This is a genomic window from Shewanella sp. S1-49-MNA-CIBAN-0167 (assembly GCF_040310145.1).
Lineage (GTDB): Bacteria > Pseudomonadota > Gammaproteobacteria > Enterobacterales > Shewanellaceae > Shewanella > Shewanella psychromarinicola.
The window spans coordinates 1-57671 of record NZ_JBEOPO010000023.1 but is presented as its reverse complement, the minus strand read 5'-3'; the positions used below and the strand labels follow the sequence as shown (position 1 = coordinate 57671).

Here is a 57671-nt window from a genome sequence, read left to right as displayed (position 1 = left end):
ACCTTCGTTGTAAGCTTTTAACATGACACGTACTGTGCCAATCAAATCAACAAGTTTGGGCGCATCGCCTAAACCTGATGCATGGGCGGATATTTCACCACCGAAGCTTTTAAAAAACTGAACAGAACGGGCACCAATTGGGCAAAACTCAAAATCTGCGCCCTGTTCCTTCCATTTTTTAACGTCTGACACAACCTGTTTAAATAAGTTGACGTTCAAACCACCACAAAGGCCACGGTCGGTCGCTACAACAATGTAACCAACCCGCTTGGCCTCTCTCACCTCTAAATAGGGGTGTTTATACTCGAGAGTACCTCGCGCTACGTGACCGATCACCTTACGCATATTTTCTGCATATGGACGGCTTGCTCTCATGCGTTCCTGCGCTTTGCGCATTTTGCTGGCAGCTACCATTTCCATAGCGGAAGTGATCTTCTGAGTATTTTTAATACTCGCGATCTTGGTTTTAATCTCTTTAGCGTTGGCCATCTCTACTCTCCAATCTGGGACCTGAGGTGCCTAATGACACCCCTTGTTCATTATTACCAGGTTTGGGTTTCAATGAACTTGTCTAAGCCTGCCTTTAACTCACCTTCGATATCAGCGTTATAATCGCCAGTAGCATTGATGGTATTAAATAGGTCAGCATGTTGACTGTTCATGTATGAAAGCAGAGCGGCCTCGAAGCGACCAATTTCATTTAAAGCAACACCTTTAAGGTAGCCTTTTTCAGCTGCGAAAATAGACACAGACTGTGCTGCAACGCTCATAGGAGCATATTGCTTTTGCTTCATTAATTCGGTTACACGCTCACCATGCTCAAGTTGAGCACGTGTTGCATCATCTAAATCAGATGCAAACTGTGAGAACGCAGCAAGCTCTCGATACTGTGCAAGAGCAGTACGAATACCACCTGACAGTTTCTTGATGATTTTAGTCTGCGCAGCACCACCAACACGAGAAACTGAAATACCTGGGTTAACAGCTGGACGTAAGCCCGAGTTAAACAAATCAGTTTCAAGGAAGATCTGACCATCTGTAATAGAAATTACGTTAGTCGGTACGAACGCTGATACATCACCAGCTTGGGTTTCAATAATAGGCAAAGCGGTTAACGAACCCGTTTGACCTGTTACTGCACCTTTAGTGAACTTTTCTACATAATTTACGTTTACGCGTGAAGCACGCTCTAGTAAACGAGAGTGTAGATAAAATACGTCACCTGGGTAGGCTTCACGTCCTGGTGGACGCTTCAATAGCAATGAAATTTGACGGTAAGCAACTGCTTGCTTAGACAAATCATCATATACGATTAAAGAATCTTCACCGCGGTCACGGAAGTATTCACCCATAGAACAACCAGAATATGGCGCTAAAAATTGCAGTGCTGCAGTTTCAGAAGCAGATGCAACAACTACGATAGTGTTAGCTAATGCGCCATGTTCTTCAAGCTTTCGCACTACGTTAGCAATGGTAGAAGCTTTCTGACCAATGGCAACATAGACACACTTAATGCCTGAATCTTTCTGGTTGATAATTGCATCGATTGCCATCGCTGTTTTACCAGTCTGACGGTCACCAATGATCAATTCACGTTGACCACGACCAATAGGGATCATGGCATCAACGGCTTTATAACCAGTTTGAATTGGTTGTGATACAGACTTACGTTCAATAACACCAGGGGCAATCACTTCAACAGGAGAGAAACCATCGTTTTCGATAGGTCCTTTACCGTCAATAGGCTCACCTAGAGTGTTAACAACGCGGCCAAGTAGACCACGACCCACTGGTACTTCAAGAATACGACCAGTGGTTCTAACTTTATCGCCTTCTGCTAAATTAGCATAAGGCCCCATCACTACGGCGCCGACAGAATCACGTTCTAAGTTCAACGCGATTGCAAAACAGCCACCAGGCAGTTCGATCATTTCACCCTGCATTACATCGGCAAGGCCGTTAATGCGAATGATGCCGTCACTTACTGCAACGATTGTACCTTCGTTGCGAGCTTCACTAACGACGTCGAACTGCTCGATCCGCTGCTTAATCAGATCGCTGATTTCAGTGGAATTCAGTTGCATGCTCAAACTCCCAATTACGACTGCAGCTTATCAGACAATCGCGATAATTTACCGCTTACCGAGCCATCAATGACTAGGTCGCCTGATTTAATAATAACACCGCCAATAAGCGATGCGTCGATGCTGCAATTCAGCTTAACTTTGCGTGCGAGACGTTTCTCTAGAGAAACACTAATTTGTTGCTGTTGCTCAGAGCTTAGCTCAGTAGCAGAAACCACATAGGCCTCAACTTCTTTTGCCCACTCATTACGGTATTCAGCAAAAAGTAGCGATACTGTTGACAGTATCCCTAAACGACCGTTTTCAGCCATTACCTTTATCAGATTTTGACCTTGCTCATTGACTTGTTCACCGCATACTTTAATAAACAGTGAAGCGAGTTCTGTACTCGCTAAAGTACCATTAAGCAGTGGCTTTATTGATTCGTTTTCACTTACCAATGAAGCGAAAGTTAACATTTCTGTCCAACTTTCTACTACTTTATGTTCAACAGCAAAATCAAAAGCTGCCTTTGCGTAAGGGCGAGCGATGGTGCTTAATTCAGCCATAACTCAACTCCCTTAATCAAATTTCAGCAACAAGTTTATTAACAATGTCACTGTGGGCTTCTGGATCAATCGCACGTTCAAGAATCTTCTCTGCACCAATGATGGCTAGAGAAGCAACTTGCTTACGCAAGTCATCTTTCAGGCGATTACGTTCGTTTTCAATTTCTGCTTGACCCTGAGCGATAATTTTCGCTCGCTCAGTTTGAGCTTCAGCTTTAGCTTCGTCAACGATTTGAGCCTTACGCTTATTAGCTTGCTCAATAATGTCGTTGGCAGTTACCTTTGCTTCTTTTAGATGCTCAGTAGCTTTAACTTGTGCTAACTCTAGATCTTTTGCTGCACGGCCGGCATCAGCCAGACCATCAGCAATTTTCTTCTGGCGTTCTTCGATGGCATTCATCAACGGCGGCCATACAAACTTCATGCAAAACCACACGAAGAGAATAAAGGCAACCGTCTGACCGAATAGGGTAGCGTTGAAATTCACAACAGCCTCCTAGTTAGATTAAAGACAGAAGCGTTAATTAAAGCATTGCACCCAATGGGTTAGTAAACAACATAAATAGCGCAATACCGACACCGATCATAGTCACCGCATCTAGTAGACCCGCTACGATGAACATTTTAACTTGTAACATAGGCGCCATTTCTGGCTGACGTGCTGCACCTTCCAAAAACTTTCCACCTAAAAGGCCGAAACCGATAGCTGTTCCTAATGCACCCATACCAATAAGTAGAGCAACAGCAATAGCCGTCATTCCTAATACAGTTTCCATATCTATCTCCAGTATTCTAAATCGTTGTTATTAATGATTTAGGTCAAAAAAATTTTCGGTTATTCTTAATGATCTTCATGAGCCATGCTTAAATAAACAATGGTCAACATCATGAAAATAAATGCTTGTAAGGTAATAATTAAAATATGGAAAATTAACCAACCTAGTTGTAAACCTACACCTAGAGCAGATAACGCCACGTTAGAACCGTACATCAATGCAATAAGAATAAAAATCAACTCACCAGCATACAAGTTACCAAATAGTCGAAGAGCCAATGAAATAGGCTTTGCAACAAGAGTAACTGTTTCTAATAAAAAGTTGACGGGTATCATTGCCCAATGGTTAAAAGGCTGAAGTGTTAATTCTTTTACAAAACCTGAAACACCTTTGACTTTAATGCTGTAATAAATAATCAGCACAAACACACCAATAGCTAAGCTGAAGGTGATGTTAACGTCGGTAGTCGGAACAACTTTTAGGTATGGCACACCCATTAAACTCGCTGCCCAAGGCAACCAATCTACAGGTATCATATCCATGAAGTTCATCATGAAAATCCACACAAAAACTGTCAAGGCTAAAGGTGCAATAACCGGATTGCGGCCGTGAAAAGTTTCTTTCACACTGCTATCAACGAACTCAACAATCATCTCGACAAAACATTGAAATTTGCCAGGAACGCCTGTTGTCGCTTTTTTGCCGGCACTGTAAAACAGCCATAAGAACAACACTCCAAGCCCAACCGAAAAGAACAACGAATCAATGTTCCAAGTCCAAAAGCCAGCCTTTTCACATGCATGGTTCATTGCTAGCCCATTATCGGTAGCACAAACTTGCAGGTTAGTAAGGTGATGTTGGATATAGCTTTGCTGTGTTAGCTCTTCACCAGTTGCAGCCATGATTCATCCCACTTAACTTTGCTTGAAATATAAAGGTGCTATCCAATGTACTACTAACGCTAACGAATAACAGGTAAAAAGTGGCATAAAACCGACTTTTAAATTGATAAACACTAACGAAAACAATGCAATGGTTAACAGCATCTTTACCGCTTCCCCCCAATAAAAGCTTTTAATCACTTTTACTGCTGAGCTTGCTCCACTATGAGAGAAAGCTAGGGTTGCGAATACAAAATTAGGAAGTACAGCAATTACACCACCTGCTAGTGCAGATAAGCCATGCAGTGCTCCCCACATAACGAAAAATAATATTGAAATAATACTCGCCACTGCCGCTTGTACCAGCACTAATTTATAGGCTGCTAACCTGCCACGACGCGCCAAAACATTACTCAACTTTATATCTCCGCATTAATACCTTTTGTGGTCCTAATGTTAAATTTAATATATTAAACTAGCCTTAAGATCCAAAAAGCCTGCAAAGTATACCTTTTCGCGCTTTGTTTGCAACGTTGATGATAGTAAAACAGCTATGTAATGCACTATTACGCACTTAATAATCAAAAACAAAAAACAGAGCTATGTCGCAAACTTACTAATGAAATTGGTTTAATCCACATTTCAACGAATTTTACTTAAAATCCCGTCTAATTCAGTAAGGTTCTGATAGTTTATAACAATTTTCCCTTTACCTTTGCTGCCATGATTAATGGCAACCTTGGCACCGAGTTTTTCAATTAACTCTTGCTCTAAGCGACTAACATCATGATCTTTAGCTGGTGTTTCGGCTTCTTTAGCAGGATTTAAGACTTTATTAACTAATCGTTCAGTTTCTCGAACAGTCATTTCTTTTGACGCGACTAATCGAGCTAAATTTGTCTGTTCATCACCCTCTACAGCCAATAATGCACGGGCATGGCCCATGTCGATGTCACCATTTTCTAACAAACGTTTAACAGGCTCGTTGAGGCTATTTAAGCGTAATAAATTAGACACGCTTGCACGAGACTTACCAACAGCATCGGCTACTTGTTGGTGGGTTAACTCAAACTCTTCAAGTAATCGTTGCAGTGCGATGGCTTCTTCCATTGCATTAAGATCTTCACGCTGAATATTCTCAATAAGGGCGATGGCGACAGCAGCATCATCTGCCACTTGCTTAACAATACAGGGGACTTTATCAAGTTTGGCTAATTGAGCGGCACGCCAGCGACGTTCACCGGCGATGATTTCATAGTGAGTTTCAGAAATTTTACGAATAACTATCGGTTGTATTACACCTTGAGCACGGATCGATTCAGCCAGCTCTTCTAACGCTTCTGATGACATATCTTTACGGGGTTGATATTTACCCGGCTGTAATAAATCAAGATCTAGGTGAATTAAATCACTTAATCTAGCTGATTGTTGCTGTTCTTCTGCTTGTTCGCTTTTAAGACTTGCGGCATTACTATGATTTAATAAGGCATCCAAGCCTTTACCTAAACCGCGTTTTTTTAAGGTCATTTTTATATCCTACGCTTGTTTGGGTTGAGTTTGCTGTTCTGCACGACGGATGATTTCACCTGCAAGGGCTAAATAGGCTTTGGCTCCAGCACTTGATTTGTCGTAATACATGGCAGGTGCACCAAAACTAGGTGCTTCAGCTAAACGAACATTTCTAGGTATGACGGTACGATACACTTTTTCACCAAAATGCTGCTTGAGTTGATCAGATACATCATTTGATAAACGATTGCGCGGATCATACATGGTGCGCAAAATACCTTCTATGCTCAACGTAGGGTTAACCATAGCACCGAGCTTAGTTATAGTATCAATTAACGCTGTTAAGCCTTCTAGGGCATAATATTCGCATTGCATTGGTACTAGAACCGAATCAGCGGCAGACATGGCGTTTACCGTTAGCATATTGAGCGATGGCGGGCAGTCTATAAAAATATAGTCATAATCATCTTTGATCGACGCTATTGCATTACGTAAACGGATCTCTCGAGCATAAAATTCCATCAATTTAATTTCTGCCGCGGTGACATCACTATTACCTGCGATCAAATCATATTTACCTACGGTATTTTTAATCACGATATCGGCAAACGGTTTTTCTTCGACTAATAATTCATAAGCGGTATTCTCGACTTCATATTTATCAACGCCACTGCCCATAGTCGCATTGCCTTGAGGATCTAAATCGATCAACAACACTTTACGCTTTGTGGCGGCAAGTGATGCGGCTAAATTAACGCAAGTTGTTGTTTTTCCAACGCCACCTTTTTGGTTGGCTACGGCAATTATTTTACCCACAATGTCATCCTGTCTTAAAATTATTGATGTCCGGTTAGCTTAATTAGCGAAAGAAATGCGTGTTATTGCTTGGCTATTTTTAATAAATGTCGCTGTTCATCTAACGTTGGAACATGCAATACAATAGTTTCTACCAACGAAAATCCTGCTGGTATCTGTTGTAATTCTTGCTGATTTAACTGGCCTTTTAACGCATAAAAAATGCCTTTTTCAGTCGGTAAATGGTGACACCAACTTAGCATATCTTGAATAGATGCAAATGCTCTGCTTAATACACCGTCAAATTTAATCTCTGGGTTATAAGCTTCAACACGACTTTCAACTGGAGTAATATTATTGATTTTTAGTTCGAACTGAACCTGTTTTTGAAAACGGAACCGTTTGCCTAAACTATCAAGCAATACAAACTGCTTATCTGGATTCATAATCGCTAATGGGATCCCAGGTAAACCAGGGCCGGTTCCTACATCGATAAAATGCTGTCCTTCAAGGTAAGGAGAAACCGTTAAGCTGTCCATAATATGGCGGATTAGCATTTGCTCAGGATCGCGAACGGAGGTGAGGTTATAAGCCTTATTCCATTTATCAAGCATTTCAACAAAACCTATTAATTGTTTTTGTTGTAATTCGGTGGCCGACATTTTAATTTCAGCTAAATAGGTTTTAAGTTGGGCAGATAACACAGAAAGCCTCGTAGGTTGCATGATAACGACGGCAGTTATTATGAAGCCGTAAAAGCACTAAGGGAAGCCTTATGGCTTCCCTTGTGTTATTGAGTTGAAAAAATTACAACATTTATGCGATTTTGCGCAATAAACCTCGTTTTTTCAAATGCACTAGCAAAATAGAGATTGCTGCAGGTGTAATTCCTGGGATCCTTGATGCTTGTCCAACGGTATCGGGTTTATGGTTATTGAGTTTTGCGATCACTTCATTTGACAGGCCTGGTACTTGTTGATAATCCAAATCAAGTGGCAATAACGAGTTTTCATGACGAATAGCTTTATCAATTTCATCTTGCTGACGCTGAATATAACCCGAGTATTTAACTTGAATTTGTACTTGCTCAGCCGCTTGCGGATCATCAAGACCAGGACCAAAACCCTCTAATGACATTAGCTTCGCATAATCCATTTCTGGACGACGTAGTAAATCTTCAAATGATGCTTCACGAGAAATAGGCGCATTTAATTCTGGATTAAGTACGCCTAATAAAGGTGAATTAGTATGAACCCATTGGCTACGTAAACGCTGAAGTTCCAATTCGATCGATTCTCTTTTTTCTATAAATAATTTCCAGCGATTGTCATCAACTAATCCAAGTTCACGGCCTTTTTCTGTTAAGCGTAAATCGGCATTGTCTTCGCGAAGCAATAAACGGTATTCCGCACGACTGGTAAACATGCGGTAGGGTTCTTTGGTTCCTAACGTTGATAAATCATCAACAAGTACGCCAAGGTAAGCTTCATCACGACGAGGACACCAAGCCGTTTTGCCTTGAACTTGCAGTGATGCATTCATCCCAGCAAGTAAACCTTGTGCTCCGGCTTCTTCGTAACCTGTAGTGCCGTTAATTTGACCGGCGAAAAAGAGTCCTTCAATGGCTTTGGTTTCTAATGAGTTTTTAAGATCTCGTGGATCAAAATAATCATATTCAATGGCATAACCTGGCCGAATAATTTCAGCGTTTTCCATGCCTTTAATCGAACGTACTAAATTTAGCTGTACATCAAATGGTAAGCTGGTTGAGATACCGTTTGGGTAGATCTCATTGGTGCTTAGCCCTTCTGGCTCAATAAATATTTGATGTGACGATTTGTCTGCAAAACGGTGGATCTTGTCTTCGATAGATGGGCAATAACGTGGCCCAACACCTTCTATCACGCCAGAATACATCGGACTTCTATCAAGTCCTCCACGAATTATCTCGTGGGTATTTTCATTGGTATGAGTAATAAAACATGAAACTTGTCTTGGATGCTGGCTGACATTACCCGTAAATGACATTACAGGTAACGGTGTATCACCTTTTTGTTCGGTCATTTGTGAAAAATCAATGGTGTTTGCATCAATGCGTGGTGGTGTACCGGTTTTCAAGCGGCCAACACGGATATTTAATTCGCGTAAGCGATTAGCCAATGCAATCGCGGGTGGATCACCGGCTCTGCCACCGCTATAATTTTGCAGTCCAATGTGAATTTTACCGCTTAAAAAAGTGCCCGTGGTTAGCACTATTGCAGGTGCTTCGAAAGCTAAGCCCATTTGAGTTACTACACCAACAACTTTATCATTTTCAACAACGAGGTCATCAACAGCCTGTTGGAAAATACGTAAATTAACTTGGTTTTGTAAAATATGTTGGATTTTTTGACGATACAGCGCTCTGTCTGCTTGGGCTCGTGTTGCACGAACTGCTGGCCCTTTGCTTGAATTTAATGTTCTAAATTGGATACCAGCAAAGTCTGTTGCCGTTGCCATTGCCCCACCCAATGCATCTATTTCTTTCACTAAATGGCCTTTACCAATGCCACCGATAGCTGGATTACAAGACATTTGGCCAAGCGTGTCGATGTTATGAGTTAACAATAATGTTTTTGAGCCCATTCTTGCCGCTGCAAGTGCTGCTTCAGTTCCGGCATGACCACCACCAACAACAATTACATCAAACCGTTCATGAAAATGCATTATCTGACCTTTGATTGCTAAGTAAGTTAAATTTGAATCTACCCTTTTTTCGATTGGATCATTTTAGCACTTGCTTGTCTGAACGTGAACGATCATTTTTCACTGATTGATCAAGATGGCGTTTGCTTAATAGATCTTAAGATCTTTATATAGATCTTTTTATTATACTTATTATTAGGATCGGACTTTTCTGTTGGTAACTTTTATTTTTCTTTATAATCATATAGTAATGCAAAACCTAACCTGTTATTTGATCGCGATCAAACTCAAGATAACATGGGGACAGATCGGGGGGTTATCCACAAGGGTGATCATTGAGCGGATCGGACCGTGAATAGTACAGAGTTATGATCGCTAAAAATAATAGCTTATCCACAAAGTTATACTAAAAAAGAGTATATTGTGGATAAGTGTAATCTAATCTGTGAATGGATCATTATTTATTCAGGATATGATCGCGTTTACTGACATTTAGATAAGATGTTGCCATTGCAATAACCACGCTAGAGCGGGTTCTTCCGGTATTGGATCTTGTTGTACATCGATTTGGATCTTATCCACAATAGCTTTAGATCCATTTTGTAAAAGCAGTTCGGTGATCATTTCAGGTCCTTGGCAGAAAGTATCGTAGCTTGAGTCCCCTATTGCACACAAAGCGAACTGGATATGGCTAAGATCGGGCATTTCGATCATTAATTGTTTATAAAAAGGAACGATATTATCAGGTAGATCGCCTGCTCCATGAGTAGAACTGACAATGATCCACAGTGAAAAATCACCTAATTCATCGATATTTGGCTCTATAAATACCTCTGTTTGGTGATTTAACTCAGCAAGTTGAGCTGCCATTTCATCGGCAACATACTCTGAACCCCCTAATGTTGTGCCTACTAATAATGCGATTTTTGCCATTTTAACTCCGAATGATTAATTATATTTGTCCATTATACGCCCATTTTTCATTACCCTGTGTGGCTAACCTCAGTCGTGTATTAGGCTGAATGTAACCATAAAACAACCGGTTTAAATGACTCTTGCTGAAGAAACACGACAGATAGCTGAGTTTGCATGGGGGTCTGAGAGGGTGATGTTATGGGTTGATGACTTATTCTGGCTTATTTACTTTCGATTTGTCCCCTTTAGCTACATAGATCACCCTATTAATGTCGTTAGAGGTCCATATCCTGATGATCGCGCCAAGCATAATATACTCATGCGTGGCGTTTTTCAGGGCCATGAGCGGTACCGTGGGAATGACCTATGTTGCAGTGGCTAATATGTTTGGGGCGGCAAAGGGCTATTTTCGGTTGGGAATTAATCATTAATATATTGATTAATAATAAAAAACGAGCTATCTAGGCTCGTTTTATTATCTGCTTATAGACTTTATAACCGTGCTAGGTGTTTTGCATGAAAACGCAGATGGTCTTCTATAAACGTTGCGATAAAATAATAGCTGTGGTCATAGCCTGGTTGCATTCTTAGCTCAAGCGGATAACCTTTGGCTTTAGCCACTTGTACTAAGGCTTGTGGTTTGAGTTGCTCGTCTAAAAAATTGTCGTTGCTGCCTTGGTCCACTAGCGCGGGGACAAAGTGTTGACTATGGTTCATTAACTCACAACTGTCATATTGAGCCCATTGCTTTTGATCATCCCCCAAATAACCGCGAAAGGCTTTGATCCCCCAAGGGCAGTCTATTGGATGACAAACAGGGCTAAACGCTGACACACTTTGGTATCGCTGTGGATTTTTTAAGGCGATGGTTAATGCACCATGACCCCCCATCGAATGGCCACTGATACTGCGCTGTGTTGTTACCGGAAAGTGGGCTTCAATCAATGCTGGCAGTTCGTTCACTACATAATCATACATTTGATAATGCTGCTTAAATGGTGGTTTTGTGGCATTAAGATAAAATCCTGCCCCTAAGCCAAAGTCATATGCGCCGTCTTTATCATCTGCGACACCTTCCCCTCGCGGGCTGGTATCGGGTGCCACAATTGCTATTCCTAGTTCGGCAGCGATGCGCTGTGCGCCCGCTTTTTGCATAAAGTTTTCATCAGTACAGGTGAGCCCTGACAACCAATATAACACCGGTACTTTTTGGCTTTCTGCTTGTGGCGGTAAGTAAATGGCAAAGCGCATAGTGCAATTAAGTGCGCTTGATTGATGACTATATTGTTTATGCCAACCACCAAATGCTTTGGTACTGCTGATACTTTCAATGGTCATTAAGTGTCCTTATTTGTCAGCAAGCAGTTAAGCAGTCTGAATGCTTAACTGCGCCTGCGATGATGAATTAAGCGTTACTTGGCAAAGTGAATTACACTGCGAATACTTTCGCCTTTGTGCATTAACTCAAACGCATGGTTAATATCTTCAAGACCCATAGTGTGGGTAATAAAGTGGTCTAGTTTGAATTCGCCCGCTAAGTATTGTTCAACAATACCGGGTAACTCGCTGCGTCCTTTTACCCCACCAAATGCACTGCCACGCCATACACGACCCGTGACCAACTGGAATGGGCGGGTTGATATTTCTTGGCCTGCGCCGGCAACTCCAATAATGACCGATTCGCCCCAACCTTTATGACAACATTCTAATGCACTGCGCATCACATTGACGTTACCGATACATTCAAACGAGAAATCCACGCCGCCATCGGTCATTTCTACAATCACTTCTTGAATCGGCTTATCAAAGTTTTTAGGGTTAATGCAATCGGTTGCCCCTAATTTTTTAGCCAATTCAAATTTAGATTCATTAAGATCTATACCAATAATACGGCTGGCACCTGCCATGGTGGCACCAATAATTGCAGATAAACCAATACCGCCTAGACCAAAAATAGCCACAGTATCGCCTTGTTGAACTTTAGCTGTCTTTAGAACAGCGCCCATTCCAGTGGTAACACCACAACCGAGAAGACACACTTCTTCAAGTGGCGCGGTTGGATTCACTTTTGCTAACGATATTTCTGGTAATACTGTGTATTCCGAGAACGTTGAGCAACCCATATAATGGAAAATAGGTTGGCCATCTTTAAAGAAACGTGTAGTGCCGTCTGGCATTAACCCTTTTCCTTGAGTAGCGCGAACCGCGCTGCAAAGATTGGTTTTACCAGAAGTACAAAACTTACAAACACCGCATTCAGCGGTATACAGCGGAATAACATGATCGCCTACTTTTACGCTAGTGACACCGTCACCGACCATATGAACAATGCCGCCGCCTTCATGACCAAGAATCGCTGGGAATACGCCTTCAGGATCATCGCCTGAAAGTGTGAATGCATCTGTGTGACAAACGCCTGATGCCACAATTCGTACCATGACTTCACCTGGTTTTGGGTACATTACATCGACTTCTTCTACCGATAGTGGCTGACCAGGTCCCCAAGCAATTGCGGCTTTTGACTTAATAAATTGTGCTGACATAAATGATTTCCTTAACATTAGCTACCATGGTCGACATGGCTGATCGTAATAACTTCAGTGTAGTGTATTTAGCCATTGTATTTGTTTATCATATAATGATAATTAGCTTGTTTTACAAATGACTTTTACGAGAATGTAATAATGATGAAGTGGGAAGGTATTTTTGAATTTGTTGCCGTGGCCGAAACCAACAGTTTTACGGCTGCAGGTAAGCGTTTGGGTATTTCTACTGCGCAAGTGAGTCGACAAATCAGCCAGTTGGAAAATCGTTTAAACACCAAATTATTTTATCGCACCACCCGTAAGGTATCACTAACTGAAGAAGGCATGGTTTATTATCAGCATTGTCGTCAAGTGTTAAACAGTCTTGATGAAGCAGAGCGAGCTATTTCAAGTTTAAAAGATAAACCGCAAGGCTTGATTAGGATTACCGCGCCAGTGACCTACGGTGAAAAATTTATTATGCCGATAGTAATTGATTTTATGCAGCAATATCCTGACATTGAAGTGGTTTGCGAATTAACAAATCAACAACTTGATTTGGTTGATGGTGGTTATGATTTAGCTATTAGGCTTGGGCGTTTACTCAATTCCAGCATGATGGCAAAACGATTAACCAATAGACGCCAGTACGTGTGCGCCGCACCGAGTTATATTGCTAAATACGGTACACCTTATGCTTTATCTGAACTGACTCAACATAACTGCTTAATTGGCAGTCAGCCTCATTGGCATTTTGTTGAAAAAGGCAAACCTAAGACGGTAAAAGTGCATGGATCTTTGGCATGTAGTAGCGGCTTGAGTTTATTGAATGCGGCAATTTTGGGTTTGGGTATAGTGCAGTTACCGGGATATTACGTCAATGATGCCATTGCTGAGGGGCGATTGGTTGTATTACTTGCACCTTTTCAACAACCAAAAGAAGGCATTTGGGCTTTGTATCCGCACAATCGTCATTTATCACCAAAGGTGAGATTGTTGGTCGATAAGTTATCGCAAGAGTTATCATTAAAGTGATTCAATCACTGATAAATTTAGCTCATAGTCCGTAAAAACCGCGCTATTTGAGCTTTAGGAAGACTGGATATTTTGTTGACCATATCAATGGTAATCGGTTGTTTTGGAAGTTGTTGCTGCAATACTTCTATTTGATGTAACCATAAATGACTTGTCATGGTGGCGTCGGCTAATGCGCGGTGAAATACGCCATCGTTAGGTAACTGATGATGATCCACTAGCGTGCCGAGCTTATGATTGGGGGCATCTTGGCTTATGCGGCGAGATAACAATAAAGAGCAGCAAAAGATCCCTGAATATTTCAGCTTGTGTTGGCTAAATTCAGCATCGAGAAACTTCTTATCAAAGCTGGCATTGTGTGCCACCAAATTAAATCCATCGATAAATTTGGCAAATTGTCCCATTACTTGCTTTGACACTGGGGCATGTTTGAGCATGTCGTTGCTGATACCTGTGTATTGTTCAATAAAGCTATTGACTCGCCGACCAGGATTAATAAGTTCCTGAAAGGTATCGACTATTTGACCATCGACCAATTTTACCGCGCCGATTTCAATGGCACGGTCACCATTATCGGGTGACAAACCTGTGGTTTCAAAATCGAGCACCACAACTTGGTTAGCGAGTGTTGTCATTAATATTGTCTACTTATTTACCGATACAAAATGAACTAAAAATCTTGCCGAGCAAATCATCTGAGGTAAATTTACCGGTGATTTCAGATAAGGCTATTTGTGTCATTCGAAGCTCTTCAGCCAGTAATTCACCGGCTAAATACACTTCAAGCTGTTCTTTACCTAGCTGTAAGTGACTTGCGGCAAGATCGAGTGCTTCTAAATGGCGACGACGGGCAATAAAGCCACCCTCTAAGTTACTTTGGTAACCCATTAATGATTTGAGATGTTGCTTTAACTCATCAACACCTAAACCTGTTTTGGCCGATATCCGATAAACGTTATTGCCCTGTTCTTCGGTTTTGTCTAAGGTTTCACCGGTTAAATCGGCTTTATTACGTACGACTGTAACCCCAAGTTTTGCCGGTAGGCGGTCGATAAAATCTGGCCAAATCTCGTGAGGGTTCACGGCATCGGTTGTGGTGCCATCGACCATAAACAATACTCTATCTGCTGCGGCTATTTCGGCCCATGCGCGTTCAATACCAATTTTTTCAACAGTGTCGAGCGTATCTCGTAATCCTGCTGTATCTATTATGTGAAGTGGCATACCGTCTAAGTGAATGTGTTCGCGTAGCACGTCGCGAGTCGTACCGGCAACTTCCGTTACAATAGCCGATTCTTTACCTGCTAACGCATTCAGTAAGCTAGATTTACCGGCATTTGGGCGACCGGCAATAACAACTTTCATGCCTTCGCGGATAATAGAACCTTGCTTGGCGCTGGCTTGTACCGTGTCTAATTTATTGATGATTTTATATAACGCGTTGGCGATTTTACCATCGGATAAAAAATCGACTTCGTCATCGGGGAAATCAATTGCGGCTTCCACATATAAACGTAGGTTGGTGACTTGGTCGACAAGCTCATAGACTTCTTTTGAGAATTCACCTTGTAGTGACAACAATGCACTTTTCGCAGCCTGTTCACTGGTGGCATCGATTAAGTCTGCAATGGCTTCTGCCTGAGTTAAATCGAGCTTATCGTTCATAAAGGCTTGTTCGCTGAATTCACCTGGTCTAGCAATGCGAATACCATCGATTTCCATGACGCGCTTGATTAGCATGTCGAGCACAATTTGACCACCATGACCTTGTAGTTCAAGTACATCTTCGCCAGTAAAGGAATTGGGTCCTTTAAAAAATAGCGCAATACCTTGGTCAATAACCTTACTGTCAGCACTGTTAAAGTCACAATATTCAGCGTAACGCGTTTTTGGCACATGGCCAATAATGGCGGTTGCAACATTAGTGGCTAAGTTACCAGAAATACGAATGATGCCTACGCCACCTCGTCCGGGGGCGGTCGCTTGTGCCACAATAGTGTCTGTTGTCACGGTAGTACCTATAAAATTGATAAAGGAAAAGGCGGCTAATCAGCCGCCTTTTTAATCAGTTATACAACATTGAGCTTAGGCTTATTTTATGCCATTTTTCTCAAGGCCGGCATAAATAATCTTCTGCTGAGTAATGGCAACTAAGTTACCTACTAACCAGTAAAGTACTAGACCTGCTGGGAACCATAAGAAGAAGACGGTAAAGATAACGGGCATCCACTGCATCATTTTTACTTGCATAGGATCCATCGTTGGCGCAACCGGTTGCATTTTCTGCATTAAAAACATCGACAAGCCCATTAATAATGGCAAGACGTAGTATGGATCTTGTACCGATAAGTCGTTAATCCATAGCATGAATGGCGCATGGCGTAATTCATAGCTTTCTAGCAGCACCCAGTAAAGCGCGATAAAGATTGGCATCTGTAACAAAATAGGTAAGCAACCTCCCATAGGGTTTACTTTCTCTTTCTTGTACAGCTCCATCATCGCTTGACCCATCTTCTGACGGTCATCGCCAAAGCGTTCTTTCATCTCAGTCATTTTTGGCTGCAGATTACGCATTTTGGCCATCGAAGTGTATTGCTTCTTGGTCAGGGGATATAAGCCACCACGTACCGTTAGGGTAATCAAAATAATTGCTACACCCCAGTTACCCACAAATGATTGATAGAACATCAATAACCAATGGATTGGAATGGCTAACCACCATAAGAAACCGTAATCAACAACCAAGTTTAAGGTTTCAGAAATAGCTGAAAGCGCTTTTTGATTTTTAGGGCCGACATAAAACTGTGAGCTAATATCTTGTGTGACGCCTGGTGCAATATCATATACCGCGCCGCGAAAACCTATATTGGCTAGACCACCAGAGACTCTTGAGAAAATGGTGTTTGAATCTATTGCTGGCGGAACCCAAGCTGACACAAAGTAATGTTGTAGCATTGCTGCCCAACCACCTAATGTGACTTTAGCAAGATTCTTATCAGCCATATCGTCAAAATTATATTTCTCATAACGAGTATCTTCAGACGAGAAAGCACCACCACGATAAGTCGGCATAATCATGCTGCTTTCTGATTCTTTAATCGTTTGCTTAATTTGACCATACATTTGCACTTGTAACGGTGCCGTTGAGGTGTTGTTGATAGTGTAATCTACGCCGACATCATACTGACCACGGGTAAACGTAAAGGTTTTTACGTAGGTGACACCGTTGTCTGCTGTAAAAGTAAATGGCACTGTTAATGTGTCTTTGTCTTCAGCTAAAAAATATGAACTGGCTTGAACATTATAAGTTGCACGACCATTAGCACTACTATCAATACCATCACGACCAATAAGGCCACTTTGAGCGATATAAGTGAAATCATTTTGCTGATCTAAAATAACGAAAGGGTCGTTACTGTCTATTTCGCGTTTATGTTCCACTAATGCGGCATAAACAATGTCACCACCAATAGGGCTTATTTTAATAACAAGCTTATCGGTTTTAACGCTAATAAGGTTTTTAGTTGCAGGTAATTCTTCTTGTACCCCAATAACATCTGCTTCTGGAACGTCATCACTGTGTTGTGGGGCGGCGTTAGTTTGGCTAACAGTTTGTGCTGCTGCCGGTTGTGGTGCTTTATCTGTTTGCCATTGTTGCCACATTAAAAAGCTGACAAACAGCAGACCGATTAGCAATATATTGCGTTGAGATTCCATAGCCTATTTATTACACCTGTCATTTTTAGGGGGGACGGGATCACTACCGCCTGCATGTAAAGGGTGACATTTTAATATGCGTTTTATTGCAAACCAACTACCTTTTAGTGTTCCATGTGTTTTTATTGCTTCTATAGCGTAATAAGAACAAGTTGGATTAAACCGACAACGCGGTCCCAATAAAGGGCTGATAATAATTTGGTAACCACGGATAACCGTAGTTGCTAGCCATTGTAACGGCGACTGAGTTTGCGCCATAGCTTTTCTACTAATTTGTGTAGTTCTGCATTTTCCATTTCCATCACGCCATTTCTGACTAATACAACGATATCTATATCTGGGATGTCGTGTTGATGTAAACGAAAACTATCTCTTATCACACGTTTGATACGATTACGTTGGTTTGCACGTTTAACAAAACGTTTTGCAACGGTTAACCCTAAACGAGGATGTTGCTCTGAATTTGGAATTGCGAGCAGAGTTATTTCAGCAGAGGATGCTTTGATTGGATTGGAGAATACAGATTTAAATTGCGCGGGAGTTAACAAACGTAACTCCCGCGAAAAGGTATAGCTAGTCACCTGGTTATCTACTTATGCAGATAAACGAGTGCGACCTTTCGCACGACGACGTGCAAGTACCTTACGGCCACCTACAGTAGCCATACGAGCGCGGAAGCCGTGAGAACGCTTGCGCTTCAGGTTGCTAGGTTGAAAAGTACGTTTACTCATTATGGCAATCCGTCTTTGTTAGTGAATTTTCCTTATCTCCAAAATTAGAGTTAAGGGTAAAAAAGAGGCAGAATTGTAATCACTTTAAGTACTGTCGTCAATAACGAAAGTACTTATATAATAAATTTATGCCAATCTTTATTTGAAGCTACTAACGATTAAGCACCATAAGATGTGGATAAGTCTGTGTACAGACACTATATCTTGTGGATCTTTCATTGTTTCAGTAGATCAAAGAATCGCTATTATAGATCAAGGTGGATCGGTTAATAAAGCTGGATTTGCTTGAAATTCACAATTAATCGATCGTTTTCGATCTTTGATGATCATCGATTTATACATAGAATGATCACGCTGGGGATAAATCTGCTTTTAAGGATAGCGATCATAGTGATCTCACTATAGAATACATCTCCTTTGTTTAAAGATATTTGGGGATAAATAAGTGGCGGTTTCACTTTGGCAACAATGTATCGGCAGACTGCAAGACGAGTTATCAGCGCAGCAGTTCAGTATGTGGATCCGTCCGTTACAGGCTGAAATGGATGGTGATACATTGGTTTTGTATGCGCCAAATCGTTTTGTGCTGGATTGGGTACGCGATAAATACATCAATATCATTAATCAATTTTTTACTGAACAAATGGGCGGTAATGCACCCAAGTTACGTTTTGATATTGGTAGCCGTCCTTCTGCACGCCAAGTTGCGCCAGCGCCTGTAGCTGCTAAGCCTGTGAATCGTCAAACGAAAGCCCAAGTGGGAACGACGTCTTTTAATACCCAGGCCGAACCGATTATCAATCCCAACCACCGCAGTAATATTAACCCAACATATCAGTTTGATAATTTTGTTGAAGGTAAATCGAACCAATTAGGTAAAGCTGCGGCATTGCAAGTATCTGAAAATCCTGGTGGTGCTTATAATCCGTTATTTTTATATGGCGGAACCGGTTTAGGTAAAACCCATTTACTGCATGCTGTGGCCAATGGCATTATTAAAAACAATCCTAATGCTAAAGTGGTATATATGCATTCTGAGCGTTTTGTACAGGACATGGTTAAGGCCTTACAAAATAACGCCATTGAAGAATTTAAACGTTATTACCGCAGCGTAGACGCGTTATTTATTGATGATATTCAATTTTTTGCCAATAAAGATCGTTCACAAGAAGAATTTTTTCATACCTTCAATGCTTTACTAGAAGGTAATCATCAAATTATTTTAACCTCTGATCGTTATCCTAAAGAGATCGACGGGGTAGAAGATCGCTTAAAATCACGTTTTGGTTGGGGGTTAACCGTAGCGATTGAACCGCCGGAGTTAGAAACCCGCGTGGCGATTTTAATGCGTAAAGCACAAGAGAATGGCATTAATTTACCCGATGAAGTGGCTTTCTTTATTGCCAAGCGTTTACGTTCAAATGTACGTGAATTAGAAGGTGCACTAAACCGTGTGATTGCTAATGCTAACTTCACTGGACGTCCTATCACCATCGACTTTGTGCGCGAAGCATTAAGAGATCTCTTGGCACTGCAAGAAAAATTAGTCACTATAGATAATATTCAGAAGACTGTTGCTGAGTACTATAAAATAAAAATGGCAGATATGCTGTCTAAACGCCGTTCTCGCAGTGTGGCAAGGCCTAGACAAGTGGCGATGGCGCTATCTAAAGAACTTACTAACCAAAGTTTACCGGAAATTGGTGATGCTTTTGGTGGTCGTGACCATACGACAGTATTGCATGCTTGTCGTAAAATCGCCCAACTGCGCGAAGAGAGTCATGACATTAAAGAAGATTATGCTAACTTGATTAGAACTTTGTCTTCTTAATTCAGGGATTGTAGACACGATGAAATTTTCAATTGATAGGGACGCCCTGTTAAAACCGTTGCAGCTAGTGTGTGGCGCGGTAGAACGCAGACACAATTTACCTATTTTAGCCAACTTATTAGTTGAAGTTAGTGAGTCCTCACTTAAGCTAACGGGCACTGATTTAGAAGTTGAGTTAGTGGGCCAAGTGGCAATTCATGGTGATATTGATATCGGTCGTACCACCGTTCCAGCCAAAAAATTGCTGGATATTGTTAAGTCATTACCAGAGCAAAGTGAATTAAAAGTCGAACAGCAAGATAATAAATGGTTATTGCGTTCCGGTCGTAGCCGTTTTTCATTGGCAACATTGCCTGCTGAAGATTACCCCAACGTTGAAGAATTCCAAGCAGATATCGAATTTAGCTTAAAGCAAGGCGTGTTGAAGTCGATTATCGATTCAACTCAGTTCTCAATGGCTAACCAAGATGTGCGTTATTACCTTAACGGTTTGTTATTTGAAACCGAAGGTAATGTTTTACGTGCTATAGCCACAGACGGACACCGTTTAGCGCTAAGTCATCGCACGTTAGATATCTCATTACCTGAAAAACAAGTGATTGTGCCTCGCAAAGGGGTGGTTGAAATGGCACGCTTGCTCGACAGTGACGATCAGGACATTACCATTGCGATTGGTGATAATGCCATTCGGGCCGTGACTACCTCCGCTGTGTTTACCAGTAAGCTCGTTGATGGTCGCTTCCCTGATTATCGTAGAGTGTTACCTAAGGGTGGCACTAAAGTGGTCATTGCCAGCCGAAATCAGCTAAAACAAGCATTAACCCGCGCCTCTATTTTGTCGAATGAAAAATTCCGTGGGGTTCGTATTCAGCTTGAACCTGGGTTATTGAAAATTACTGCTAATAACCCAGAGCAAGAAGAAGCTGAAGAAATCATTGATGTTGATTATGACTCTGATAATTTAGAAATTGGTTTTAACGTCAGCTATCTACTTGATGTGTTAAATAACTTAGCCAGCGATGAAGTGCGTATTACCTTAATTGATGGTAATTCGAGTGCTTTGATTGAGAACCACAAAGAAGAAGATTCTATGTATGTGGTGATGCCTATGCGTCTTTAACGGGTTATCGTCTGATTGTTTATTAAGGTGCTGTAAGGCACCTTCTTTGTCTATATAGGATTATTTATTCTGGTTATCACAAATAGGTCTACATGAGTTTATCGCGTCTTACCATTGGTTCATTTCGTAACATTACCTCTGCGTCATTACAGCCTTGTGATGGCTTAAATTTGATTTACGGTCAAAATGGCAGTGGCAAAACCAGTATTCTTGAAGCCATTTACTTTTTGGGTATGGGCCGCTCGTTTCGCAGCCACTTATCGCAACGGGTGATCAACCATGATGACGATAAACTGACCCTATTTGCCCAGTTAATTGACGCCGACAGAGACTATAAAATTGGTTTACGTCGCCATCGAAGTGGTGAGATTGAAGTTAAAATCAATGGCGAGAAAGTGAAGCGTTTATCAACGTTGGCCGATACTTTGCCCATTCAAGTTATTACTCCAGAAAGTTTTTCTTTATTGTTCGAGGGACCTAAAGCTCGCCGTCAATTTATCGATTGGGGGGCATTTCATTCCGACCCGTATTTTTATCAAGCTTGGGTGAATACCAGGAAGGTATTAAAGCAGCGCAATCAATTACTTAGAAATCAATCACCCTATAGCCAAATACAATTTTGGGATAAGGAGTTGGTGCGGTATGCTGAACAGGTTACCGATATACGAAATCAATATGTAGACTCGTTAAATGGGCTACTAAAGGGTATAATCGGAGTGTTTTTACCTCATATTGATATTAAGGTTTCTTTTACCCGAGGATGGGACAGTAAAACGGATTTTTCACAATTACTTGAAAACCAATACTCAAGAGATTTAGCCGCAGGTAATACGGGTAGCGGGCCCCATAAAGCAGACTTACGTTTGCGTGTGGGTACTTTACCCGCGCAGGATGCGTTGTCCCGTGGACAATTAAAATTATTAGTCTGTGCACTACGTATTGCACAGGGAAAGTTGCTCAAACAACAGCTAGATAAAAACAGTATTTATCTGGTTGACGATTTACCGTCAGAGTTGGATGCACAGCATAGGCAGCTATTGCTTCAGCAGTTAACCGAAACCGGTGCACAAATATTTGTCACCGCGATTGATCCGCTAACAATAGTCGATTCGTTATCTAGCCCTCCAAACAGGACGTTTCATGTGGAACAAGGGCTGGTAACAGTTATTGAATAACAACGAGAGATAAATATGTCAGAGAATAGTTACGATTCTTCGAGTATCAAGGTATTAAAAGGCCTTGATGCAGTCCGTAAGAGACCTGGTATGTACATTGGTGATACTGATGATGGCACAGGTCTTCATCACATGGTATTCGAAGTGGTTGATAACTCTATCGATGAAGCTTTAGCAGGCCATTGTAGCGAAATCACCATTACCATTCATTCCGATGGTTCAGTCTCAGTAAAAGACGATGGTCGTGGTATTCCTGTTTCGATACATGAGGAAGAGGGTATCTCTGCTGCTGAAGTGATTATGACCGTACTTCATGCTGGTGGTAAGTTTGATGACAACTCATACAAAGTCTCTGGTGGACTTCACGGTGTGGGTGTTTCGGTCGTTAATGCTTTATCGCGAAAGCTGCAGTTAACTATTCGTCGTGCAGGTAAAATCTATGAGCAGTTTTATACTCATGGTGTACCTGATGCGCCTATCAAAGAAATCGGCGATGCGGTGACAACCGGCACCGAACTCCGTTTTTGGCCAAGCAGTGAGACGTTTACTAATAATCTTGAATTCCATTTTGAAATTTTAGCCAAACGAGTACGTGAACTCTCATTCTTGAACTCTGGTGTGGGCATTCGTTTAGTTGACGAGCTCGAGAATAAAGATGAGTTCTTTAGATATGAAGGTGGTATTAGAGCCTTTGTTGACTACTTAAACCGTAACAAAACGCCGATTAACAAAGATGTATTCCATTTTGCACACGAACGCGAAGACGGTATTACCGTTGAAGTGGCAATGCAGTGGAACGATGGTTATCAAGAAAATATTTATTGTTTTACCAATAATATTCCTCAGCGCGATGGTGGTACTCACTTAGCCGGTTTCCGTGGAGCATTGACGCGTAACTTGAATAACTACATGGAACGTGAAGGTTATAACAAAAAAGGTAAAACCAACGCCACCGGTGATGATGCGCGCGAAGGCTTAACTGCGGTTATTTCTGTTAAAGTACCGGATCCAAAGTTTAGCTCGCAAACGAAAGATAAACTTGTTTCTAGCGAAGTGAAAAGCGCTGTTGAGCAAACGATGGGTGAGCAGTTAAACGATTACCTATTAGAAAACCCAGCAGATGCTAAATTAATTGTTGGCAAGATTGTTGACGCTTCACGGGCGCGCGAAGCGGCTCGTAAAGCGCGTGAAATGACTCGTCGTAAAGGCGCATTAGATTTAGGTGGTTTGCCTGGTAAGTTAGCTGATTGCCAAGAGAAAGACCCTGGTCTTTCTGAAATATATATAGTGGAAGGGGACTCTGCTGGCGGATCTGCCAAGCAGGGGCGTAATCGTAAAAACCAAGCTATTCTTCCACTGAAAGGTAAAATCTTAAACGTAGAAAAAGCGCGTTTTGACAAAATGTTATCGTCTCAAGAAGTGGCAACACTGATCACGGCATTAGGTTGTGGTATTGGCCGTGATGAGTATAACCCTGATAAGACCCGTTATCACAATATCATTATCATGACCGATGCTGATGTCGACGGTTCACACATCCGTACCTTGCTACTGACCTTTTTCTTCCGTCAAATGCCAGAATTGATCGAACGTGGATATATTTATATTGCTCAACCACCGCTCTTTAAAGTAAAAAAAGGTAAGCAAGAACAATATTTAAAAGACGAACCCGCGTTAACGGAATATTTAACTACTCAAGCACTTGATGGTACAAGTATTTACCCAAGCAAAGGTGCTTTTGGTATGTCTGGTGAGCCATTAGAGCGCTTGGTGGCGCAGTATCGTGAAGTTGAACGCATCATTAAGCGTCTAGAAAAACGCTTCCCGTCCAACTTACTTGACCGTATGTTGTATCACCCAGAAGTCACCGCGGATGTGTTGAATGACGAAGCGAAAATGACCACATGGTGCAATGACTTTATTGCGGCATTAGTTGAGCGTGAAAATAGTGGCATTATCTACACTGCGAATGTCATGCTTGATCCTGAACGTAAGGTTTACACTCCTAGTGTGACAATCCGTAAACACGGTATTGATTTCAGCTATCTATTTGGTCATGACTTCTTCACGTCAACGGATTACCAACGTATGGCTAAATTAGGTGCTGCGTTACACGGTATGATTGAAGAAGGCGGTTACGTACAACGTGGCGAACGTGTTAAAGACGTTGAAAGTTTCTTAGAAGCGCTAGATTGGACGATTAGTGAAGCGAAACGCGGTCTTTATATTCAACGCTATAAAGGTTTGGGTGAAATGAACCCTGAACAGTTATGGGAAACCACAATGGATCCGGAATCCCGTCGTATGTTACGTGTGACTATTGAAGATGCAGTTGCTGCAGATCAGCTCTTTACGTGTTTGATGGGCGACCAAGTTGAGCCGCGTCGTGAGTTTATTGAAACCAATGCGCTTAATGTTGCAAACTTAGACGTATAACATAAATTATGTGTGTAAATGGGTGCCTTTGGCACCCATTTTTTTACTATATTGATTGCTATTATAATCAATATAGCAATTAATCAACAGCTTATAAGGTTTGTAATCGTGGTTATTAGTTTTTTTAAAAATTTATTTAATTTTCGTGACCACAATGAACAAGTCAAATTTACTGGCATAACCACAGTAGAGAAACGTCAACAAACTAAACCGAAAGCGCCAGTCCCTGCAATTGAGATCACCGTAAATCAAGCCGCTGAATCACAGTTAGACTTGTCTAGTTTATTTTATAGTTTGTTATTTTCAAACCAACAAACGACAGTAACCGGGATCGCCAATAATTTAGAGCGTAGCGTGATGCGAAATATTGAACAGGCATTAAGCTCACCTCAATCGATTGCAGAAAACGTATTAAAGCTACCCAGTAAAATACTGGAACTCGATAAAAAACTTGCCGATGACAGTATTGAAACCCAAGCGTTAATAAAACTCATTGAGCAAGATCCATTATTGTGTGTTGAAGTCCTTAAACTTTGTAATTCATCCGCTTTCAAACGAGCGAATAGTGATGTTAGTAGTATTCAGCAAGCATTAGTTCAAGTGGGTCGACAGCAATTAAGGCAATTTATTACCGCGTGTTTAGCCCGTCAGTTGATAGATATAAAACCTATTTATTTTAGACGGTTCGGCGCTGAAATTTGGCGCCACTCTATGCAAGTGGCTTTCTTGGCCAGCGAGTTAGCCAAGCCTGATCAGCGTGACAGTGCTTTTCTTTTGGGCTTGCTCCATGATGTCGGTAAAATTGCTATTTTTAAAATGCTGGTAGATGCTTTTTATCAAGCTGAACCTGGAGATCAGCCTAACTCACAGCTATTTAAGCAGGTCATGACCACAAAGTCGTTAACCCTGAGTGCGCTTTTAGCCCGTTATTGGCAACTACCACAACACTTTGAAACGCCATTAACTCTCCTTGCCAATAGTAATATTAAGCCTACAGACGATATGGCACTGCTAGTCTGGAAAGCTAATATTATTAGTGAGTGCTCAATGCTAAAGCAAGTCGATAAATTACCTAAACCGGCATTAACGGTTTTGTTAGCTCAAGTAGAGTGTAACGAAGAAGATTTTATTGCATTACATCAAAAGCTTATGCAATTTTAAATTAACCTCAGTCCGGGAATAGGAGCAGTTTTATAACCATTTATGACCCCAAGTTTAGGCTTAATGAGTATAACGCCCATAAAAAAGCGCCTTTCGGCGCTTTGTCACTTCATTTTAGTGGCAGCTGAAGCAAACTATTGCAGTAATGAAATATCTGCAACGTGTAAGAACTGCTCACGAAGATTGGTTAATAAGGCTAAACGATTATTTTTCAATGCTTCATCATCAGCCATTACCATCACATCTTCAAAAAACAGATCGACACTTTCGCGTAAGTCAGCTAGCAAGGTTAATGCTTGTTGGTAATCGCCATTGGCAAACAAGGGGGCTAACTGCGGTTGCAGTTGTGCTAGTTTGTCGGCTAAGGCTTTTTCTGCTGTTTCGGTTAATAGTGCTTGGTTGATGGTTTCAGGCAGTTTACCTTCAACTTTAGCCAGAATATTCGATACCCGTTTATTCGCTGCTGCAAGCGCGGTAGAAGCGTCTAAACCACGGAAGTGAGAAACAGCATTAATACGGCTGTCAAAGTCTGCTGGACGAGTAGGGCGACGAGCAAGTACGGCCAAAATAACATTGACTTGAATGCCTTTATCTTGGTACCAAGCACGGAAACGTGCGAGCAGGAACTCAAGGACATCTTCGCCGCTATTGGCATTAGTCACGTTAGCTGCGTGCAATGCTTGAGCTTTAGCTATTAATTCAACTAAGTCGAGTGGCAGTTTGTTTTCAACGATAATGCGTAAAATACCAATGGCTGCACGGCGAAGGGCAAATGGGTCAGCCGCCCCTTTTGGAGCTTGGCCAATACTAAAAATACCCACTAAAGTATCGAGCTTTTCAGCTAACGCAACGGCACATGATACGCTTGCTGTTGGTACTGTATCCCCAGAAAACTTAGGTTTGTATTGCTCTTCAAGCGCCACGGCAACGGCTTCTTCTTCGCCGTCTAAACGGGCATAATGCATGCCCATAGTGCCTTGAGTGTCGGTAAACTCCATAACCATATTGGTCATAAGATCGGCTTTAGACAATAAACCGGCGCGGCTGGCATCAGCACTATTAGTGTTTACACCATTGTCGTTCATTTGCGTTGCAATGAAACCAGCTAGCGTTGAAATACGCTCAACTCGGGCCTTTAATGTGCCCAGTTGTTTTTGAAATACCACAGTTTCCAAGCTATCAATACGAGATTCAAGCTTTTGTTTCTTATCAGTATTAAAGAAAAACTCTGCATCAGCAAGACGAGGGCGCACCACTTTTTCGTTACCTGATATAATCTGTTGTGGATCTTTTGATTCGATGTTGGTAACAAAAATAAAGTTAGGCAGTAGCTTGCCTGCTTTATCAAATACGGGGAAGTATTTTTGGTCACCTTTCATGGTGTAAACCAAGGCTTCAGAAGGCACATCTAAAAACTTTTCTTCAAAACTGGCCGTCAATACAATTGGCCATTCAACTAATGAGGCCACTTCTTCTAATAAGCTGTCTTCAATATCGGCAACGCCGCCTAATTTGGCTGCAGCGGCTTCAGCATCGGCTTTAATCAGTGATTTACGCAGGTGATAATCGGCAAGGACTTTTCCTTGCTCTTTAAGCGCGGCGAGGTAGTTGTCTGCATGATCCAATTCAAAGCTCGCTTGGCCCATAAAGCGATGTCCGCGAATTACGCGGTCAGATTTAATCCCAAGTAATTCGCCAGAAACTATTTCGCTACCTAGTAACATGGTCACTGTGTGCACAGGGCGAATAAACTGCGTTTTGTTGTAACCCCAACGCATTCGTTTTGGAATAGGTAACTTGTCTAACGCTCGCTGTGCCATGTCAGTAATTAAGCTTTTTGTTTCAACGCCAACTACTTTAGCTTGATGAACTAACCATTCACCTTTATCGGTCACTAAACGTTCGGCCTGTTCAACAGTAATACCGTTACCACGCGCCCAACCTTGTGCTGCTTTAGTTGGATTACCGTCTGCATCAAATGCTGAACTGACTGCGGGTCCACGTTTTTCAATCACTTTATCGGCTTGAGCTTGTGCTAAACCAATGACATTAATCGCTAAACGTCGAGGGGCTGCGTACCAAGTTGCAGATTCAAAAGGTAAATCTGCTTTGGTTAATTCATCGGTAAAGTTTGCTAGAAATGATTCGGCTAAAGTGCGCAGTGACTTTGGCGGTAACTCTTCGGTACCAATTTCAATGAGTAAGTTTTCAAAATTCATTCGTTACCTCTACTTACACATTGGGAAGCCAAGAGCTTCACGTGCTTGATAATAAGATTCTGCAACACCTTTTGCCATCGTGCGAACGCGAAGAATATAACGCTGGCGTTCGGTAACTGATATAGCATGGCGAGCATCAAGTAAGTTGAAAGCATGTGATGCTTTCATGACTTGCTCGTAAGCAGGTAATGGTAGCGGTTTTTCGAGTGATAAAAGGTGATGGCACATTTTTTCACACTGGTCGAACAGGGTGAACATAAAGTCGACATCGGCATGTTCAAAGTTATAAGTTGATTGCTCAACTTCGTTCTGATGGAAAATATCACCATAAGTGACACGACCTAAAGGTCCGTCGGTCCAAACAAGATCGTATACACTATCAACTTCTTGAATATACATCGCTAGACGCTCAAGTCCGTAAGTGATCTCACCGGTAACGGGGCTGCATTCAATGCCGCCGACTTGCTGGAAATAAGTAAACTGAGTCACTTCCATTCCATTAAGCCAGATTTCCCAGCCCAATCCCCAAGCACCTAATGTTGGTGATTCCCAATTGTCTTCAACAAAGCGAATATCATGTATTTGGGTATCAATGCCGAGGGCTTCAAGTGAGCCAAGATAAAGTTCTTGGATGTTGTCTGGCGATGGCTTGAGGACTACTTGGAATTGATAGTAATGTTGTAGGCGATTAGGGTTTTCACCATAACGTCCATCAGTAGGACGGCGAGACGGTTGCACATATGCACTGCTCATTGGCTCTGGGCCTAATGAACGCAAGAACGTCTGCGGGTGAAAAGTACCAGCGCCAACTTCCATATCCAGAGGTTGAACAATAGCGCAACCTTGTTGCGCCCAATATTCCTGAAGGGTTAGAATAAAACCCTGAAATGTCTTTACGTCGTGTTTCGTCGTCATGTCTACTACTGTCAGGCTATTAATAGAAAATGGTTATGATTATACCTTGTCGAGCAAGGCAGATGTAGGTTATTTTTTAACGTATACATAAAAACGTTAATGGGACTCTAGTATGCAAGTTAACCGATGTGGTTGGGTAAGTGAAGATCCTTTATATCAGCAATACCACGATACGGTTTGGGGACGACCTCAATTTGATCCCAAACAGCTTTTTGCTAAGTTATGTTTAGACGGTCAGCAGGCTGGATTATCGTGGCTTACTATTTTAAAAAAGCAGCAAAACTATGAGCAATTTTTTGCCAATTTTGAGCCCAGTATTATTGCCCAATATGATCAACACAAGGTGGAAGCATTAATGCTTGAACCGGGTATTGTGCGTAATCGACTTAAAATAAACTCGATCATCAAAAATGCCAAAGCCTATATGGCTTTTGTAGAGCAGGGTAATGATTTTGCTACTTTTTTGTGGGATTTTGTCGGCGGTTCGCCTAACGTTAATCAGTTTGAATCATTGAGTCAAGTTCCAGTGCAAACTCCTGAGTCTGAAGCTATGTCTAAGGCATTAAAAAAGCTTGGCTTTAATTTTGTCGGGCCCACAATTTGCTATGCGTTTATGCAGGCGGTGGGGATGGTTAATGACCACACCACAGATTGTCATTGTTATGGGCAGTTTTAATGAGTCTTGATCGATAATAAAAAGGGCTGTTCCACGTGGAACAGCCCTTTTTTGTCTAAGTCACTTTATTGTAAGTTAACATATTAACTGGTTTAGATTTTCTCGAAGAAAAATGGTTTACGTTGGTGTTTATCACCATTTAGTTGATCCATGGTTTCTGAGTTAAACAACTTACCATTGACCATGGTATAAGTGACTTTATCAGTAGTTCTGATATCGGCTAATGGATCGCCATCAACCACTATTAAGTCTGCCAACTTACCGACTTTAATAGAACCTAGTTGATGGTCCATTCCAAAGGTAATAGCAGGATTTATGGTCGCGGTTTTTAACACCTCCATATTACTCATTCCACCTTGAGCAAACATCCACATTTCCCAGTGAGCGGCTAGACCTTCACGTTGACCGTGTGCACCAATATTGGGTTTTACGCCGAGTTCATTGAGTTCATTTGCTACACGCGCCACGTTAAAGTGGTTGTAATGTGCGTCGGGTGCTGTGGTTCTGCGCATTGAACGTGCATCTAAAATATCGTGTGGTACATACATGCTTAGCCGAGGGTGAGCCCAAACATCGGTTTTGTCATACCAGTAGTTTTCGCCGGAAATACCACCATAGGCGACAACCAGTGTCGGGGTGTAATGGACTTCCGTCTGGCTCCAAAATTGTTTGATGTCGTTATAAATCGAGGCAACGGGTAATGAGTGCTCTACCGTTGTGTGGCCATCGGCAATCATTGACAAGTTATGTTGTAATAAACTGCCGCCTTCTGGTACCACCATCATTTCAAGTTCGCGTGCCGCGGCGATAATTTGCTGGCGCTGATCGCGACGTGGTTGGTTATAGCTTTTAACACTAAAGGCACCAACTTTTTTAAGACGCTCTAAATGGAATTTAGCATCATCGAGCGAGTCAACGTGCGAGGTGTAACCGGGTAGATTTGCGCCATACAAAATGGTACCGGTTGAAAAAATTCGTGGCCCAACAATTCTGCCGGATTTTTGCTGCTCAGAAGCGGCAAATATTTCAGTGGTGTCATTTGATGGATCATGGATCGAGGTCACCCCAAGTGATAAACCTGAATACAATGCCCAGTTTTGCTGTGGAATAATTTCATCATCTGCTTGACCTCCATGAGCGTGGGCATCGAATAAGCCTGGCATAATCGTTTTGCCGCTGATGTCGATGACTTGGGCGTCTTTAGGAATAGTGGTATTAGCACCGCCGACGCTAACAATTTTATTGTCTTTAACAATGACAACACCATTGTCGATCACCTTGTCATTTTCCATGGTGATTACTTTGCCGCCAGTAAACACCACGGTTCCACGTGGAACATCAGCGTTGTCTTTAAAACCCAGAGAGGTGATTGTAGGTTCAACTTTGGTTTCAGACTTTCCATATTGAGTGTCAACTTCTGCTTGATATAAGTCTGGGCCTAAGGTCCAATAAAGTTGGTTGTTTTTTCCGTTCCAGCTAATGCTTTCACCTGCTCTGGTACTCAATTGGATGATAGGCAAATTAGTGGCTTTAGGGCCAATCGCAATGGTTTCACCGTGTTTTGCAAAAGGCGTCACATACACTCTAAAGCGTTCTGCAAACGCTAAGTGCTCACCGTTTGGAGATAGACGAAACTCAGTGGCATGCTCACTGGTGTAATGGGTCCGTTTTTCAAAACCATTCATGCCGATGGATGCGAACTCTGGTGTCTCATCTGAATCCATAAAGTAAACCCGTTCTGGGTCCGCGCCAAATTGGGGCTGATGGCCACTGGCAGTTAGTTTGGTATTCTGTTTACCCTTGATATCGACTTTATATAAACCAGGTTCTTGTGACCAAGTCCGTGGTGTTATGTCGCCACCACGCGCTTTACGGTAAACAACATAGTCGCCATTAGGTGAAAAGGTCGGTTCAACATATTTACCAGGCTCACTGGTTAGTACTTTAGCTTTGCCACCACGGGTGCTAACGACCCTAACGGTGCCTTGTAGTTGGTCTGTCCAAGTGGTAAACACAATATCTTTGCCGTCTCGAGACCATTGTGGGAACAGTTCATTTATATCTTCGTCTAAACGCGTTAGACGTGTTTTTTTACCATTATTTATATTACGGATCCAAATTTTACCTAGAGCCTCAAACACCACTTTGTTGCCGTCTGGTGACACTTGTGCCATACGTAGCATTTTTACATTAAACTCATCTTGGTCGAGATTTTGGGTAAAACGGACCGAGGGTTGAATGTCTCGTTGAGCCTTAACACTAAATGGAATGTCACAGACTTGTTTGCTGTCTACGTCGAGTTTGTTTATTTTACCTTTAGCCCAAAATACGATGTGCTTGTTGTCATTGGTCCATGACATTGTCGGGTAAACACCATGGATTGCCCAGGTTTCCTGCATATCACGATCAAGCTTGTCATAAAGCTTGGTTTCTTTACCTGAGGTTAAATCGACAGAATATAACGTCGATTGGAATCCATCGCGTTTGATGTATGCCAGTGTTTTACCATCAGGACTTGGTGTTGGACGAATTGCACCACCGGTACCTTCGATTATGACTTCTATATCACCCGTCTGAGTATCGTAACGCTTTATTTTATAAATGCCTTTAACTGAGTCTTTAGAGTAGTGAAAGGTTTTGCCTGGGGTGGCATCTTGGCTGAAGTAGATGTAACGCCCATCGGGTGAGTAAGCGGGTTCGCCTAAATCTTTTTGTTCATTTGGGCGCTCTGTAAGTTTAACGCCTTCACCCCCTGCGATGTGATACATCCATACTTCACCAGCTCCTAAGCTGCGGGTACCGGTAAAATGTTTTCTGGCCACCAGGTATTGTGAGTCTGGACTCCAGGCAGGGCTATTTAATAGACGGAACGTTTCGGTGGTAATGTGGTGGGGATTAGTGCCATCGGCATTCATAATCCAAATATTATCGCCGCCATCCTCGTCAGAGGTAAAAGCAATATATTTACCATCAGGACTATAAACGGGCTGCATTTGCCAAGCAATACCTTGTGCTAGTGGGGTTGCTTCACCACCAGCAATCGGTATTTGGTAAATGTCGCCTAATAGATCAAACACAAGGTGTTTACCGTCTGGTGACACATTGATATTCATCCAAGTACCTTCAGAAACATTAATGTCTATTTTTGTCAGAGGTGCACTTTCAGGCGCATTGACGAGCCATTTGGTTTTTTCAACTTCAGCAAAGGCTGCTGTATTTAGCCCTAACGTTAATGCCAGCGCGGTATAAAGTGGTGTTAGTTTTTGTGTAAACATAAATTATCCGTTATTTTTTTAGTTTGTTGTTGGCTTTGTTATTCTAGTTTTTTATTTTACGAATAGCGTTAAATCAGTTCATTTATTCTTAATTCTTATATTAAGTATGAGGTTGAAATGAATTTAATGGCCCCCTTTATCGCATAATTAACGCATAAGGGGTACTACAATTCTGTTTCAATTGATGATGTATATTAACAACTTAATCATGTTGACCCATCGCAAGCGAAGTTTGCAATGAGTTTTTCGGGATAACGTCAGTAATAGAAATGGGTAAATGTGCTGCAGATATTAATGTATCAAGCTTAATTTGAGATGAGTTCTATTTAATGAATGTGGCTAAATTTATTATTTACAGCTTAGCTAAGGATGATTAGATCACCAGGCTGAATTAATCCGCCATTGATGACTCTACACGTAACACCACCACGCCAATCTGGCGTTAATGCCTGTTCTAGACCTGCATGCGCGAGTTCCATTTTTTTACAGGGATCGGTTTCGCCGGTGATCTGCAATCGAAGCTCAGTTCCAATGGTGATAATTTTGCCAACATCAGCGGCGCTAAATTGGTAGCCGTTAATTAATAAATTGGCTCGACGAGTTAACCAATCTAAATCTGTTTTGACCTGTTGGCAGGCTATTTGCCATTGCGGTTTCGACAATACGGTAACTTGGCGTTTGCCTGGTCGGCCAAAAACATCATTTTCCACCCCTCGCGCTAAGGTCACATTGGCACATAAAGCGGGTTTCATTGCGCCGCGTTTTGCCGTTTTGTATGCGATAGCTTCCAAGGTGATAGTCATTATTTACAATCCTTTTTTGAGCAAGTAATGGTAAGGGGCTTTACTGATATCGAAGGCAATTAACGTGTGGTCCATAAATTCACAAAAACTGGGGATATCACGAGTCGTAGCCGGATCATCTGCAATGATGAGTAATGTTTCACCTTCGGCCATTTTTCGAACGGTTTTACGGATCATCATTACAGGTTCTGGGCAGCGAAGTCCAAGTGCATCGAGTTGGTATTGTGCTTGGGTGTAAATATCGGTCATTGAGTGTTATCTATTTTAACTAATCTAATTAGCGCTAATATTACTCTTGTGATTTATGCTTGCCAAGTTTGCTATTAATTTATGTTTTTTTAACGTTTTTTATTTTGCCTAAAACATGTTTCACGTGGAACATTAGCCAAAGTAGGAAAAGAAAAAAATAAAAAAACGAGCCAAAATAGCTCGTTTTTTATTACTGATCATTAATCAGCTTGGCATTGGTAACCTTATACGCGTTCGAATACGGTTGCGATACCTTGACCTAAACCGATACACATAGTGGCAAGACCAAGTGTTGCATCTTTTTCTTCCATTAAGTTAATCAGGGTTGTTGAAATTCGTGCGCCTGAACAACCTAGTGGGTGGCCTAATGCAATCGCGCCACCGTTAAGGTTAATCTTCTCATCGACGACATCTTGCAAGCCAAGATCTTTAACACAAGGTAAAGACTGTGCAGCAAAGGCTTCATTCAATTCGATAAGGTCTAAATCTGCAACAGACAAACCGGCACGAGTTAATGCTTTTTTGGTTGCGGGTACTGGGCCGTAACCCATAATGGCTGGATCACAACCCGCAACAGCCATAGAGCGGATACGAGCTCGAATCGTTAACCCAAGGGCACGCGCTTTTGACTCTTCCATGACCAACATAGCAGAAGCACCATCTGATAATGCTGATGATGTACCCGCTGTCACAGTACCGTTAACTGGGTCGAATGCCGGACGTAAACCCGCAAGCGACTCGAGTGTTGTTTCAGGACGGATAACTTCGTCATTCATCACTTTAATCAGTGTGCCGTTTGCGTCGTGGCCTTCAATACCCCAAATTTCTTTGGCAAAACGACCTTCAATCGTTGCTGCATGAGCACGCTGATGAGAGCGCACGGCAAACGCATCTTGTTGTTCGCGAGTAACACCATACATTTTACCCAACATTTCAGCGGTCAAGCCCATCATGCCTGATGCTTTTGCAACACGGTTTGCGAGGCCTGGATGGAAATCAACACCGTGGTTCATTGGTACATGACCCATGTGCTCAACACCACCAATAATGAAGGTGTCACCTTGGCCGGTCATAATGGCACGAGCCGCTTGGTGAAGGGCATCCATTGACGAACCACATAAACGGTTTACGGTAACGGCGCCAGCTGTTTTAGGAATACCAGCTAATAATGATGCGTTACGAGCAATGTTGAAACCTTGTTCAAGGGTTTGCTGCACACACCCCCAAATCACATCTTCAATGTCATTAGGGTCTAGTTGTGGGTTACGCACTAATAGCGCTTTCATTAGTTCTGCAGACAAGGTTTCTGCACGTACATTTCTAAATACCCCAGCCTTAGAACGGCCCATTGGGGTACGAATGCAGTCTACGATAACAGCTTGTTTCATGATTTAATTCCTTTCCCGCTAATTAGGCTTGGTAGTAACTACCGTTGTTGGCTGCAAGTGCACGCATTGCATCGGTAACTTGATACAAGCCACCCAGATGTGCGTATTTGTCTGCTAGGGCAACAAAGTTTGCTACGCCCATGGTGTCTAAGTAACGGAATACACCGCCGCGGAATGGTGGGAAACCAATACCGTAAACCAGACCCATATCGCCTTCAGCAGGTGATGCAATAATATCTTCTTCTAAACAACGGACGGTTTCGATGATCATCGGGATCATACAACGAGCGATAATATCATCAGACTCGAATGCCTTTAATTCACCAAAAGTGGCGTGCAATAATTCATAGCTTGTTGGATCAATGTCTTTCTTCGGTTTACCGCGACGGTCGACAGAATAAGCATAGAAACCTTTGGCATTTTTTTGACCTAGACGCTTGTTTTCAAACATAATATCGATAGCATCTTTGCCATTTTTACCCATGCGGTCAGGGAAGCCTTCTGCCATTACAGCTTGGGCGTGATGACCGGTATCTAAACCTACTACGTCAAGTAAGTATGCTGGGCCCATAGGCCAGCCAAACTGTTTTTCCATCACTTTATCGACAGCAGCAAAATCAGCACCTTCAGCGAGTAGACCACTAAAGCCGGCAAAATATGGAAACAATACTCGGTTAACGAAGAAGCCTGGGCAATCATTTACCACAATTGGGGTTTTGCCCATTTTGCTAGCGTAAGCCACTACGGTTGCGATGGTTTCTTCAGAGCTATGCTCACCACGGATAATTTCAACTAATGGCATTTTATGCACAGGGTTAAAGAAGTGCATACCGCAGAAACGTTCTGGTTTCTTCAGGCTTTTTGCCAATAAATTGATTGAGATGGTCGAAGTATTTGACGCAATAATGGCATCTTCAGATACGTATTGTTCGACTTCTGCAAGCACTGTCGCTTTCACTTTTGGATGTTCAACAACGGCTTCTACAACGATATCGCTATGTTTAATGGCGGCATAATCTAATGAAGGAGTAATGTTGTTTAATACTTTAGCCATTTTCTCTGGCGTAGAGCGGCCTCGAGCAACTTGAGTCGTAAGGATTTTAGCTGCTTCGTTTAAGCCTAACTCTAATGCTGGCTGAGCGATGTCTTTCATGACAATCGGCGTGCCTTTGCTGGCACTTTGGTATGCAATACCACCACCCATGATACCTGCACCCAATACCGCGGCTTGGTTTACATCATGAGCCAGCTTACCGGCTTTCTTTGCTTTACCTTTTACAAATTGGTCATTTAAGAAAATACCAATTAGGGCTTGGGCAACGTCTGTTTTAGCCAATTTAATGAAAGCCTGTGCTTCCACTTTTAATGCGCCATCACGATCTAAACCTGCAGCGTGTTCAATAACATTCACAGCGGCCATTGGCGCGGGATAATGTTTGCCTGCAACTGAGAACACCATGCCTTTCGCTGTGGCAAAAGACATCATGGCTTCAAGCTTTGGTAACTGTAATGGTGATTGCTTTTTGGTACGTCGGGCTTGCCAATCAAGGCTGCCATTAAGTGCATCATGCAACATTTGGATCGCTGCGGCTTGTAAATTCTCTGGTGCAACAACGGCATCAATAGCACCTACTTTTAAGGCATCTTCTGGGCGTTGATCTTTAGCCGTGGTGATCCACTCAAGCGCATTATCTGCACCAATCACTCTAGGCAATCGCACTGTGCCACCAAAACCAGGAATAAGACCTAATTTTGTTTCTGGTAACCCGATACGAGCATTGGTATCTGCAACACGTAAGTCAGTTGCTAAAATGGTTTCACAACCACCACCAAGCGCAAAACCGTTTACGGCAGAGGCCGTTGGGAACGGTAAGTCTTCTAGCTTATTGAATACCGCGTTGGCTTGTTCAACCCAAGCTAACAAGGTTGCATCGTCTTGTTGAAATAGGGTTAAGAATTCAGTGATGTCTGCGCCAACAATAAAAGTGCTTTTTGCTGATGTCAGCAATAAGGCTTTAATGTCAGTGTTTTGTTTGATGCTGTCTAGCGCGGCATCAAGAGAGGCTATGGTTTCTCTGTCAAATTTGTTTACCGAACCTTGTGCGTTAAAGCACAGTTTGGCAATATTATCTTCAAGTAACTCAACCTGAATGGTAGGGCTTTGGTAGATCATTGCTTGCTTCCTTATTGCTTAAAAGCGACTTCCACATCTTATTTTACTGTGCAGTTATCAAGCTTGAATCACAGCGGTTTCGGCCATCTATTGACCAGCTAATTATCAGTGTGCGACTAAATGAGACAAATTACAACAACCAATTTAAACGGCCGTTTAATTTCTTATCATCTAGGGAGGAGTTTTTATGTTTGTGATAGACTGATCAAGTTAACACTTATTAAAAAAGGGATACTCAATGGATCTGTTAGCCCATCTATATCATGCACACATCGGTGAGCTAAATCGTCGAGTCGCTGAAATTTGTCTGCGTGAGAATATTTCAGGATTAGTTATTCATTCTGGTCAGCCGCACCGACAGTTTTTAGATGATTTAAACTATCCCTTTAAAGTGAACCCGCAATTTAAAGCTTGGTTGCCGATTTTAGATAATCCTAATTGTTGGATTATTGCCAACGGCCAAGATAAACCGCGTTTAGTATTTTACCGTCCGGTCGATTTTTGGCACAAGGTGAATGATTTGCCTGATGCCTTTTGGACTGAGCATTTCGAGATTGAATTATTAACCAAAGCGGATCATATTGCCGAATATTTACCCAAAGAGATAACTCAATGGGCGTATGTTGGTGAGCATTTGGATGTTGCAGATGTATTAGGATTTACCTCTCGAAATCCCGATGCTGTGATGAACTACTTACATTTTCATCGTGCGGATAAAACCGAATATGAACTTGAGTGCATGCGCCGAGCGAATCAAATTGCCGTAAAAGGTCATTTAGCGGCCAAAAATGCTTTTTATAATGGCGCTAGCGAGTTTGAAATACAGCAGCGTTATTTGCTCGAAATTGGCCAGGGTGAAAACGAAGTGCCTTATGGCAATATCGTCGCATTAAATCAAAATGCCGCTATTTTGCATTACACTGCTTTAGAACATATAAACCCAGCACAGCGTTTATCATTTCTCATTGATGCTGGGGCCAGTTATCACGGCTATGCTGCTGATATAACAAGAACTTATGCATTTGAAAAAAACCGATTCTGTGAACTAATTGATGCACTCAATAAGGTGCAATTAGCCATCATTGACACCATGAAACCCGGGGTTAAATACACCGATCTCCACATTGCGACTCACGAGCACATTGGTCAGTTATTGATTGATTTTGGCTTGGCTAATGGTACGGTTGAGCAGTTAGTTGCCCAAGGCATTACCCGAGCATTTTTCCCCCATGGCTTAGGTCATATGTTGGGGCTACAAGTCCATGATATGGGCGGTTATGCTCATGATGAACGTGGTACTAATGTCGCCGCGCCAGATGATCACCCATTTTTACGTTGCACCCGAGTGTTAGCAGCAAATCAGGTACTCACCATTGAACCTGGTATTTACATTATCGATACCTTGCTTGAGCAACTATCTGCAACCGCTAAGCTAGCCATTAATTGGCAAACTGTTGCTGAGCTGCGTCCATTTGGTGGTATTCGTATTGAAGATAATGTGATAGTGCATCATAACCGAGTGGAAAACATGACAAGAGAGTTTGGTTTAGTTGATTGAATATTATTCAGTTCCAACAGCTAATGTATTGATTCAAGAAGAGATAAAGCATAGTCGCTTTATCTCTTTGTTATTTCATTGTCCACACCCAAATGATATGAAGTTAGCACTTACTGACATAAAGCGGCAATATCCTGGAGCGAATCATTATTGTTATGCTTTTGTCTCTGGCAGCCCTGAAAACACCATTGATATGGGGTCCAGTGATGATGGTGAACCATCAGGTAGTGCCGGCAAACCCATGTTAGCGTGCTTACAAGGCGCAAACATGGGTGAGCTTGGTGCTATTGTGGTGCGTTATTTTGGTGGCACCAAGTTGGGTGTCGGTGGTTTAGTGCGTGCTTATACTTCGGGTATCAAGCAAGGATTAACGCAAATACACACTCAGGTGAAGCATTTAAGGTATCGGGCAAGCTTAGTGTGCCATTATGCACAACTAACTGATGTTGAGTATTTAGTTGCTCAACATGATGGCGTGGTGACGGATAAAATGTTTAGCGACATTGTTGAAATACACTTTGAGCTGGCTAAATCACACCATCAGGCTTTTAATCAAGCATTAGCGACACTGACTCAGGGCCAACTACAAGTAACGTTTACAGTTTGAGCTATGACTAACTTATGCCAGAATGTCACTCAATAGTTAAATCCGACGCAGCACAACTTAAACAGAATCCTTAATGCAATATAAAACAATTATTAGAATCACAGGTTTGCTGATGGGGTTATTTTCAATCACCATGTTGCCGTCAGCATTAGTGGCTATCTTGTATAAAGATGGTGGCGGTACTGCTTTTATTCAGGCCTTTTTTGTCAGTATTTTTTTAGGCTTTTTATTGTGGTACCCCAACCGTCATCAAAAAGGTGATCTACGAACTCGTGAAGGTTTCTTGATTGTGGTGCTGTTCTGGACAGTGCTGGGATCCATAGGTGCGCTGCCGTTTATTTTTGCTAATAACCCCGATTTAAGTTGGACCGACAGTTTTTTTGAATCATTTTCAGCCTTAACCACCACGGGCGCTACCGTGATTGTTGGGCTAGATAATTTACCTAAGTCAATATTGTTTTATCGCCATTTACTGCAGTGGATGGGTGGTATGGGTATCATCGTTTTAGCCGTAGCCATTTTACCGCTGTTGGGTATTGGTGGTATGCAGCTGTACAAAGCTGAAGTACCAGGCCCGGTTAAAGACACTAAAGTGACCCCTCGCATCGCCGAAACAGCTAAGGCTTTATGGTATATATACTTTTTGCTCACTACCGCTTGTGCTTTAGCATTCTACTTTGCTGGTATGGATGCATTTGATGCGATTTGTCATTCATTTTCGACCATTGCGATTGGCGGTTTTTCTACTCATGATGCGAGTATAGGCTATTTTGAAAGCCCGTTAATTAATGTGATTTGTGCTGTTTTCTTGCTCATTGCGGCAGCCAATTTTAGCTTGCACTTTGCTGCATTTACTCGCCGTGGTATTAACGTTAAGGTCTACCTAAAAGACGCGGAGTTTAGGGTTTTGATTGCCGTGCAACTGGTGTTGACCGCAATCTGTTTTGCGACATTATACCAGTCAGGTATTTACGATACTCCTGAGAAAACCCTTGATTATGCCTTCTTCCAAGTGGTATCGATTTCAACTACCGCAGGTTTTGGTACTGAAGATTTCCATTCTTGGCCGTTGTTTTTACCGATTTTATTAATATTCTCAAGTTTTATTGGTGGGTGTGCTGGTTCTACTGGCGGCGGCATGAAAGTCATCCGCTTCATTCTACTTATTTTGCAAGGTTCACGTGAGCTAAAACGATTAGTTCATCCTAAGGCTTTGTATTCCATTAGGATCGGCTCAAAGGTATTACCCGATAGAATTATTGATGCGGTGTGGGGATTCTTTTCCGCTTACGCATTAGTATTTGTGACGTGTATGGTGATTTTAATGGCCATGGACATGGACGCCATTACCGCATTCAGTGCCACTGCCGCGAGTTTAAATAACTTAGGACCCGGTCTGGGTGATGTGGCATCAAATTATGCCAGTATTTCAGACGGTGCCAAGTGGGTACTGGTGATGGCGATGTTATTTGGTCGATTAGAAGTGTTCACCTTATTGGTGTTATTCACCCCTACGTTTTGGAAAAATTAATGATGAAAACTGCAATTCTGTACTCTACAGTCGATGGGCAGACGCTGGCAATTTGTCAGCAAATCAAGCAAATTTTAATGACAAATGGCGAGCAGGTTAGGGTGGTTAACCTAGCGGAGGCTGACGCGGATGATTTAGTTTGTGTCGATAAAGTCGTTATTGGTGCCAGTATTCGATATGGCAAACATCGACCAGAATTGTTCAAGTTTGTTGAGCAACACAAAGCCATACTCGATACCAAGCGGAACAGTTTTTTTAGCGTAAACGTTGTGGCAAGAAAGCCTGAAAAAAACACTCCAGAAACCAATCCTTATATGGTGAAGTTTTTAGGACTCTCGGCTTGGAAGCCTCAGCTATTAGGCGTCTTTGCGGGTAAGATAGATTACCCTCGTTACGGTTTCTTCGATAAGTTTATGATCCGATTTATCATGTGGATGACCAAAGGACCGACCGATACACAGGGAACGTTCGAGTTTACGGATTGGAGTAAAGTCGATGATTATGCCAAACAAATAACAGGGCAAATGTAACCTCATGACACCAACAGCGTGTCCAATGACATATTATTGGGCACACTATTCACTCTCAACGCTATTTAAGCCTTTATGTTAGTTAAGCGCAGTAGCGTCGATGTAGAATAGAGATAACTTCGGTTACTTGCTCATTTTTAAGCGTGTAATAAACCACTTGTGAGCTCTTACGAGTGTTGACCAAATCTTGGGTACGCAGTACCGCTAAATGCTGTGACAATGCTGATTGGCTCAGCGGCACTGTCTCATTTAACTCCGTGACACTTAATTCTTGTTCTAACAATAAACATAAAATCATTAAGCGGTAAGGATTCGCAATGGCTTTTAACCATTGTGCAGCCGTTTCGGCATTAATAAGCATCGTTGCGACATCGATATCTTGCTTCATGAGTGTCCTTATGTAACCTTTAATTGCGAGTTAGTCTGGGTTCAGTTTTGTTTTCTATATCATAATACTTTTGCTTCATAGAGATCTCAATTTAAACGATTAAATATATGAGCCATTTCTAATTTGTGATCTTTGCAGGGGTTTTAAGAGACTTTTTTTGCCAAACTGATGAAAATCAATCAGCAATGAGAATCAAAAATGGCCAATGTTTTAGTGTTGTATTATTCTCGGGGTGGCCACACCGCACATATTAGCCGTGCAATTTCAGAGCAAATTCAATCCCAAGGCGATAATTGTGATGTGATGAATATTCAAGATAAAACCCCAATCGATTGGTCTAAATACCAAGCTGTTGCGTTAGGGGCTTGTGTCTTATATGGCTCATATCACAAATCGGTGTTTGAATTTGTTCGTGAAAATCAGCGACACTTGTCGCAGTTACCCAATAGTTTTTTTTGCGTCAATGTCGTCGCTCGCAAGCCAGAAAAACGCATCCCCGAGAACAATAAATACTTACAGAAGTTTTTAACCTTATCGGCGTGGAAACCCCAAGATGTCAAAATTATTGCCGGTAAAGTCGATTATCCTTCTTGGCCTTGGTATGACAGCTTAATGATCCGCCTTATTATGAAGATGACCGATGGCCCCACCGATCCTACTGCAATTATTGATTATACTGATTGGGACGATGTGAAGGCCTATGCTGACCATATTACCCATTTAGCGTCTTCTGGAGTCGTCATTGCCTAAGCAATATTAATAACGCCAAAATTTAGGGTGAAACAACACTGCGACAGTCAGTATTTCCAAGCGCCCTAATAACATTCCTAGTGCCAATGCCCATTTTGCTACGTCAGGAAGTGGAGCAAAGTTTCCTGCTGGGCCAATAATAGGACCAAGGCCTGGTCCGACGTTGGTGACCGCAGTAATCGCTCCTGTAAAGCTGGTCATTGGGTCTAACCCTGTCAGTACTAATGTAATTGAAAGCACTAATATCACGATAACCATCAGCATAAAAAACGCCATGATTGAGCGGACAATATCATCACGAATACGATGGCCATTGTATTTGTCTTTAAACACCCCGTTAGGATGAAACTGTTGTTTAATTTGTTGACGCATAATTGAGAATGCGATTTGGAAACGAAATATTTTTATCCCACCAGATGTTGAGCCAGAACAACTGCCAATAAACATTAGAAATAGAAATATCACACTGGCGAAAGCCCCCCAAGATTGATAGTCCGTTAACCCATAACCTGTGGTAGTGATAACCGAAATGACATTGAAGCTGGCTAATCTTAATGCATCTAAAAAGTCTATTTGCTGGTGTTGCCAAAGCCAAAAGGCTAACGAAAATGACACCAGTAACACAAAGCGTAAAAATCCTTTTACCTGTTGATCATTCCATAAGCGTAAGCTGCGTTGCTGTATGGTTTGTACAAACATCAATAACGGCAATCCGCCTGCCAACATAAACACGATACTCACCCAATGAGCCGAATGTGAAAAGATGGCCATTGATTTATCTGAGGTTGAGTATCCTCCGGTCGATAATGTTGTCATTGCATGATTGATTGCCTCAAACCAGTGCATGCCAGCAAGGTGATAAGAATATGCACATAGCATTGTTAATGCCGCATAAATCAAGAATAAGTGTTTAGCCATATGCTGGGTGCGGGGGATCGTTTTGTCACTCCAATCAGAGGATTCGGTCCTAAATAAGCGCATACCCCCCACATTCAAAAACGGTAGGATTGCCACGGCCATGACAATAAAGCCTATGCCGCCAAGCCATTGTAATAATGAACGCCAGACTAAAATACTATGGTCCATATTATCTAAACCAGATAAAACCGTTGAACCTGTGGTGGTAATGCCTGACATAGTTTCAAAAAAAGCGTCGGTATAATTAATACCGTGATAAAGCGTGAAGGGTAAGGCTGCAAATAAGCTGACCACAAACCAAGTTACACTTGTCAGCATAAACATGTCGCGGATGTTGAGGTTGAAATGATGGTGTCGGCCATTTTGAATACACAGAATGGCGATAAAGCCGGTAAACAACCCTGAGATCATAAAGTCTCCAATGGTTTCTTCAGCATAAAACAGTGCAAAAGCCATTGGTACCAGCATAAATCCTGTTAGTATCGCCAGAAAAATACCGATAATGAAAATGATTTGTTTGAAGTTAAGCATAAGAACTTAAAAGAAAAATGCGCTAGGTTGAAATAACTTTTCTACGTCACCGATGAACTTCTTATTGACCAAGAATAAAATGACATGGTCACCCTGTTCGATTACCGTTCTATCGTGGCCCATTAACACCTCATCATTACGAACAATGGCGCCAATGGTGGTTCCTGGCGGCAGCTTGATATCACCAATTTTTTTCCCGACCACTTTTGAGGTACTCGAATCACCATGGGCGATGGCTTCAATGGCTTCTGCTGCACCACGGCGCAATGAATAAACATTACAAATATCACCTTGGCGAATATGCGTCAGCAGCGCTGAAATAGTAGCTTGTTGCGGAGAGATGGCGATATCAATGTTAGCTTCTTGTACTATATCAACATAGGCTTCACGTTGGATCAGCACCATGACTTTTTTAGCACCCATACGTTTGGCGAGTAGAGCGGACATAATATTGGCTTCATCGTCGTTAGTGACGGCGATAAACACATCGGTTTGATCTATGTGCTCTTCAAGCAATAATTCTTGGTCTGAGGCATCACCACAAAACACGGTGGTTTTTTCCAATTTTTCAGACAGTAACTCTGCGCGCTCTTGACGGTGCTCAATCAATTTAACCGAGTGAGTACGTTGTAGTTTTTGGGCAAGGCCAAAACCAATATTACCGCCACCGGCAATCATTATATTTCGGTACGAATTATCCAGTTTTTGCATCTCACTCATTACCGCGCGAATATGGCGGCTATCGGCGACGAAAAACACTTCGTCATCGGCTTCAATAATGGTGGTGCCACGCGGCATAATGGGACGACCTTGTCTAAAAATAGCCGCCACCCGGGTATCAATATTGGGCATGTGCTCACGTAATGTGGCGAGTGCGTTACCCACTAGTGGGCCACCATAATAGGCTTTAACCGCAACAAGGCTGAGTCTACCCTTCGCAAATTCAAGAACTTGAAGTGCACCAGGGTATTCGACCAATCTTTGTATGTAAGCGGTCACTAACTGTTCTGGTGCAATTAACTCGTCAATAATAAAACCGCCACGAGGTTTGGCATCTCCGCTTTTAATTTCACTGCTGATAAATAGTTTATCTTGAAGTTCCAAATAGGCTTCTGAGCGAATACGCGCAATTTTTGTCGGTGTGCCAAAAAGGCTATAAGCGATTTGGCAGGCAGACATGTTACATTCATCGCTGTTTGTTACTGCAATGAGCATGTCCGCGTCTTCTGCTCCCGCTTCTTTTAGTACACTCGGATGGGCGCCATGACCGACAACAACACGCAAATCAAATTTGTCTTGCAACAACCTTAGTCGAGCGCGATCACTGTCGACGAGTGTGATGTCGTTATTTTCACCGACCAAGTTTTCAGCTAATGTGCCGCCAACTTGTCCAGCCCCTAAAATAATAATTTTCATGGCTTGAGGTACATCCTTAAAGTGCTTTAACTAGGCGAGCGTAATAAAAGCCGTCCATATTGTCTTGTCCTGGCAAAATCTGCCAACCGATATCATCGAGATGAGTTTGTTGCTCTATCGGTACTAAACTCGCATCGGGTGTCCGTGTTAGAAATAGCTCAACTTGCTGGCTGTTTTCCTGGGGTAAAATAGAACAGGTTGCATATAATAAGCAGCCACCCGGTTTAAGCCATTGCCAGCAATGATCCAATATTTGTTTTTGTAAGTTGGCTAACTCTTCAATATCGCTATTTTTACGTAACCATTTTATATCAGGGTGACGACGAATAACGCCTGTGGCTGAGCAAGGTGCATCGAGTAATATGCGATCAAATTGCTGTCCTTGCCACCATGATGGGATATCAGCAGCATCGCCGTGAATAAGCTGCGCTTTTAAATGCAACCTGTCCAGATTTTGTTGTACTCGATCTAGGCGTTTTTGATCAAAGTCGACTGCGACTAAATTAATATCGGGAGCAAGCTCTAGTAAATGGCAACTTTTGCCACCTGGTGCAGCACAGGCATCTAGGATCAATTCATCCGCCATTGGTGCCAGTAAGGTTGCAGCCCATTGCGCGGCGCCATCTTGAACAGAGACTGCTCCTTGCATAAAATCAGGTAAAGCGGTCACATCTTTTGCGCCTTCGAGCAATATAGCATCTTGGCTTGGGCCTGCTTGGGCGGGAATATCGTGTTGGGCTAATGCCGCTAAATAAGCATCACGTGTTTGTGATTGCTGATTATTACGCAGCCACATGGGTGGACGCTGATGGCTTTGCTCAATAATGTTTTGCCAATGGTCTGGATAAGCTTGTTGTAAGCGTTTAATAAACCAAGCTGGAGTATTAAAACGTAGGGTTTCGGAGTCGGTGTTTAAGGCGGCATCTTGGCGCTGTATAGTACGCAATACACCATTGACCACTTTTACCAAACCATCAAAACGTAACTGTCGGCAGGCTTCTGCCGTTTCAGAAATCGCGGCATGTGCCGGAATGCGAGTAAAGTAAAGCTGGTAACAACCGACAATCAACAATTGATGTAATATGCGCTGCTTTCCCTTAAACGGCTTGGCTAAGCAGTCGCTGACGCATTTGTCGAGTTGTGGCAATTGGCGCATAACGCCGTAACATAGTTCTGCTAATAGGGCTTTGTCTTTGCCATTTTGCAGGTGTTGTTGCTGATCGGGTAGCGCTACCGATAACGACATACCCTTTTCAAGTACTTCATAAATCGCTTTAGCTGCCAGTGCGCGCACATTCATGCTAGTTAGCCTCTTGGTTTAAACACACACCAGCGGTAAACCAATCACCACGAGCATTCAAAATATCGGCCACATTAAGTGGCTTTTTGTTGGGCAGTTGCATGGTCTGAATAATTAACTTGCCATCAGCGGTAGCCACTTCAATACCGAGTTTGGTTGCCGCGATAATGGTGCCCGGAGCTTCGTGACATACTTCTGCGGAATAATCAGCTTGCCAAACTTTAATGGTACTTTGATGATGCTCAAAATAGCTGACGGGCCAGGGATTAAATGCGCGGATGTCTTGCCATAATTGCTTGGCTGTTTTATGCCAATCAAGACGCGCTTCTTCTTTAGAGAGTTTTGCCGCGTAATTGGCGAGCGATTCATCTTGCTTTTGAGCCGTTAACGTCCCTTCGCTTAATCCTGCTAAAGCCTCAATTAATGCTTCAGGTCCTTGGGCTGCGAGTTTTTCATATAGACTGGCTGAGGTGTCGCTCGGTTCGATGGGTAAGCGGGTGTTAAACAGCATATCACCAGTGTCTAGGCCGATATCCATTAGCATAATGGTGACACCGGTTTCTGTGTCGCCTGCCCATAATGCTCGTTGGATAGGCGCGGCTCCACGCCAGCGCGGTAAAATTGAACCGTGAACATTAATACAACCTAAACGCGGAGTATCAAGGACTATCTTTGGTAAAATCAACCCGTAAGCAACAACAACCATGATATCGGCATTGAGGTGTGCTAATTCCGCTTGTGCCGCATCATTTCGTAATGATGCTGGTTGAAATACCGGAATGGCATGCGCTAATGCCAGTGCTTTTACTGGGCTTGCTGTAAGTTTTTTACCTCGCCCTGCGGGTCTATCGGGTTGAGTATAAGTCGCAATCACATCATGTTCAGAGTCGATGAGCGCTTGTAAATGTCTGGCAGCGAAATCCGGAGTACCGGCAAAGATAATTTTTAACGGTTTCAAATTTTTTCCTATACTTCTCTAGCATCTAAACGAGCTTCTTTTTCAAGCTTAGTTTTTATACGTTGGCGTTTTAATGGTGATAAGTAATCGACAAACAACTTACCTTTAAGGTGATCCATTTCATGCTGAATACAAACGGCAAATAACTCATCTGCTTCAATAGTGAACTCTTTACCGTGACGATCTAGGGCTTTGAGCGTGACAAATTCAGCACGGTCAACTTTGGCATAAATCCCCGGTACCGATAGGCAGCCTTCTTCATTTGCCAAGTCGCCACTACTGGCAATAATCTCAGGATTAATAAAAACGGTTGGGCGTTCTATCTCATCTTGTAAATCCATCACAATCAATTGTTGATGAAAATCCACTTGAGTAGCAGCGAGACCGATACCTTTCTCTAGGTACATCGTCTCGAGCATGTTATCAATTATAGTCTGTAATTGCGGACCAAAATCCGTCACAGGTAGCGCGATGGTGCGTAAACGTTCATCTGGAAATCGTAAAACATTAAGTAGTGGCATATATAAACTCTTCACAAGTCTGTCAAATTTCAGCCAGATAGCTATACTGGCCATTGCGATTAGGGTAATTTTAATCCTTACCGCTTATCAATAACAGCAAAAAGCTCTAATAAAGAGCTAAACAACATGGATCTCACCATGAAACGCTTACTTTTACTTGTTTTTTTATCATTAAATTTTTTTGGGGCTAACGCTGATACATTAACCCTAAAGGCGGGCCATCCTGACACGTATGTCGTTAAAAAAGGCGATACGTTGTGGGATATCTCTGGATATTTTTTGAATGACCCTTGGCGTTGGCCTAAATTGTGGGGTGTTAACCCGCAAATTGCTAATCCACATCTAATTTACCCTGGCGATAGACTGACATTAGTATTTATTGATGGTCAACCTCGTTTAGTGGTTAAGCAGCACATTCAGAAGAGTCCTGAAGGACGAGTCATATCCAAAGATGGCCCGATTCCTGCTGTTGATCTTGCCTTAATTAGACCCTATTTAGTACAAAATAGAGTTGTGGATCCTGCATGGTTATTGGAATTGCCGATTGTTATGAGCGGCGAGAGCCCATCAATTCATCATGTGGTCGATGACGTTGTCTATGTTAATGCGCAGCTTGAACAAGGCCTTAAAGTGGCAATTTATCAAACTGGACGTGAGTTTTTTGCTCCAAATAGCGGCGAATTATTAGGCCAGGAAATTATTTTAGCTTCGAGTGGGCGGGTTATTGAGTCTGGCGTTGTGTCAAAAGTTGAATTGCTCAGTAGCTTACGTGAAACCAAAGGTGGCTTTCATGTTGCCCCGGTAGAAGATGAAGCGTTAATGTCGGCTTATTTTATCCCAAAAGCGGCAGACTTAGGTGTTTCTACCTCTATTGTTGGTATAACAGGTAACATTCGTGAAGCTGGTAAGTTAGATGTCGTCTATCTTGATCGTGGTGCCAATGATGGTGTTGAGACTGGACATGTTTTTTCAATGTACCGCGATGGCGAAAACATTATTATTGATAATGAGGGTAATCCAGTTCGACCTATAGACCGTTCATCTTACGATAAAGTGCTGGCGAACTTTTCAGATGATACCGTGTATAAAATGCCAGATATTTTTCATGGTAATTTGATGGTTTTTAAAGTGTTTGATAAAACCAGTTTAGGTTTGATTATGTTCAATGAGCACCCCGTTCGAGTCGGTGATAAATTGACTAAACCAGATCCCTTGACCATTAAAGGTGAATAATTTCAGATAAACTGGTCGACTGGTTAGTTGTTTGTGCCGTATCTGGGCTAGGACCTGCTCGGATTCAACAATTATTAACTCAAATGGACGTTGAAGAAATTCGTCAACGTCTAGAGTTTGAACCTCAGGCCTTGCCTTTACCAGCAAGCCTATTGGCTAAATGTAGTATCGACTTTAATAAGGTCGAGCAAGCCCTAGCCTGGCTTGATTCGCAGTCCAATCACTATATTGTGACCCTCTCTGATCCACTTTATCCGCCATTACTTGCACAAATTAGCGATCCACCACAGGTATTATTTGTTAAAGGGTCGATAGAATCTCTTGTGTTACCGAGTATTGCAATGGTGGGAAGCCGTAATGCCTCTCGAGGCGGCTTAGATATAACGGCAGAACTCGCTTATCATTTAGCTCACCAAGGCTTTTCAATTACCAGCGGCATGGCTGCTGGTATTGATGGTGCAGCCCATAAAGCGACTCTGGCTGCTAATGGAACGACCATAGCAGTATTGGGCAGCGGGGTTGAGTGCATTTACCCTAAGCGTCATCAAAACTTGTATCATGACATTATCAATACAGGCTGTGTAATCAGTGAATATTGGCCAAGTATAGGGCCTTTTTCTGGTAACTTCCCTCGGCGTAACCGTATTGTCAGTGGCCTAAGCTTAGGCACTGTCGTGGTTGAGGCAAGTCGTAAAAGTGGTTCGTTAATTAGTGCTCGACTTGCAATGGAGCAAAACCGTGAAGTGTTTGCTGTACCAGGATCGGTGTTAGGGGGCTATAGTCAAGGTTGCCATGATTTAATTAAAAATGGCGCCAAACTTGTCGAGTCGGCTGTCGATATAATCGAAGAATTGGGCAGTTTATCTGATTATCACCTTGAACAATTGCATCTACGGCACCATATACGAGATAATGACATTTGTGATTTGCCATTTCCTCCGCTGTTATCTAGTGTAGGATATGAAACTACTGCGGTAGATGCAGTAGTTGAGGATAGTGGGAAACCAATAGATCTGGTGTTAATACAAATGCTTGAACTTGAGTTACAAGGGTGGGTTGCAGCAGTGCCCGGTGGTTACGTCAGACTAAAGAGGAGTTAGCCATGTTTGATATCCTCATGTATTTATTTGAAAATTATGTTCATAGTGAAATTGAGCTATTAGTTGATGAAGATGAGCTCACTAAAGAGTTAACCCGTGCGGGTTTTCATCAAGTTGATATTATAAAAGCACTTTCTTGGTTAGAGCACCTTGCTGATCTACAAGAAAGCGATAAACCTTACTTGTGTAATCACGCACAACATTCATTCCGTATTTATACCAAAGCGGAAATGGCCAAATTAGATGTTGAGTGCCGTGGTTTTTTATTGTTTTTAGAGCAGATACAAGTACTCAGTGTCGAAACCCGTGAAATGGTCATTGACCGTGTCATGGAATTAGATGAACCTACATTAGTGTTAGAAGATCTCAAATGGGTGGTATTAATGGTACTATTTAACGTGCCAGGAAATGAGTCAGCCTATGAGCAAATGGAAGATTTAATCTTCGAGCAGCCAGAAGGGCGTTTACACTCATAACAAAAAGGAGGCTTAGCCTCCTTTTTTAGGTCTACAGAAAATTATTCATTGAGAGCACCATGTCGAAAATTGATCCGCAGTTGTTTACTGTCCACGAGCATGCACTGGAGAAAGAGTTTGAACTTTGTCCTGTTTGTGGTTCTGAACTGTCGGTTAAACACAGTAAACATGGCAGCTTTGTGGGGTGTAATAACTACCCAACATGCGACTATACTCGTCCACTAGTGCAACATGAGTCGATAGAGACTCAAGTTATCAGCGGTTCAGAATGTCCGCAGTGTGGCCATGAGTTAGCGGTTAAGTCTGGTCGGTTTGGTATTTTTATTGGTTGCACTCACTACCCAGAATGTACTCATATTGAAAAACACGATCACACCAATCAAGCTGAACAGATTGTTTGCCCTCAGTGCGCCAAAGGTCATCTTGAGTCTCGGACCAGTCGTTATGGTAAAACTTTTTTTGCTTGTAGCGCCTACCCAAAATGTAAGTTTATCGTAAACTACCCTCCGTATAATGAAGCTTGCCCTGATTGTGGCTTCGGGATTTTAGTTGAACGTAAAGGTGCGGCGGGTAGCCGAGTTGAGTGTCCGCAAAAATCCTGTAAATATAAACGTGCTCTGTAGTTTTCGTTATTAATATCAATTTGATGTAAGGAAGTTTCATGTTGCAATTGCAGCCATCCGCTGTCGCTGCCGTCATAAGTCAAGGCGGAGTGATTGCTTATCCAACTGAAGCGGTGTTTGGTTTAGGCTGTGATCCTGACAACGACAGTGCTATTGAAAAATTGTTGGCTGTTAAACAGCGTCCTTGGCAAAAGGGGTTGATTTTAGTAGCCAGTTCTTTGGATCAACTTTTGCCTTACCTTGATATCACTCAACTAACTGAACAGCAGTTGCAGTTTGCGCAATCAAAGTGGCCAGGCCCCTTTACCTTTGTTATGCCTATTCAGTCCCATGTATCCAAATTACTCTGCGGTGAATTTGATTCGATTGCAGTGCGCGTATCAGCTCACCCCGTTGTGCGAGAGTTGTGCGACACCCTCAATAAACCCCTTGTATCGACAAGTGCCAATTTAGCCGGAAAGTCACCGGTCGTCGATGCACAACATATCATCACTGATTTTACTGATAAAATTGATGCATTGATTTTAGGTAAGCTGGGCGAACAACGTCAGCCATCAACCATTATTGATGCCCGCAGTGGTCAGATCCTTCGTAATGGAAGCTAATACTATGTCAAACAACCTTTCTCAAGTGCCCGACGCACAACAAGTAAAATCATTCCTGCTAGCATTACAGCAAAATATTTGTCAGCGTTTAGAGCTACTCGACGGCAAAGCCACTTTTAAAGCTGACTCATGGAAGCGTGAAGAAGGCGGCGGTGGCACTAGTCGAGTATTAACTCAAGGCAAAATCTTTGAGCAAGCTGGCGTTAACTTTTCACATGTGATGGGTGCATCTATGCCTGCATCGGCTACTGCGCATCGCCCTGAATTAGCTGGCCGTAGTTTTGAGGCGATGGGGGTGTCTTTAGTGATCCACCCCAATAACCCTTATATCCCGACGACCCATGCCAACGTACGTTTTTTTATTGCCCGTAAAGAAGGTGCGGACCCCGTGTGGTGGTTTGGTGGCGGATTTGATTTAACACCTTATTACCCCTTTAAAGAAGATGTCGTCAGCTGGCATCAAACGGCTAAAGATATTTGCCAGCCATTTGGCGATGACGTTTATCCTAAATACAAAAAATGGTGTGATGAGTATTTCTTTATACCGCATCGTAATGAAACTCGAGGTGTCGGCGGACTATTTTTTGACGATTTAAACGAACCCGGTTTTGAGCGTAGTTTTGAGTTTATGCAAGCGGTAGGAAACGGCTTTATTGAAGCTTATGCGCCAATTGTCGAGCGCAATAAAACCTTAGAATACGGTGACGATGAGCGCCAGTTCCAACTTTATCGTCGTGGCCGCTATGTCGAGTTTAACTTGGTTTATGATCGTGGCACCTTATTTGGTTTACAAACCGGCGGTCGTACAGAATCGATTTTAATGTCAATGCCGCCTCTGGTACGTTGGGAATACGCGTTCACCCCTGAAGAAGATAGTCCAGAAGCTGAGTTGTACGATATCTACTTAAAACCACAAGACTGGTTAGCTGAAGTTTAATTCCAATCGGATTCTACCTTGCCATGCTGCAATAACGAGTCATCGGTTACCCATGTTGTCTGCTAAGGTTGAAATAGCCTGAATCATCGTTTGTTGATGTTCAGGCTTTTTTATTGCGTTGTTAATCGCCGCGCGCATGAGAATGATCCTCTGATCACCATAGACTCAGCGATAACGGAGGGCATGTGTTTAGCACGTAATGCCGGATGAGTATGGGTAACTTGTCAGCAAGTGTTGAATCGCTGCATAATTCACTCGTAAATGCAGGTAAACTAGCCAAAACAAGAGTAATAATAGCGGTTGCTTTCCCAGGTGGTAGCCATGGTATTTACGCACTCCGTTTTAGTTTGGGAATGGGGTTGCCAATGGCATGAACTATGGTGATATTCTGGCTGCTGTGACGGCAAATGTGGCCGATATATTCTATTTAGATACTGGGCAGATTGCGGTTGGAAAACCGGCAGGTTTAGTCTTATGCAGAGGCGCCTCTTTGGTGTTCAGCAGTAAAGTACAAAAGATATGGATAGCAGTAGAAAAGCAAGATACTGACAGCCGTCAAGGTAAGCTCGGTGGTTGCTATTTACAAAAAAAGCCAATGTCTGAGGTATATAGCCGCTAACATTTGATGATAGACGTCAGATGTGTCCATCGTAGGCAAATAATGCCGTTAACTAAGAGGTGAAGTAAATGACCGATAAGTATGCTGTATTTGGTAACCCGATAGCGCAAAGTAAGTCGCCATTCATACATACTGAGTTTGCCAAACAAACTCAGCAAGACTTAAGTTATGACGCTATTCTCGTCTCTGTCGATCAATTTGATTCTTCGTTAACGGCATTCTTTACCGATGGCGGTAAAGGCGCCAATGTTACCGCACCTTTTAAAGAACAAGCATTTGCCATGTGTGATGAGCTCAGTGAGATGGCTACACTCGCAGGCGCCGTCAACACGTTGTTTAATTTACCCAATGGCAAAATAGGCGGTGACAATACCGATGGCGTTGGCTTGGTGAATGACCTAGAAATGCTATTTGGCTCGTTAAAAGGTAAGCGAGTCTTATTGGTAGGTGCTGGTGGCGCGGCAAGGGGGTGTATTTTGCCTATTTTGCAGCATAATGTGGCTCAATTGGTTATCTGTAATCGGACTCACGAAAAAGCACAGCAACTCCAAGCCTTATTCAGTGAATATGGTAACTTTTTTGCTAAACCCATTGAGGAATTAGACTCTCCGTTTGATTTAGTGATTAACTCAACCTCTGCAGGTTTATCTGGGCAGTTAATTACTCTGCCTAATGTTATCGTAGATAAAACCACTGATTGTTACGACATGACCTACAGCCAACAAACCACAGCATTTAACCAATGGGCGCAAGATCAACATGCCCGTAAAACCGCTGATGGGCTAGGCATGTTGGTTGGTCAGGCGGCAAAAAGTTTTAGTTTATGGCGCGGTGTGACTCCTGATACCGCATCTGTCATGGGAAAACTGCGTGAGTCACTGGCGCAAAAGGTAGCAGATTAATGAATCAAAGCGTGATCTTTACCGATCAGCACTATATCGAAACAAATGAAGTAAGATTTATTGCGCAGCAACAGGGGATAAATATTAATTGTTTTGCTCACTTTTCTGTTATTAGCGAGCTTTGTGATAATCAACTGGTGGATCAACATAATGCCGCCAGTTTGTTTGAACAATGTCGTTTTGACCTAGAAGACAAAGCTGAAGCGCTCATAGCACAAGAAGCCTTTAGCGATAGTGGCGACATTACTGTTATTTCATGATGTGTTTAATCAGCTGGATTGGTCGAGTTAGTTTCGCGCAGACTTGGGTGCCGACCATTTTTTGAGTCGTTTTTTGGTATACATATTGTTATCAGCTTGCTTAAAGGCACTCTCCCAATCTAGATCATATTGTGCAAATCCGTAGCTAAAATGAATGCCATGTACGCAAGCGGCGAGGTCTTGCTGCAATTGGGTGATTTGCTGCTCTAAGGTATCGATAGGGCCGCGGCATAAAGCAACAAACTCATCACCACCATAACGCGCAACCAAAAACTCAGGATGCCATAGCGCCTTTAGTGATTGTGCAATGGCTTTTAATGCATCGTCACCCGCTTGGTGTCCATACTGATCATTTAACGGTTTTAAGTTATCCATATCCAAGATGATAATATAACTGGCTAACTCTGGATTGTGTTGCCATTGTAAAATCGTGGCATCAAACTTCTTACGGTTATACAGCTCGGTTAATCCATCATAATCTGCCATGATTTCGATTTTCTTCGACTTTTGATATAACGAAATCGCATTAGCGGCTTCAGAGGTTAGAATATTAACCAAGTTAATATCGTAATCACCAAAGGCATCCATCTTGATACTGTCTAAGTTCATCATTCCATAAAGTTCACCCTCAATATGGATTGGGCTAGATAAGGTTGAGCAGATTGGTTGTATCGAAGCATGTAATAGTGCGTGTTGGTCTTCATTTGTGAGAGTGCTTTTAGCATTGATGTTCTTCATGTTGTTAATCACAACCGCCTTATCACAACGACCATTCGTCCGTCGGAACTGAAAGGTTTCTTCTAAGGTAAAGTTTATTTTTCGAAGAGCATCTATATCCAACCCCACAACCGACTCAAATTGTAATCTAGTGGTATTCTTATCAACCAGAATGATACTGCCCATTTCGGCATCATCGATAGCACTTACTGCTTTTTGCAATAGAGCGTCTAAAAAGGTTTTTTCAGAATCGTATTGACTGGATAAATTCACTAATTCATAAGTCGTATCGTTAATGTGGACAACTTGCTCTAAATGTTGCCAAAGCCGTAAAATATTTTGTTTGTGGATATAATAAGTGATGCCATAACTCAAAGCGTAAACGCCACAAATAAGCATTAGGTATAAATAGGTATTTGCATTACTAGGTATGGCGAATATGAAAATAATAACGAACAACAAGAAAGGCACAGCAAGCAATAATAGATGACTCTTAAAGTCTACATAGGCAATGTGCTTATTGTTAATGCGTCCTTTAGTTTTCACTTCAACCATCCTAATAATAAGTCGGTAATACTCTTTAGCATTAAACATCGATGCTCGACGTGCCTCAAGCCAAACTAAACTACCATCTGCGAGTCAATATAAGCTAATTATCGTCGTCAGAGTGTGTTTGAGTCCCGATGTGATAAGTAATAAACAAACTGTGATGGCCATTTATTCTGTAAATCATAGTGAGTGTATCAACGAAGATCATAAAGATATGTGTGGAATGACTTGTTTTAACAAGGCTTAAACGAAATAGACCAACATATTATTGGCCCAAATCGTTTGTATGAATAACGCTACTGTTGTAAGTCTACCAAATATTCATTTTTTAAACGGACATAATTATCAGCCGATTGTGGTAAAAATACACGTTCCGCGTCAGTTAACGGTCGAACTTGTTTACATGGGCTGCCTACATATAAGTAACCACTTTGCAAAATTTTATTGGGTGGCACGAGTGAGCCCGCGCCGACAATCACGTCATCTTCTACTATTGCACCATCAAGTAAGATAGCGCCCATACCTATTAGCACGCGATGACCAATCTTGCAGCCATGCAACATCGCCTTATGACCAATAGTCACATCATCACCAATAATTAATGGATTACCATTAGGATTAGAAGGCGATTTACGCGTTACATGCAATATACTGCCATCTTGGACATTACTGCGTTTACCAATACGGATCTTATTCACATCACCACGAGCAGCAACTAATGGCCAAATGCTGGCGTCATGGTCCAATTTTATATCGCCAACAAGTACTGCAGACTCATCAACATAGACGTTATCAGCTAAATTAGGGTGGATCCCTTGGTAAGTTCTTACATTGGTAGACATAACAATCCTTATATATTTATGGTTTCAGACAGTATAATGCTTAAAAACTAGCTGGTCAGGCTAAATTATCCGCAAACAAACCCAAAATGACAAATCACCTCAATAAAGGGCTTGCGCTAAATCTTGTATTGCCTATAATGCGCATCCACTGACACGGCAGACAGCGAAAGCAGTCACC

Annotated in this window: 56 protein-coding genes (1 of these 56 running past the window's edge); 21 read left to right on the top strand and 35 right to left on the bottom strand. The window is 42.2% G+C overall.

The annotated features are described in order from the left end of the window. The 14 genes from atpG to AAEZ00_RS12260 all read right to left on the bottom strand — a co-directional run. Positions 1–489, bottom strand: partial view of a F0F1 ATP synthase subunit gamma gene (gene atpG / locus AAEZ00_RS12325; RefSeq protein WP_101033430.1) — the 5' portion only. Its footprint begins 372 nt before the window's first position; only the first 489 of its 861 coding nucleotides appear in the window; its start codon is at positions 487–489; the stop codon falls past the left edge of the window. Positions 490–542: 53 nt separating this feature from the next. Further along, positions 543–2084, bottom strand: coding sequence for a F0F1 ATP synthase subunit alpha (gene atpA, locus AAEZ00_RS12320; RefSeq protein WP_101033431.1), 1542 nt, complete (start codon positions 2082–2084; stop codon positions 543–545). 14 nt (positions 2085–2098) lie between these two features. Beyond that, positions 2099–2632, bottom strand: coding sequence for a F0F1 ATP synthase subunit delta (gene atpH, locus AAEZ00_RS12315; RefSeq protein ID WP_101033432.1), 534 nt, complete (start codon positions 2630–2632; stop codon positions 2099–2101). Positions 2633–2648: 16 nt separating this feature from the next. Beyond that, entirely contained in the window at positions 2649–3119 is a 471-nt protein-coding gene (gene atpF / locus AAEZ00_RS12310) for a F0F1 ATP synthase subunit B (protein ID WP_124012912.1), read from the bottom strand. 37 nt (positions 3120–3156) lie between these two features. Then, entirely contained in the window at positions 3157–3408 is a 252-nt protein-coding gene (gene atpE / locus AAEZ00_RS12305) for a F0F1 ATP synthase subunit C (protein WP_011639455.1), read from the bottom strand. A gap of 65 nt (positions 3409–3473) precedes the next feature. After that, on the bottom strand, positions 3474–4310 hold the full coding sequence (gene atpB / locus AAEZ00_RS12300) for a F0F1 ATP synthase subunit A (RefSeq protein WP_101033434.1): 837 nt from the start codon (positions 4308–4310) through the stop codon (positions 3474–3476). A gap of 12 nt (positions 4311–4322) precedes the next feature. Then, the gene (locus AAEZ00_RS12295; RefSeq protein WP_101033435.1) at positions 4323–4706 is read right to left on the bottom strand and encodes an ATP synthase subunit I; all 384 of its coding nucleotides are present in this window, start codon (positions 4704–4706) and stop codon (positions 4323–4325) included. A gap of 225 nt (positions 4707–4931) precedes the next feature. Continuing rightward, positions 4932–5816: a ParB/RepB/Spo0J family partition protein gene (locus AAEZ00_RS12290; RefSeq protein ID WP_351088684.1), complete on the bottom strand. Its 885-nt coding sequence runs from the start codon at positions 5814–5816 to the stop codon at positions 4932–4934. 9 nt (positions 5817–5825) lie between these two features. Next, on the bottom strand, positions 5826–6614 hold the full coding sequence (locus tag AAEZ00_RS12285; RefSeq protein ID WP_124012913.1) for a ParA family protein: 789 nt from the start codon (positions 6612–6614) through the stop codon (positions 5826–5828). A 62-nt stretch (positions 6615–6676) separates the two neighbouring features. Beyond that, entirely contained in the window at positions 6677–7297 is a 621-nt protein-coding gene (gene rsmG / locus AAEZ00_RS12280; RefSeq protein ID WP_124012914.1) for a 16S rRNA (guanine(527)-N(7))-methyltransferase RsmG, read from the bottom strand. 112 nt (positions 7298–7409) lie between these two features. Continuing rightward, positions 7410–9299 carry a tRNA uridine-5-carboxymethylaminomethyl(34) synthesis enzyme MnmG gene (gene mnmG, locus AAEZ00_RS12275; protein WP_101033439.1) on the bottom strand — a complete coding sequence of 630 codons (1890 nt, stop codon included), beginning with the start codon at positions 9297–9299 and terminating at the stop codon, positions 7410–7412. A 471-nt stretch (positions 9300–9770) separates the two neighbouring features. After that, the gene (mioC, locus tag AAEZ00_RS12270) at positions 9771–10211 is read right to left on the bottom strand and encodes an FMN-binding protein MioC (protein ID WP_101033440.1); all 441 of its coding nucleotides are present in this window, start codon (positions 10209–10211) and stop codon (positions 9771–9773) included. 474 nt (positions 10212–10685) lie between these two features. Then, the gene (gene fghA / locus AAEZ00_RS12265) at positions 10686–11531 is read right to left on the bottom strand and encodes an S-formylglutathione hydrolase (protein WP_124012916.1); all 846 of its coding nucleotides are present in this window, start codon (positions 11529–11531) and stop codon (positions 10686–10688) included. 74 nt (positions 11532–11605) lie between these two features. Then, positions 11606–12736: an S-(hydroxymethyl)glutathione dehydrogenase/class III alcohol dehydrogenase gene (locus tag AAEZ00_RS12260; RefSeq protein WP_101033442.1), complete on the bottom strand. Its 1131-nt coding sequence runs from the start codon at positions 12734–12736 to the stop codon at positions 11606–11608. Between the two features lie 141 nt (positions 12737–12877). Here AAEZ00_RS12260 and AAEZ00_RS12255 point away from each other — a divergent pair, with 141 nt between their 5' ends. Continuing rightward, on the top strand, positions 12878–13753 hold the full coding sequence (locus tag AAEZ00_RS12255; protein WP_124012917.1) for a LysR substrate-binding domain-containing protein: 876 nt from the start codon (positions 12878–12880) through the stop codon (positions 13751–13753). A gap of 17 nt (positions 13754–13770) precedes the next feature. On the opposite strand, the gene AAEZ00_RS12250 is transcribed toward AAEZ00_RS12255, so the two are convergent. From AAEZ00_RS12250 to rpmH, 6 genes are all read right to left on the bottom strand, one after another. After that, positions 13771–14388 carry a 3'-5' exonuclease gene (locus AAEZ00_RS12250; protein ID WP_124012918.1) on the bottom strand — a complete coding sequence of 206 codons (618 nt, stop codon included), beginning with the start codon at positions 14386–14388 and terminating at the stop codon, positions 13771–13773. Between the two features lie 13 nt (positions 14389–14401). Then, complete coding sequence (gene mnmE / locus AAEZ00_RS12245; protein ID WP_124012919.1) at positions 14402–15763, bottom strand: tRNA uridine-5-carboxymethylaminomethyl(34) synthesis GTPase MnmE; 1362 nt, start codon at positions 15761–15763, stop codon at positions 14402–14404. An 81-nt stretch (positions 15764–15844) separates the two neighbouring features. Beyond that, complete coding sequence (gene yidC / locus AAEZ00_RS12240; RefSeq protein ID WP_101033445.1) at positions 15845–17470, bottom strand: membrane protein insertase YidC; 1626 nt, start codon at positions 17468–17470, stop codon at positions 15845–15847. Positions 17471–17473: 3 nt separating this feature from the next. After that, positions 17474–17728: a membrane protein insertion efficiency factor YidD gene (gene yidD, locus AAEZ00_RS12235; protein WP_101033446.1), complete on the bottom strand. Its 255-nt coding sequence runs from the start codon at positions 17726–17728 to the stop codon at positions 17474–17476. After that, complete coding sequence (gene rnpA / locus AAEZ00_RS12230; protein ID WP_101033447.1) at positions 17695–18051, bottom strand: ribonuclease P protein component; 357 nt, start codon at positions 18049–18051, stop codon at positions 17695–17697. The genes yidD and rnpA overlap by 34 nt, the downstream gene beginning before the upstream one ends. Positions 18052–18063: 12 nt before the next feature. After that, positions 18064–18201 (bottom strand): 50S ribosomal protein L34, encoded by a 138-nt coding sequence (gene rpmH / locus AAEZ00_RS12225; RefSeq protein WP_101033448.1) that lies wholly within the window; start codon positions 18199–18201, stop codon positions 18064–18066. 445 nt (positions 18202–18646) lie between these two features. Here rpmH and dnaA point away from each other — a divergent pair, with 445 nt between their 5' ends. The 5 genes from dnaA (at position 18647) to AAEZ00_RS12200 (ending at position 25924) form a co-directional block, all read left to right on the top strand. Then, the gene (dnaA, locus tag AAEZ00_RS12220; RefSeq protein ID WP_101033449.1) at positions 18647–20032 is read left to right on the top strand and encodes a chromosomal replication initiator protein DnaA; all 1386 of its coding nucleotides are present in this window, start codon (positions 18647–18649) and stop codon (positions 20030–20032) included. A 19-nt stretch (positions 20033–20051) separates the two neighbouring features. Further along, positions 20052–21152 (top strand): DNA polymerase III subunit beta, encoded by a 1101-nt coding sequence (gene dnaN / locus AAEZ00_RS12215; RefSeq protein WP_101033450.1) that lies wholly within the window; start codon positions 20052–20054, stop codon positions 21150–21152. A 92-nt stretch (positions 21153–21244) separates the two neighbouring features. Further along, positions 21245–22327 carry a DNA replication/repair protein RecF gene (recF, locus tag AAEZ00_RS12210; RefSeq protein WP_101033451.1) on the top strand — a complete coding sequence of 361 codons (1083 nt, stop codon included), beginning with the start codon at positions 21245–21247 and terminating at the stop codon, positions 22325–22327. A gap of 15 nt (positions 22328–22342) precedes the next feature. After that, positions 22343–24763: a DNA topoisomerase (ATP-hydrolyzing) subunit B gene (gyrB, locus tag AAEZ00_RS12205; protein ID WP_124012920.1), complete on the top strand. Its 2421-nt coding sequence runs from the start codon at positions 22343–22345 to the stop codon at positions 24761–24763. A gap of 108 nt (positions 24764–24871) precedes the next feature. Then, complete coding sequence (locus AAEZ00_RS12200; RefSeq protein ID WP_124012921.1) at positions 24872–25924, top strand: HDOD domain-containing protein; 1053 nt, start codon at positions 24872–24874, stop codon at positions 25922–25924. A gap of 134 nt (positions 25925–26058) precedes the next feature. On the opposite strand, the gene glyS is transcribed toward AAEZ00_RS12200, so the two are convergent. Next, a complete protein-coding gene (gene glyS, locus AAEZ00_RS12195; protein ID WP_124012922.1) occupies positions 26059–28143 on the bottom strand; it encodes a glycine--tRNA ligase subunit beta in 2085 nt (694 codons plus the stop codon). A gap of 9 nt (positions 28144–28152) precedes the next feature. After that, complete coding sequence (glyQ, locus tag AAEZ00_RS12190; protein WP_101033455.1) at positions 28153–29058, bottom strand: glycine--tRNA ligase subunit alpha; 906 nt, start codon at positions 29056–29058, stop codon at positions 28153–28155. A gap of 112 nt (positions 29059–29170) precedes the next feature. On the opposite strand from glyQ, the gene AAEZ00_RS12185 reads away from it, so the two are divergent. Further along, on the top strand, positions 29171–29734 hold the full coding sequence (locus AAEZ00_RS12185) for a DNA-3-methyladenine glycosylase I (protein WP_101033456.1): 564 nt from the start codon (positions 29171–29173) through the stop codon (positions 29732–29734). A 92-nt stretch (positions 29735–29826) separates the two neighbouring features. Here AAEZ00_RS12185 and AAEZ00_RS12180 read toward each other — a convergent pair whose 3' ends face one another. From AAEZ00_RS12180 to fadB, 5 genes are all read right to left on the bottom strand, one after another. Continuing rightward, entirely contained in the window at positions 29827–33009 is a 3183-nt protein-coding gene (locus tag AAEZ00_RS12180; protein ID WP_351088683.1) for an amidohydrolase family protein, read from the bottom strand. A gap of 359 nt (positions 33010–33368) precedes the next feature. Further along, positions 33369–33812: an MOSC domain-containing protein gene (locus AAEZ00_RS12175; RefSeq protein ID WP_124012924.1), complete on the bottom strand. Its 444-nt coding sequence runs from the start codon at positions 33810–33812 to the stop codon at positions 33369–33371. A gap of 3 nt (positions 33813–33815) precedes the next feature. Next, positions 33816–34061: a sulfurtransferase TusA gene (gene tusA / locus AAEZ00_RS12170; protein ID WP_101033459.1), complete on the bottom strand. Its 246-nt coding sequence runs from the start codon at positions 34059–34061 to the stop codon at positions 33816–33818. Between the two features lie 224 nt (positions 34062–34285). Further along, the gene (fadA, locus tag AAEZ00_RS12165; RefSeq protein WP_101033460.1) at positions 34286–35449 is read right to left on the bottom strand and encodes an acetyl-CoA C-acyltransferase FadA; all 1164 of its coding nucleotides are present in this window, start codon (positions 35447–35449) and stop codon (positions 34286–34288) included. A 22-nt stretch (positions 35450–35471) separates the two neighbouring features. Beyond that, on the bottom strand, positions 35472–37622 hold the full coding sequence (gene fadB / locus AAEZ00_RS12160) for a fatty acid oxidation complex subunit alpha FadB (RefSeq protein WP_351077419.1): 2151 nt from the start codon (positions 37620–37622) through the stop codon (positions 35472–35474). Positions 37623–37860: 238 nt separating this feature from the next. Between fadB and pepQ the strand changes: the two genes are divergently transcribed. The 4 genes from pepQ (at position 37861) to hemG (AAEZ00_RS12140) (ending at position 41848) form a co-directional block, all read left to right on the top strand. Then, complete coding sequence (gene pepQ, locus AAEZ00_RS12155; protein ID WP_124012926.1) at positions 37861–39180, top strand: Xaa-Pro dipeptidase; 1320 nt, start codon at positions 37861–37863, stop codon at positions 39178–39180. Continuing rightward, entirely contained in the window at positions 39173–39787 is a 615-nt protein-coding gene (locus AAEZ00_RS12150; RefSeq protein ID WP_124012927.1) for a YigZ family protein, read from the top strand. The genes pepQ and AAEZ00_RS12150 overlap by 8 nt, the downstream gene beginning before the upstream one ends. 73 nt (positions 39788–39860) lie before the next feature. After that, a complete protein-coding gene (locus AAEZ00_RS12145; RefSeq protein ID WP_124012928.1) occupies positions 39861–41318 on the top strand; it encodes a TrkH family potassium uptake protein in 1458 nt (485 codons plus the stop codon). 2 nt (positions 41319–41320) lie between these two features. After that, a complete protein-coding gene (gene hemG / locus AAEZ00_RS12140; protein WP_124013015.1) occupies positions 41321–41848 on the top strand; it encodes a menaquinone-dependent protoporphyrinogen IX dehydrogenase in 528 nt (175 codons plus the stop codon). An 82-nt stretch (positions 41849–41930) separates the two neighbouring features. Here the strand turns inward: hemG (AAEZ00_RS12140) and AAEZ00_RS12135 are convergent, their stop codons facing one another. Next, positions 41931–42236, bottom strand: a complete 306-nt coding sequence (locus AAEZ00_RS12135) for an ArsR/SmtB family transcription factor (RefSeq protein ID WP_101033465.1) — start codon at positions 42234–42236, stop codon at positions 41931–41933. Between the two features lie 198 nt (positions 42237–42434). On the opposite strand from AAEZ00_RS12135, the gene hemG (AAEZ00_RS12130) reads away from it, so the two are divergent. Then, entirely contained in the window at positions 42435–42986 is a 552-nt protein-coding gene (gene hemG / locus AAEZ00_RS12130) for a menaquinone-dependent protoporphyrinogen IX dehydrogenase (protein ID WP_124012929.1), read from the top strand. A 6-nt stretch (positions 42987–42992) separates the two neighbouring features. Here hemG (AAEZ00_RS12130) and AAEZ00_RS12125 read toward each other — a convergent pair whose 3' ends face one another. Genes AAEZ00_RS12125 through def form a run of 5 tightly spaced genes read right to left on the bottom strand, consistent with a single transcriptional unit; the run spans position 42993 to position 48630 of the window. Continuing rightward, entirely contained in the window at positions 42993–44435 is a 1443-nt protein-coding gene (locus tag AAEZ00_RS12125) for a TrkH family potassium uptake protein (RefSeq protein WP_124012930.1), read from the bottom strand. A gap of 6 nt (positions 44436–44441) precedes the next feature. Next, positions 44442–45851, bottom strand: coding sequence for a Trk system potassium transporter TrkA (gene trkA, locus AAEZ00_RS12120; protein WP_101033468.1), 1410 nt, complete (start codon positions 45849–45851; stop codon positions 44442–44444). A 16-nt stretch (positions 45852–45867) separates the two neighbouring features. Further along, positions 45868–47151 (bottom strand): 16S rRNA (cytosine(967)-C(5))-methyltransferase RsmB, encoded by a 1284-nt coding sequence (gene rsmB / locus AAEZ00_RS12115; protein ID WP_351088682.1) that lies wholly within the window; start codon positions 47149–47151, stop codon positions 45868–45870. A 1-nt stretch (position 47152) separates the two neighbouring features. Beyond that, positions 47153–48109 carry a methionyl-tRNA formyltransferase gene (fmt, locus tag AAEZ00_RS12110; RefSeq protein ID WP_351077407.1) on the bottom strand — a complete coding sequence of 319 codons (957 nt, stop codon included), beginning with the start codon at positions 48107–48109 and terminating at the stop codon, positions 47153–47155. 8 nt (positions 48110–48117) lie between these two features. Next, positions 48118–48630, bottom strand: a complete 513-nt coding sequence (def, locus tag AAEZ00_RS12105) for a peptide deformylase (protein WP_233768597.1) — start codon at positions 48628–48630, stop codon at positions 48118–48120. Positions 48631–48756: 126 nt separating this feature from the next. Here def and AAEZ00_RS12100 point away from each other — a divergent pair, with 126 nt between their 5' ends. From AAEZ00_RS12100 to AAEZ00_RS12060, 9 genes are all read left to right on the top strand, one after another. Next, positions 48757–49863 (top strand): LysM peptidoglycan-binding domain-containing protein, encoded by a 1107-nt coding sequence (locus AAEZ00_RS12100; protein ID WP_124012934.1) that lies wholly within the window; start codon positions 48757–48759, stop codon positions 49861–49863. A gap of 83 nt (positions 49864–49946) precedes the next feature. Then, positions 49947–50963: a DNA-processing protein DprA gene (dprA, locus tag AAEZ00_RS12095; protein WP_124012935.1), complete on the top strand. Its 1017-nt coding sequence runs from the start codon at positions 49947–49949 to the stop codon at positions 50961–50963. 2 nt (positions 50964–50965) lie between these two features. Further along, the gene (locus AAEZ00_RS12090) at positions 50966–51439 is read left to right on the top strand and encodes a DUF494 family protein (RefSeq protein ID WP_101033474.1); all 474 of its coding nucleotides are present in this window, start codon (positions 50966–50968) and stop codon (positions 51437–51439) included. Positions 51440–51498: 59 nt separating this feature from the next. After that, complete coding sequence (locus tag AAEZ00_RS12085; protein ID WP_124012936.1) at positions 51499–52062, top strand: DNA topoisomerase family protein; 564 nt, start codon at positions 51499–51501, stop codon at positions 52060–52062. Positions 52063–52100: 38 nt separating this feature from the next. Beyond that, the gene (gene tsaC, locus AAEZ00_RS12080) at positions 52101–52667 is read left to right on the top strand and encodes an L-threonylcarbamoyladenylate synthase type 1 TsaC (protein ID WP_351088681.1); all 567 of its coding nucleotides are present in this window, start codon (positions 52101–52103) and stop codon (positions 52665–52667) included. 4 nt (positions 52668–52671) lie between these two features. Then, the gene (gene hemF / locus AAEZ00_RS12075; protein WP_124012938.1) at positions 52672–53604 is read left to right on the top strand and encodes an oxygen-dependent coproporphyrinogen oxidase; all 933 of its coding nucleotides are present in this window, start codon (positions 52672–52674) and stop codon (positions 53602–53604) included. A 370-nt stretch (positions 53605–53974) separates the two neighbouring features. Then, positions 53975–54223, top strand: coding sequence for a hypothetical protein (locus AAEZ00_RS12070; RefSeq protein WP_351088680.1), 249 nt, complete (start codon positions 53975–53977; stop codon positions 54221–54223). Positions 54224–54291: 68 nt separating this feature from the next. Continuing rightward, on the top strand, positions 54292–55125 hold the full coding sequence (gene aroE, locus AAEZ00_RS12065; protein WP_351088679.1) for a shikimate dehydrogenase: 834 nt from the start codon (positions 54292–54294) through the stop codon (positions 55123–55125). Beyond that, positions 55125–55385, top strand: coding sequence for a DUF1488 family protein (locus AAEZ00_RS12060; RefSeq protein WP_351077393.1), 261 nt, complete (start codon positions 55125–55127; stop codon positions 55383–55385). The genes aroE and AAEZ00_RS12060 overlap by 1 nt, the downstream gene beginning before the upstream one ends. Positions 55386–55412: 27 nt before the next feature. On the opposite strand, the gene AAEZ00_RS12055 is transcribed toward AAEZ00_RS12060, so the two are convergent. Beyond that, complete coding sequence (locus tag AAEZ00_RS12055; RefSeq protein ID WP_351077390.1) at positions 55413–56648, bottom strand: sensor domain-containing diguanylate cyclase; 1236 nt, start codon at positions 56646–56648, stop codon at positions 55413–55415. 299 nt (positions 56649–56947) lie between these two features. Further along, entirely contained in the window at positions 56948–57493 is a 546-nt protein-coding gene (locus AAEZ00_RS12050) for a gamma carbonic anhydrase family protein (RefSeq protein WP_101033487.1), read from the bottom strand. Positions 57494–57671 lie beyond the last annotated feature (178 nt).

Excerpts from the sequence above, each read along its gene's own strand:
- atpA (WP_101033431.1), bottom strand. The coding sequence starts at position 2,084 with ATGCAACTGAATTCCACTGAAATCAGCGATCTGATTAAGCAGCGGATC.
- atpH (WP_101033432.1), bottom strand. The coding sequence starts at position 2,632 with ATGGCTGAATTAAGCACCATCGCTCGCCCTTACGCAAAGGCAGCTTTT.
- atpE (WP_011639455.1), bottom strand. The coding sequence starts at position 3,408 with ATGGAAACTGTATTAGGAATGACGGCTATTGCTGTTGCTCTACTTATT.
- atpB (WP_101033434.1), bottom strand. The coding sequence starts at position 4,310 with ATGGCTGCAACTGGTGAAGAGCTAACACAGCAAAGCTATATCCAACAT.
- AAEZ00_RS12290 (WP_351088684.1), bottom strand. The coding sequence starts at position 5,816 with ATGACCTTAAAAAAACGCGGTTTAGGTAAAGGCTTGGATGCCTTATTA.
- mnmG (WP_101033439.1), bottom strand. The coding sequence starts at position 9,299 with ATGCATTTTCATGAACGGTTTGATGTAATTGTTGTTGGTGGTGGTCAT.
- mioC (WP_101033440.1), bottom strand. The coding sequence starts at position 10,211 with ATGGCAAAAATCGCATTATTAGTAGGCACAACATTAGGGGGTTCAGAG.
- fghA (WP_124012916.1), bottom strand. The coding sequence starts at position 11,531 with ATGACCATTGAAAGTATCAGCAGTACCAAAGCATTTGGTGGTTGGCAT.
- AAEZ00_RS12260 (WP_101033442.1), bottom strand. The coding sequence starts at position 12,736 with ATGTCAGCACAATTTATTAAGTCAAAAGCCGCAATTGCTTGGGGACCT.
- AAEZ00_RS12255 (WP_124012917.1), top strand. The coding sequence starts at position 12,878 with ATGATGAAGTGGGAAGGTATTTTTGAATTTGTTGCCGTGGCCGAAACC.
- AAEZ00_RS12250 (WP_124012918.1), bottom strand. The coding sequence starts at position 14,388 with ATGACAACACTCGCTAACCAAGTTGTGGTGCTCGATTTTGAAACCACA.
- yidC (WP_101033445.1), bottom strand. The coding sequence starts at position 17,470 with ATGGAATCTCAACGCAATATATTGCTAATCGGTCTGCTGTTTGTCAGC.
- yidD (WP_101033446.1), bottom strand. The coding sequence starts at position 17,728 with ATGGCGCAAACTCAGTCGCCGTTACAATGGCTAGCAACTACGGTTATC.
- rpmH (WP_101033448.1), bottom strand. The coding sequence starts at position 18,201 with ATGAGTAAACGTACTTTTCAACCTAGCAACCTGAAGCGCAAGCGTTCT.
- dnaN (WP_101033450.1), top strand. The coding sequence starts at position 20,052 with ATGAAATTTTCAATTGATAGGGACGCCCTGTTAAAACCGTTGCAGCTA.
- recF (WP_101033451.1), top strand. The coding sequence starts at position 21,245 with ATGAGTTTATCGCGTCTTACCATTGGTTCATTTCGTAACATTACCTCT.
- gyrB (WP_124012920.1), top strand. The coding sequence starts at position 22,343 with ATGTCAGAGAATAGTTACGATTCTTCGAGTATCAAGGTATTAAAAGGC.
- glyS (WP_124012922.1), bottom strand. The coding sequence starts at position 28,143 with ATGAATTTTGAAAACTTACTCATTGAAATTGGTACCGAAGAGTTACCG.
- glyQ (WP_101033455.1), bottom strand. The coding sequence starts at position 29,058 with ATGACGACGAAACACGACGTAAAGACATTTCAGGGTTTTATTCTAACC.
- AAEZ00_RS12185 (WP_101033456.1), top strand. The coding sequence starts at position 29,171 with ATGCAAGTTAACCGATGTGGTTGGGTAAGTGAAGATCCTTTATATCAG.
- AAEZ00_RS12180 (WP_351088683.1), bottom strand. The coding sequence starts at position 33,009 with ATGTTTACACAAAAACTAACACCACTTTATACCGCGCTGGCATTAACG.
- AAEZ00_RS12175 (WP_124012924.1), bottom strand. The coding sequence starts at position 33,812 with ATGACTATCACCTTGGAAGCTATCGCATACAAAACGGCAAAACGCGGC.
- tusA (WP_101033459.1), bottom strand. The coding sequence starts at position 34,061 with ATGACCGATATTTACACCCAAGCACAATACCAACTCGATGCACTTGGA.
- fadA (WP_101033460.1), bottom strand. The coding sequence starts at position 35,449 with ATGAAACAAGCTGTTATCGTAGACTGCATTCGTACCCCAATGGGCCGT.
- fadB (WP_351077419.1), bottom strand. The coding sequence starts at position 37,622 with ATGATCTACCAAAGCCCTACCATTCAGGTTGAGTTACTTGAAGATAAT.
- pepQ (WP_124012926.1), top strand. The coding sequence starts at position 37,861 with ATGGATCTGTTAGCCCATCTATATCATGCACACATCGGTGAGCTAAAT.
- AAEZ00_RS12145 (WP_124012928.1), top strand. The coding sequence starts at position 39,861 with ATGCAATATAAAACAATTATTAGAATCACAGGTTTGCTGATGGGGTTA.
- hemG (WP_124013015.1), top strand. The coding sequence starts at position 41,321 with ATGAAAACTGCAATTCTGTACTCTACAGTCGATGGGCAGACGCTGGCA.
- AAEZ00_RS12135 (WP_101033465.1), bottom strand. The coding sequence starts at position 42,236 with ATGAAGCAAGATATCGATGTCGCAACGATGCTTATTAATGCCGAAACG.
- hemG (WP_124012929.1), top strand. The coding sequence starts at position 42,435 with ATGGCCAATGTTTTAGTGTTGTATTATTCTCGGGGTGGCCACACCGCA.
- AAEZ00_RS12125 (WP_124012930.1), bottom strand. The coding sequence starts at position 44,435 with ATGCTTAACTTCAAACAAATCATTTTCATTATCGGTATTTTTCTGGCG.
- trkA (WP_101033468.1), bottom strand. The coding sequence starts at position 45,851 with ATGAAAATTATTATTTTAGGGGCTGGACAAGTTGGCGGCACATTAGCT.
- rsmB (WP_351088682.1), bottom strand. The coding sequence starts at position 47,151 with ATGAATGTGCGCGCACTGGCAGCTAAAGCGATTTATGAAGTACTTGAA.
- def (WP_233768597.1), bottom strand. The coding sequence starts at position 48,630 with ATGCCACTACTTAATGTTTTACGATTTCCAGATGAACGTTTACGCACC.
- AAEZ00_RS12100 (WP_124012934.1), top strand. The coding sequence starts at position 48,757 with ATGGATCTCACCATGAAACGCTTACTTTTACTTGTTTTTTTATCATTA.
- dprA (WP_124012935.1), top strand. The coding sequence starts at position 49,947 with ATGGACGTTGAAGAAATTCGTCAACGTCTAGAGTTTGAACCTCAGGCC.
- AAEZ00_RS12090 (WP_101033474.1), top strand. The coding sequence starts at position 50,966 with ATGTTTGATATCCTCATGTATTTATTTGAAAATTATGTTCATAGTGAA.
- AAEZ00_RS12085 (WP_124012936.1), top strand. The coding sequence starts at position 51,499 with ATGTCGAAAATTGATCCGCAGTTGTTTACTGTCCACGAGCATGCACTG.
- tsaC (WP_351088681.1), top strand. The coding sequence starts at position 52,101 with ATGTTGCAATTGCAGCCATCCGCTGTCGCTGCCGTCATAAGTCAAGGC.
- hemF (WP_124012938.1), top strand. The coding sequence starts at position 52,672 with ATGTCAAACAACCTTTCTCAAGTGCCCGACGCACAACAAGTAAAATCA.
- AAEZ00_RS12070 (WP_351088680.1), top strand. The coding sequence starts at position 53,975 with ATGAACTATGGTGATATTCTGGCTGCTGTGACGGCAAATGTGGCCGAT.
- aroE (WP_351088679.1), top strand. The coding sequence starts at position 54,292 with ATGACCGATAAGTATGCTGTATTTGGTAACCCGATAGCGCAAAGTAAG.
- AAEZ00_RS12060 (WP_351077393.1), top strand. The coding sequence starts at position 55,125 with ATGAATCAAAGCGTGATCTTTACCGATCAGCACTATATCGAAACAAAT.
- AAEZ00_RS12050 (WP_101033487.1), bottom strand. The coding sequence starts at position 57,493 with ATGTCTACCAATGTAAGAACTTACCAAGGGATCCACCCTAATTTAGCT.